Raw genomic sequence first — 56,774 nt, 5'->3', positions numbered from 1 at the left:
GCCCGCTGAGCTTGTCGGGAAACCGGTCCGGAAAAAATCTCCCCGGGCCGATGAGTTCCGCGCGGGCGCCCGGTCCACCCCCACGAACACCACGGAACCGAAGGGGAGAGGACCCGCCATGTACCAGCAGATGATCTTCGTGAACCTGGCCGTCGACGACCTCGAGGCCTCGAAGGAGTTCTTCACGGAGCTCGGCTACTCGATCAACCCGCAGTTCAGCGACGAGACCGCCGCGTCGGTCGTGATCAGCGACACGATCGTCGCGATGCTGCTGACCAGGCAGAAGTACGCGCAGTTCACCAGGAAGGAGATCGTGGACGCCGCGAAGAGCAGCGAGGTGCTGCTGGGGTTGAGCGCGGAGAGCCGCGAGAAGGTCGACGAGCTGGTGGAGAAGGCCGTCGCGGCGGGCGGTTCGGTTGCCGGCGAGACCCAGGACCACGGCTTCATGTACGGCCGCGCCTTCGACGACCTCGACGGCCACACGTGGGAGGTCATCTGGATGGACCCGGCCGCGGTGCAGGGCTGACGCGCACTCGGGCCCGGGGGGTGCCGCTCGGGTCGGACCGGCTCCGGTGAGCGGCGCCCTGCGGACGGGCCGGGCGGGGGCCGGTGCCGTGCACCGCGAGGTGGAGGAGGTCGCCGGGGCGGAGAGCCCTGGCGGCCGACGGCACCGCGGCGGTGGGGGTCCTCCCGCACGGGCGAAGCCGCGCGCGGGAAGCCGTACCGGACCCCCACCCCCGGCAGGATCCAGAGGACACCCCCCTAGCATGGGCGGGTGCAGACGAGTCCCGCCCATGCCGTCCACCACGGGGACCGTGAGATAGAGACGCTCGAGGAGTTCGACGCGATCGTCTCGTCCCGCGGCACCCTCTCCGGATTCCGTGTCCAGTCCGTCGACCTGACCGATCGGACACGGGAGTTGCTCACCAACGACACCACCGGGGCCGTCTTCCTCGGCTGCCGGATGCGCCCCGGCGCGGCGGAGAAGATCCGCGCCGACGGCGCCCTGGTCCTCCCGCCCCTCCCGGGCCTGCCCTTCGACCCGTACCGGGGGCGTCTCTACACGCCGGACGACCTGTTCGCCTCGCTCGACAAGGGGTACGAGGCGACCCCGGACGCGCTGGCCTACGCCTGGTTCCAGCGGACCAAGGCGGACGGCGACATCTTCGCCTCCATGCTGCGCGCGGTCCACGACGACTCCATGTCCGACGCCCTCGACGAACTCCTGCGCGGAGCGAGGGTCGTGGGTGTGATGGGCGGTCACGCGATGGCCCGCGGCACCGAGGAGTTCCGGGGCGCCGCCCGGCTCGGACGGGCGCTGACCCACGCCGGCTTCACGGTGGCGACGGGTGGCGGACCGGGCGCGATGGAGGCGGCGAACCTCGGCGCCTACGCGGCCCCGTACGACGACGCCGTGCTGGACGAGGCCTGCGAAATCCTCTCGACCGCACCCTCGTTCACGCCGTCGATCACCGACTGGGCGCGTGCCGCCTTCGAGGTGCGCACCCGCTGGCCGAGGGGCGACCACTCGGTCGGCATCCCCACCTGGTTCTACGGCCACGAGCCGCCGAACGTCTTCGCCTCGCACATCGCGAAGTACTTCGCCAACGCCACCCGCGAGGACGGGCTGCTGGCCCGCTGCAACGCGGGCGTGGTCTTCCTGCCGGGCGCCGCCGGCACCGTACAGGAGGTCTTCGACAACGCGACGCCGAACTACTACGAGTCGCGCGGCGAGCCCACGCCCATGGTGCTGGTGGACCGGGCGCACTGGACGGAGAAGCTGCCGGCCTGGCCGCTGCTGCGGTCGCTCGCCCGGGAGCGCTCGATGGAGGCCCGCATCACTCTGGTCGACCGGATCGAGGAGGCACCGGAGGCCTTGAAACGTCTGGGCGGTTAATAAGAAGGCAAAGCCCGGTACCACTGCAGGCGTATGCGTTGACACTACTTATGCGGCGCTTATAGACCTGGGAGCCGCACGGGGGTGCTGATGTTCCGTCAGCTCTCCCTCAACCCCCCGCATATGAACTCTTCCGTAAAGGACAAACGTGGCAGTTCTGTCCGTATCCCGTCGTACCGTCGCGCGCTCCGTGCGCGCCCTCGGTGTCGTCTCCGCGTCCGCCGCCCTCGCGATCGGCGTCGCCGGCAACGCGGTGGCCTGCGACATCACCGAGTTCTCGGCCGAGGCCAAGTGCGTCGGCGACAAGGGCGTCATCACCGTCACCGACAAGGACCCGGCCGGCGTCCCCGCCACCATCACCGTGTTCCTGCAGGACAAGCAGATCGGCGAGCAGGTGGTCAAGGGCACCGCTGAGGGCACCACCATCACCTTCGAGGAGGACTGGAAGCCGAACGCCGAATACCGCATCCACGTCGACGCGAAGCCCTACGTCGACGAGGACATCAAGCCGAACCTGGTCACCCCGGCCACGGCCTGCAAGACGGAGGAGGAGCCCCCGGCCGACGAGGAGCCCGCCCCGACCCCGTCGGAGTCCTCCTCCCCCCCTGCCGAGGAGCCCGGCGCGCCGACGCCGTCGGCGAGCGGGAGCACCGTTCCGGCGGACACCTCGAGCAACGCGCCGTCCCCGGCCGGTGGGTCGAACCTCGCCGAGACCGGTGCCGACTCCAACACCGGTCTGATCGTCGGCGTCGCGACCGCCCTGGTCGTGGTCGGCGGTGGCGCCGTCTTCTTCGGCATGCGCCGCCGCGGGGCGAACAGCCGGAGCTGACACCTCACGGACACACCGATGGCCCGTCCCCTCTCCGGGGGCGGGCCATCGCCGTCGCCGGCCGCTCAGCCGAACGTCGCCCGCTGCAGCCACTGCTCCAGCACCTCCCGCTCGCCGGTCACCCCCACCCGCGGCGCGTCCAGCGGCAGCCGCCGGTAGAAGGCCAGAAGCACTGAGGTGAGCGGACCGCGCAGGGCGACCGTGGCCTTCTCGTGGCCGCGACGCCAGGAGAAACCGTCCTCGGCGAGTTCGATCAGCCACTCCGCGTCGGTCCCCGCCTCCGCGTCGGTGGCGTGCAGATGGATGGTGCGCCGGGGCCCGCGCAGTTCGTGCACCGTGTCCTCCGGCAGCGTCTGCTGCGCCCACTCCACGATCTCCAACCACTCGTCGATCGCGTCGGCGGCGGCGTCGGGTGCGACCTCGAAGGGCAGTCCGGCGGCAAGGGCCGCGTCCGCGCGGTGCACGATCAGTTCGTGCGTCATGCGGCGGGCCCAGAATCCGGCGTCGCAGACGCCCGCCCAGCTCCATACCCTCGCGTCCGGCCCGGCGTCCCGCAGCGCGCCGACGGTCAGCTCGCCGCACTCCGCCAGCCACGCGTCCAGCGCGCCGGGATCGCCCCGCACCTCGGGCCCGCCGAATCCCGGCACCCGCTCCTCGGGAACCTGCTCCTCCGCCCCGGTGCGCACCATCAGCGCGGCCCAGCGCAGGGCGCCGCCGACATGCCGTACGAGCTGCTCCAGGGACCAGTCGGGGGTGGTGGGCACCGTGCCGGACAGGTCGGCGCCGGATGTGACGACGGTCCGCAACTGCTTCGTCTGTCGGGCGATCTCCCGGCAGTAGTGGTCGTGCGCGAGTCGAGTCATGTCGCACACCCTAGGAAGCCGCGCTCATCCCAGCACCACGATTTCCGTCGCGTCGAACTCCACCCCGACCTCGTCCCCGACCTCCGGCGCAGCCCTGAGCGCGCAGGCCGCCTCCAGGCAGGGGGCGTCCTCCGGCTGGAGGCGGACGGCGACGTGCGTGCCGCGGAAGGTGCGCGCGGCCACCGTGCAGCGCAGCCCCTCGTCGGCCGGAACCAGCCGGACGCCGGCGGGCCGGACGAGGAGCGTGCGGGCGCCCCGTGGGGCGCCGTCCGGCACGGGCGCCTCACCCCAGGGGGTCACGGCGACGCCGTCCGCGACCGTCGCCTCGACGACGTTCTCGAAGCCGAGGAAGCGGGCCACGAAGGCGTCGGCCGGACGCTGCCACACCTCCAGTGGCGTCCCCGACTGGGCGATCCGCCCGTCCCGCATCACCACGACCCGGTCGGCCAGTGCGAACGCCTCGCCCTGGTCGTGGGTCACGGCGAGCACGGTGGTGCCCAGCCGGCCGAACAGTTCCCGCAGTTCGACGACCAGCCGTTCCCTCAACGACCGGTCGAGCTGCCCGAGCGGCTCGTCGAGCATCAGCAGCCGGGGACTCGGCGCGAGGGCGCGGGCCAGCGCGACACGCTGCTGCTCCCCGCCGGACAGCGCGGCGACGGCGCGTCCGGCCGCCCCCGGCAGACCCACGAGGTTCAGCAACTCCCGTACCCGGTCCGACTGTTCGGTGCGCGACGCACCGTGCATCCGCAGCCCGAAGGCCACGTTGCCGCCCACGTCCCGCTGCGGGAAGAGCTGGTGGTCCTGGAACATCAGCCCGACCCCGCGCTTGTGCGCGGGCACCCCCGCCTGGTCATGTCCGTCGAGCCGGATCCGCCCGGAGTCGAGGGGCTGCAGTCCGGCCACCGCCCGCAGCAGCGTCGACTTGCCGCTGCCGCTGGGACCGAGCACACAGACGATCTCGTGCTCGGCGACCCCCAGGTCGACGGCGTCCAGCACCGCCCGCCCGCCCAGGCGTACGGTCGCGCCCTGAAGGCTCAGCAGCATCTAGAACTCCCCGGTCCGTTCGGTCCGCAGCCGCTCCAGCAGCAGCAGCGCCACCGCGCACACGATCATCAGAATCGTCGACAGGGCCATCGCCTGGCCGTAGTTGAGGGCTCCGGGCCGCCCCAGCAGCCGTGCCACGGCGACCGGCAGGGTGGGGTTCTCGGGCCGCGCGATGAACACCGTCGCCCCGAACTCCCCGAGCGACACCGCGAAGGCGAACCCGGCCGCGATCAGCAGCGCCCGCCGCACCATCGGCAGGTCCACCTCCCGCCACGCCCGCCACGGCGACGCCCCGAGCACCGCCGCCGCCTCCCGCAGCCGTACGTCCACGGCCCGCAGCACCGGCAGCATGGTCCGTACGACGAAGGGGACGCCGACCAGCGCCTGGGCGAGCGGGACCAGGATCCAGGAGGCGCGCAGGTCCAGCGGCGGCTCGTCGAGGGCGATCAGGAAACCGAAGCCGACGGTCACGGCGGACACCCCGAGCGGCAGCATCAGCAGCGCGTCGAAGCCGCGCACCAGCCGTCCCGCGTCCCGCCGGGTCAGCGCGACGGCGGCGAGGGAGCCGACCAGCACGGCGATGGCGGTGGCGGCGACCGCGTACTCCAGCGAGTTGCCGACCGCCTCGATCGGCGCCACCAGGAACACTCCCCCGTCGTCCTCGGTCAGCGCCCGGTAGTAGCCCAGGCCGGCGGCCCCGAAGGAGCGCTGCACCAGGACCGCGAGAGGCAGCAGGACCAGCACGGCGACGGTGCCGACGACTGCGCCCAGCAGCGCCCACTGCCCGGCGCCGCGCGGCCGGCGTGCGGTCACCGAGGCGTCCACCAGCCGCAACGCGGTCTCCCGGCGCCGTACGGTCCAGGCGTGCAGGGCGAGGATCGCACCCACGGCGACGAACTGGATCATCGTCAGGACGGCGGCCGTGGACAGGTCGAAGATCTCGGAGGTCTGCCGGTAGATCTCCACTTCGAGGGTGGAGAAGGTCGGACCGCCGAGGATCTGGACCACGCCGAAGGAGGTGAAGGTGAACAGGAAGACCATCAGCGCGGCGGCGGCCACGGCGGGCGCGAGCGCGGGCAGGGTGACGGTGCGCCAGGCCGCGAACCGCGAGGCGCCGAGCATCCGCGCGGCCTCCTCCTGCCGCGGGTCGAGCTGGGACCACAGCCCGCCCACGGTGCGCACGACGACCGCGTAGTTGAAGAAGACGTGCGCGAGCAGGATCGCCCACACCGTGGTGTCCAGCCGTACGCCCCCCAGTTCGTCGAGCAGCCCGCCGCGTCCGACGAGCGCCATGAACGCCGTGCCGACGACGACCGTCGGCAGCACGAACGGCACGGTGACCACGGCCCGCAGCACCTGTTTGCCGGGGAAGTCGAAACGGGCGAGGACATACGCGCCGGGCAGGGCGACCAGCAGGGTCAGGACGGTGGAGACGAGGGCCTGCCAGGTGGTGAACCACAGGACCTGACGGACGCCGGACTGCGCCAGTACGTCCCCGATCCGCCCGAGCTGCCAGGTCCCGCCGGTCTTCAGCCCGCGCGCGAGGATCGCGGTGACGGGGTAGGCGAAGAAGACGGCGAAGAACGCGACGGGCACGGCCATCAGACCGAGCCGTGCCGCGCTCCCGCGCCATCCCGCCGCGGTGCGCGTCACCTCAGTACGAGCGAGGTCCACGACTTGACCCACTGGTCACGGTTGGCGGCGATCTTCTCCGCATCCATGGTCTGCGGGTCCTTCGCCTGCGGCCCGAACTTCGCGAACTCCTCGGGCACCTGGGCGGCCTCCCGCACCGGGTAGACGAACATGTTGAGCGGCATGTCGTCCTGGAACGTCTTGCTGATCAGGAAGTCGAGCAGCGCCTTGCCGCCCTCGGGGTTCTCCGCGTTGCTCAGCAGCCCCGCGTACTCGACCTGGCGGAAGCAGGTGCCCTCGGCGACTCCCGTGGGGGCGGTGTCCGGCTTCGGGTCGGCGTAGACGACCTCGGCGGGCGGCGAGGAGGCGTACGACACCACCAGCGGCCGGTCGGCCTTGGCCTGTTTGCCGCCGGCCGAGCCGGAGAACTCCTCGTTGTAGGCCTGATCCCAGCCGTCGACCACCTTCACGCCGTTGGCCTTGAGCTTCTTCCAGTAGTCCGGCCAGCCCTCGTCCCCGTACGCGGCGGCCGTCCCGAGCAGGAAGCCGAGGCCGGGTGAGGAGGTGGAGGCGTTCTCGACGACGAGGAGGTCCTTGTACTCGGGCTTGATCAGGTCGTCGAAGGTCTTCGGCGGGGCCAGGTCGTGCTCGGCGAACCACGCCTTGTCGTAGTTGACGCAGACGTCGCCGCTGTCGACCGGGGTGACCCGGTGCTTGTCCTCGTCGACCCGGTACTCGGGCAGGATCGAATCCGCGCCCCTCGCCTCGTACGGCTGGAACAGCCCGTTGTCGAGGGCGCGGGACAGCAGGGTGTTGTCGACGCCGAAGAAGACGTCGCCCTGGGGGTTGTCCTTGGTCAGAATGGCCTTGTTCACGGCCTGCCCGGCGTCGCCGTCCTCAAGGACCTTCAGCCGGTGGCCGGACTGCTTCTCGAACGCGGCGACGACGTCCTTCGACACCGCCCACGAATTGTGGCTGACGAGGGTCACGGTCCTGGACCCGCTGCCTTCGGCGTCGTCGCCGGACGACCCGCACGCGGACAGCGTGACCAGCCCCAGCCCGACGGCCAGGGCCGCGGCCTTCTTGGTGATACCCACTTGGTTCCTCCTGGAGTGACCAGGAAGAGACGCGGCCCTGCCCGGAACCCCTCTGCGGAGTCCCGGGCAGGGCGCAACAGCTCGAGTGATGACCGATCTCCCTACCCAGAATGACCTGGGCCAGGTTCGGAGGGTCTGCGGCCGGTGCCGCACTCTCAGCGCTGTGGCGCTCCCCTGTCGGAATATGAAGATGTGCTTGCGCGGGTCACATTACCTCTCGCTCGCGGCGAGCTGACCACACGCCCCGTCGATCTCCTGACCACGGGTGTCCCGGATCGTCACCGGCACACCGTGTGCGGCGATCGCCTCCACGAACGCCTTCTCGTCCTCCGGACGGGAGGCGGTCCACTTGGAGCCGGGCGTGGGGTTGAGCGGGATGAGGTTGACGTGCACCGGCCGGCCCTTGAGCATCCGGCCGAGCCGGTCGCCCCGCCAGGCCTGGTCGTTGATGTCCCGGATGAGCGCGTACTCGATGGACAGCCGCCGCCCCGACCTGGCCGCGTACTCGAACCCGGCGTCCAGCACCTCACGCACCTTCCACCGCGTGTTCACGGGGACGAGGGTGTCGCGCAGTTCGTCGTCGGGGGCGTGCAGCGAGATGGCGAGCCGGCACTTGAATCCCTCGTCGGAGAACCGGTGGATCGCCGGCACGAGACCGACGGTCGACACGGTGATCCCACGCTGCGACAGCCCGAGCCCGTCCGGCTCGGGGTCGGTGAGGCGACGGATGGCTCCGACGACCCGGTTGTAGTTGGCGAGCGGCTCACCCATGCCCATGAACACGATGTTGCTCAGCCGCGCCGGACCACCGGGTACCTCTCCGTCCCTCAGCGCCCGCATCCCGTCCACGATCTGGTGCACGATCTCGGCGGTGGACAGGTTCCGGTCGAGGCCGGCCTGCCCGGTCGCGCAGAACGGACAGTTCATGCCGCAGCCCGCCTGGGAACTGATGCACATGGTCACCCGGTCCGGGTAGCGCATCAGCACGGACTCGACGAGCGTGCCGTCGAACAGCTTCCACAGCGTCTTGCGGGTGGTTCCCTGGTCGGTCGACAGGTGCCGTACGACCGTCATCAGCTCCGGAAGCAGCGCGTCCTGCAGTGTGGCGCGGGAACCGGCGGGGATGTCGGTCCACTGCTCCGGTTCGTGCGCGTACCGCGCGAAGTAGTGCTGCGACAGCTGCTTGGCGCGGAACGGCTTCTCACCGGCCGCGGCGACCGCCTCCTTGCGCTCGGCGGGCGTGAGATCGGCGAGGTGCCGCGGCGGCTTCTTGGCTCCGCGCGGCGCGACAAAGGTGAGTTCTCCGGGCTTAGGCATGGCTCTACCAGTGTCGCAGATCCACTCGGGTGACCCGGTCGGGCTCGGCACGGACCGGCGGTCATGACGAGGAGGCCGGAGGCGTAGGTCCTCGTACGGTGCCACGGGCCGCAGTGACGACGCGGCCTGCGGCGGCCCTGCTGGCCGAGGAGCGCCTCGCACACCGGCAGGGCAGGTGTCACCGTGGTACCTGCCGTCGTCCCCCGCCTCGCCTGTGCCACCGAACGGCTTCGCTTCCTGCTGGACGGCGGCGGGCCCCCGTCCGGAGAGGACGGGGGCCCGATCCGGCCACGTGGGTACGGGTCACCCGGACCCGACGAAGAGCACCAGCAGCAACCACACCACCGGTGCCGTGGGCAGCAGGGAGTCCAGGCGGTCCATGATGCCGCCGTGGCCGGGGAGCAGCGTGCCCATGTCCTTGATGCCCAGATCGCGTTTGATCATGGACTCGCCGAGGTCGCCCAGCGTGGCGCTGGCCGCGACCGCGAGCCCCAGGAGCAGGCCCTGCCACCAGAGGCCGTCGTCGATCAGGAACTGCATGCACAGCGCGCCGACGGCCATCGCGAAGACCACCGCGCCCAGCAGGCCCTCACGGGTCTTGCCGGGGCTGATGCGCGGGGCGAGCTTGGTCCTGCCGAAGCGCCAGCCGACGGCGTACGCGCCGGTGTCGCTGACGACCGTCAGCAGCAGGAAGGTCAGGACGCGCCACGGGCCGTCGTCGGCGGTGAGCATCATGGCGACGAAGGTCGCCAGGAACGGCACGTAGAACGCCGCGAAGACGCCCGCCGTGACGTCCTTGAGGTAACCCTCGGGCGGCTCCGCCATACGCCAGACCAGCACCGCCAGCGCGGTGAGCGCCATGGCGACCCACGCGCCCTCGGCCCCCCGGGCGTACCCGGCGACGACCATGGCCGCACCGCCCAGCGCGAGCGGCACCAGGGGCGCCTTGACGTCCTTGCGCTCCTGCAGCCGCGACGTCAGCTCCCACAGGCCCACCACCACGGCGACGGCGACCACACCGACGAAGACCGCCTTGACGACGAACAGCGACGCGACGATCACCACGCCGAGTCCGGCACCGACGCCTATCGCGGCCCCGAGATCCCGCCCCGCGCTCTTCTTCTGCGGTACGGGTGCCGGCTGCGGGACGTCGGGCATGGGCTCCGGATTCTGCGGCACCTCCCCCGGAAGGGGTCGGGCCCGCGTCGGCTCGTCTCGGACCGGGGGGCCGCTCGGCCGAGCGGCCCCCCAGTCCGCGCCCTGGTCTCCGCCGTGTTCGGGTACGCCGGGCACGAAGGGCATGGGACGCGTGTGCTGCGCGTTGTGCGCATCGTACGCGGGACCCGCCGGAGCGGCCCCCCAGCCCTGCCCGTGGTCGGACGGCCCCCAGTACCCGGTCTGCGGCGTCCCCCAGGAAGAGTCGTTCATCAGACCTCGAGCAGCTCCGCTTCCTTGTGCTTCAGGAGCTCGTCCACCTGGGCGACGTACTTCGTGGTGGTGTCGTCGAGCTCCTTCTCCGCACGGCGGCCCTCGTCCTCGCCGACCTCGCCGTCCTTGATCAGCTTGTCGATGGCGTCCTTGGCCTTGCGGCGCACGGAGCGGATGGAGACCTTGGCGTCCTCGCCCTTGGTCTTGGCGACCTTGATGTAGTCGCGGCGGCGCTCCTCGGTGAGCTCGGGGAACACCACGCGGATGATGTTGCCGTCGTTGCTCGGGTTGACGCCCAGGTCTGAGTCACGGATCGCCTGCTCGATGTTGCGCAGCGCGCTCTTGTCGAACGGCGTCACCACGGCCATGCGCGGCTCGGGCACGGAGAACGAGGCCAGCTGGTTGATCGGCGTCAGCGCGCCGTAGTAGTCGGCCACGATCTTGTTGAACATCGCCGGGTGCGCACGGCCGGTGCGGATCGCGGCGAAGTCCTCCTTGGCGACCACGACGGCCTTCTCCATCTTCTCCTCGGCCTCGAGGAGGGTCTCTTCGATCACCACTTGCTCCTGCGTGTCTTGAGTAGGCCCGGCCGCGGTACCTCATCAGGGGCGGCGGCCGGCTGCGTCGCGTCTTCTTCCTGCACGGTTTCCGACCGGCAGGACATTGTCCACCCCCCGGTCAGTTGCGGCCGGCTTGGTCGCCCACCAGCGTGCCGATCTTCTCACCCTTGACGGCGCGGGCGATATTGCCCTCCTTCAGAAGCTCGAAGACGACGATCGGAAGGCTGTTGTCGCGGCAGAGCGTGACGGCCGTGGCGTCGGCGACCTTCAGGTCCCGGGTGATGACCTCGCCGTAGCCGAGCGCGTCGAACTTCACGGCGTCCGGGTTGGTCTTCGGGTCGGAGTCGTAGACGCCGTCCACACCGTTCTTGCCCATGAGCAGCGCCTCGGCGTCGATCTCCAGGGCGCGCTGGGCGGCGGTGGTGTCGGTGGAGAAGTACGGCATGCCCATACCGGCGCCGAAGATGACCACACGGCCCTTCTCCAGGTGCCGCACGGCACGCAGCGGGATGTAGGGCTCGGCGACCTGCCCCATGGTGATGGCGGTCTGCACGCGGCAGTCGACGCCCTCCTTCTCCAGGAAGTCCTGGAGGGCGAGACAGTTCATCACGGTGCCGAGCATGCCCATGTAGTCGGAGCGGGCACGGTCCATGCCGCGCACCTGGAGCTCGGCGCCGCGGAAGAAGTTGCCGCCGCCGATGACGATCGCGATCTGCGCGCCGTCCCGGACGACGGCCGCGATCTCACGCGCGATGGCGTGCACCACGTCGGGGTCGACGCCCAGGCCCCCGCCACCGGAGAAGGCCTCTCCGGATAGCTTCAGCAGGAACCGGCCGCGTACTTTGCCGTCGTCGCTCTTCTCAGCCTTGGTGGTCATCGGGGATCCCGCCTCTTTCACGTGTTGCACATACGAAGGAGGCCATTGCCGGTGGGGCGTGGTTCGCATCCCATGCGGCAATGGCCTCCTCGTCAGATCTGCTGTCTCCCGGCACGCGCGCGTGCGTGGACGCGTGTCCGAACGACTGCTGTCGACCCTATCGGGGTCGCGCGCCCGTCGCGGTACGGACTCAGATGCCGACCTTGATGCGCGTGAAGCGCTTCAGGGTGACACCGGCCTCGTCCAGGACCTTCTGGACGGACTTCTTGTTGTCCAGCGCGTAGGGCTGGCCGAGCAGCGTGGCGTCCTTGAAGAAGCCGTTGAGGCGACCCTCGACGATCTTCGGCAGGGCGGCCTCGGGCTTGCCCTCGGCGCGGGTGGTCTCCTCGGCGACGCGGCGCTCGGACTCGACGACCTCGGCCGGCACGTCCTCCTTGGAGAGGTACTTCGGCGCGAAGGCGGCGATGTGCTGGGCGACGCCCTTGGCGACCTCGGCGTTCGGCTTGTCCAGCTCGACGAGGACACCGATCTGCGGCGGCAGGTCGGGCATCGTGCGGTGCATGTACGCCGTCACGTAGCCGTCGGTGAACTGGGCAAAGCGGTCCAGGACGATCTTCTCGCCCAGCGTGGCGTTGGCCTCGTCCACAAACGCCTGAACGGTCTTGCCGGCCTCGATCTCGGAGGCGAGCAGGGCCTCGAGGTCGGCCGGGGAGGTCTTGACGACGTGCTCGGCGATGGTGGTGGCCACGGCCTGGAACTTGTCGCCCTTGGCGACGAAGTCCGTCTCGCACTTCAGCTCGACGAGGACGCCGGAGGAGTTGTCGTCGGCGATGATCGAGACCACGGCGCCGTTCTCGGCGGAGCGGCCCTCGCGCTTGGCGACGCCCTTCTGGCCCTTGATACGGAGCGCCTCGACGGCCTTCTCGACGTTGCCCTCGGCCTCGTCCAGCGCCTTCTTGCAGTCCATCATGCCGGCGCCGGTGAGCTCCCGGAGCTTCTTGACGTCGGCGGCGGTGTAGTTCGCCATGAGTCTGTGAGTCTTTCTCGAAGTCTGGAGGTTCGGAGATCTGCGGGGTCAGGGGACCTGATCGACGGCAGGTGTCCGACACGCCGCCGACCTACAGGTGGACGGCGGGAGCGGAGGTGACGTCACCGCTCCCGCCGTCATCAGCTCTGACGGGACGGTCAGGCCTGCTCGGCCTCGGCGGCCGGAGCGGCGGGGGCCTCGGCGGCCGGAGCGGCCTCGGCGGCGGGGGCCTCGGCGGCGGGGGCCTCGGCCGGCTGCTCGGCGGCAGCCGGAGCGGCCTCCTCGGCCTTGTCCTCGTCGGCCTTCTTCTCGCCCGCGAGCAGGTCGCGCTCCCACTCGGCCAGCGGCTCGCCGGCGGCCTTCTCGCCCTTGCCGGCCTCGGCGACACCGGAACGGGACATCAGGCCCTCGGCGACGGCGTCGGCGATCACGCGGGTGAGCAGGGTGACTGAGCGGATCGCGTCGTCGTTGCCCGGGATCTTGTAGTCGACCTCGTCGGGGTCGCAGTTGGTGTCGAGGATGGCGACGACCGGGATGTTGAGCTTCCGGGCCTCGCCGACCGCGATGTGCTCCTTCTTGGTGTCCACGATCCAGACGGCGCTGGGCACCTTCTGCATCTCGCGGATACCGCCGAGGGTCTTCTCCAGCTTGGCCTTCTCGCGGGAGAGGACCAGCAGCTCCTTCTTGGTGAGGCCGGAGGCGGCCACGTCCTCGAAGTCGATCTGCTCGAGCTCCTTGAGGCGCTGCAGGCGCTTGTAGACGGTCGAGAAGTTGGTGAGCATGCCGCCCAGCCAGCGCTGGTTGACGTAGGGCATGCCGACGCGGGACGCCTGCTCGGCGATGGCCTCCTGCGCCTGCTTCTTCGTACCGACGAACATGACCGTGCCGCCGTGGGCGACGGTCTCCTTGACGAACTCGTAGGCGCGGTCGATGTACGACAGCGACTGGAGCAGGTCGATGATGTAGATGCCGTTGCGCTCCGTGAAGATGAAGCGCTTCATCTTCGGGTTCCAACGACGGGTCTGGTGACCGAAGTGGACGCCGCTCTCCAGCAGCTCCCGCATCGTGACGACGGCCATGGCCGTATCTCCTCGAATTTCTCGGTTGTGCCGCGGATGCCGGACGGCTCCCGCGCCTGACGCCCGCGACGCGCCGTTGCCACGAAGGACCGAGGGGCGCTGACATCAGGGCTGCGGTTGACCGGCCCTGATGTCGGGGCGTGCGAAGTCGACCCGGTGACCCGGATCGCCACCAGAAGTGTACGGGACCCGCGGGGCGCCGGGTGACGCCGCTGTCCACAAACGGCCGGTGGTCCACAGGTCCGGGCGGAGATCACGGATGTCCGGGAGTCTCCGCGACATGCGAAAGAGGGCATTCACGGGAGCGTGTGCGCGGCTGGTTCTTCTGGCGGTCCTGACCCTGGCGGCGCTGTCGGCCCCGCCTCCGTCGGGCCTGTCGGCGGCGGGGACGGAGGCGGGGGCGCCGACGGGCGAGGAGGCCGGGACGCCGGCCGTCGGACGGGCGTGGCCGGTGGGGGTGCGGCCGCGGGTGCTGCGCGGCTGGGAGCCGCCGGCGACGGTGTACGGACGCGGGCACCGGGGCGTGGACCTGGCGGCTCCGCCGGGGACGCCGGTACGGGCGGTGGCGGCGGGCCGGGTCTCCTTCGCGGGCCGGGTGGCCGGGAAGGAGGTCGTCTCGGTGGAGCTCACCGGCACGGGCGACCCTCCGCTGCGCACCACCTACGAACCGGTCCGCGCGTCGGTGACCGAGGACGACGAGGTGGCGGCGGGCGAGGTGGTCGGCACGGTGGCCCCCACGGGCTCCCACTGCACGGCCCCGTGCGTCCACTGGGGCCTGCTGAGGGGGGACGTCTACCTGGATCCGCTCACCCTGCTGCCCCCGTGGCTCCTGCACCGGGGGCCGTCGAGACTGCTGCCGGTGCTGGGGGTGCCGGTGCCGGAGTGAGCTCCCGGGAACACGCCCGTCAGCCCCGTACACCGCGCAGGGCCATCGCCACCGCCGCTTCCGTGATCGCGTCCGGGTGCTCCGCCGCGCCCAGCTCGATGCGGCGTACGGCCGCGTCGACCACGCCCTGGAGGAGCATCGCCGCGAGGCGGGGTTCGGCGTGGCCCAGGTCGGCCAGGGCCTCGACGACCATCGCGACGAGTCCGCCGTGGGCCGCGCGGATCTTCTCCCGGGCGCCGGCGTCGAGCTCGCTCGCGGAGATCGCGACCACGGCGCGGTGCCGCCGGTCACCGACCAGTTCCAGCTGCTTGCGGACGTACGCCTCGATCTTGGCACCGGCGCCGCCGGCGGCCGCCATCGCCGCCTCGACCTCCGCCGTCCAGACCGGGAAGTCGACCTCGCACAGCTCCTCGACCACGGCGGCCCGCGAGCGGAAGTACTCGTACACGGACGAACGCGCGAGGCCGGTGCGCTCGGCGAGGGCCGGGAAGGTCAGCGCCTCCGTACCGCCCTCGGACAGCAGGGAGCGTGCCGCGTCCAGCAGGGCGGCTCGCTGCATCGACCGGTGCTCGGCCACGGAGGCCGCTCGAATCCTTGGCACGTCATCCACTTTACGGACGCCCCGCCCGCGGCGGCCAGGGGATCGGCCGGCTCTCCGACGGCAGGGCTCAACGGCCGAAACCCGCCAGCTTCGCGCGCAGCTGGAGCACGGACTTGGTGTGGATCTGGCTGACCCGGCTCTCGGTCACGCCCAGCACGTTGCCGATCTCGGCGAGGGTGAGCCCTTCGTAGTAGTACAGGGTGACCACCGTCTTCTCCCGCTCCGGCAGTGTGTTGATGGCCCGCGCCAGGAACCTCCGCAGCTCCCGGTCCTCGGCCACCTCCACCGGATTGTCGGCGGCGGTGTCCTCCAGGGTGTCCATCAGGCTCAGCCGGTCGCCGCCCTCTCCCCCGGCGTGCAGCAGCTCCTCCAGGGCGACGACGTTCGCGAGCGACAACTGACTGAAAACCGCGTGCAGCTCGTCCACGGCGATGCCCATCTCGCCGGCAACCTCGCTCTCGGAGGGGGTACGCCGCAGCCGTGCCTCCAGTGTGGCGTAGGCCCGCTCCACGTTGCGCGCCTTCTGCCGTACCGAACGCGGGATCCAGTCCAGCGCCCGCAGCTCGTCGATCATGGCGCCCCGGATGCGGGTGATCGCGTAGGTCTCGAACTTGATCTCGCGGTCGACGTCGAACTTCTCGATCGCGTCGATCAGCCCGAACACCCCGGAGGAGACGAAGTCCGCCTGGTCGACGTTGGGCGGCAGCCCCACGCTGACCCGGCCGGCCACGTATTTCACCAAGGGCGAGTAGTGCAGGATCAACTGCTCCCGCAGCCGTTCGTCCCCCGTCGCCTTGTACGACCGCCACAGCTCGTCGAGTGTCGAGGGAGCGGGCGGCCGCGCGCTGCCACCGTCGCGGGCGGCTGGGGGGATCGCCGCCCGGTCGGACCCGGAGGTGTGCTGGGGCATTCGTCGCCTTGTGCCGTTCTGCCGTGGACTGGTGCTGCCTGGGTGCGCTGTCCGTCCGATGTCTGAGTGCCTGTCCTTGCCCGTCCTTGCCTGTCCGTGTCGGGGCCCTCGTGAGCGTAGCGTGACTGTGGCGTCGCGGTGTGCGAAGGGGTGAGGCGGGGCCGTGCGCAGATTCGTTCCGGATGCCGCCCCGCCAGGGCATACCCGTCACTATGAGTGATCATCGAGGTAACCCGACCGGGTGAGGTTCCAAGGAATGCCGGGGCTTCCCCGAACGGCCGAACACGCTCTGTCAGCGGAGTCCGGGGCCGTCCCGGACCGGGGTCACCGCCTGGCGCGTCAACTTCCAGCCGTCGCCGTGTCGCTCGACATGACCGAGCGCTCGCAGTTCGTACAGTTTTGCGACCGCGTCGTCCGGGGTGGTCTGCGCGGCGAGTGCGACCTCCTCCGGCCTGGCCGTTCCGCACCCCGGCAGCGCGGCGAGGACCTGCTGTCCGGCCGGGTCGAGCAGGTCCCGGGGCAGCACCGGCCCCCGGCGTTCCGGCGCGAGTTCGCCCATGTCGCCGACGAGTTCGACGATCTCGTCGGCATCGGTGACCAGCACCGCGTCCTGTCGCAGCAGTTCGTGCACCCCGGCGGAGAGCCCGCTGGTGGCCGGTCCCGGTACTCCCATCGTGTGGCGTCCCAGCCGCCGGGCCGCCCGGGCGGTCGCCAGGGAGCCGCTGCGGTGGGCGGCCTCGACGACGACGGTGCCTCGGGTGAGGGCGGCGATCACCCGGTTGCGGAGGACGAACCTGCTCGGTGTCGGATGGTCGCCGGGCGGCAACTCGCCGATGACGAGCCCCTGTTCCGCGATCCTGTCGATCAGCCCGGTGTGACCGCGCGGGTAGGGCCGGTCGACTCCGCAGGCGAGTACGGCGATGGTGGCGCCGCCCGCGCCGAGGGCGCCGCGGTGGGCGGCTCCGTCGACCCCGTAGGCACCGCCGGAGACCACGATCCAGCCGCGTTCGGCGAGGCCCGCGGAGAGGGTGGCGGCCATGTGCGCGCCGTACTCGGTGCAGGCGCGGGCGCCGACGACGGCGACCGAGCGCAGCGCCCACATCCGCAGGTCCGCTCCTCCGCGCACCCACAGCCCGAGCGGCCTGGCATCGCCCAGGTCGTCGAGCTGCCCGGGCCACTGCGGGGTTCCGGGGCCCACGAAACGCACTCCGGCGTCCCGCGCGGCGGCGAGGTCACGGCGTGGTTCGGCCCGCTCCGCCCGGGCCAGCAGTCCGGCCCACCGCTTGCCGCTCGCTCCCGGCAGCGGGTCCCCCCCTTCCCGCAGCCGTCGCGCCACGGCGTCCACACCGAGCTCCCGCACCCAGCGCCCGCCGGTCTCGTCACCGGGTTCGATGACCCGGGTGAGAAGGACCCGCCCGAGCAGTTCGCCGCCGGGCCCCTCCACGGCGCTCACGCCCCCGCCCCGATGGCCATGGGCACGCCGCGCGGAACGCCGGTGCGCAGTTGCAGGGCGAGGGCGACGTCCGCGGCGTCGGGCCGGTCGTGGCCGACCAGGTCGGCGACGGTCCAGGCGACCCGCAGGACCCGGTCGAGCCCCCGGGCGGTGAGCATGCCCCGTTCCAGACTCCGCTCGGCGTCGTCCATGGCGCCGGGGGCGGCGTGCCAGCGGCTGCGCAGCTCCCGTCCGGGCACTTCGCTGTTGGCGCGCCACGGGGTGCCGGCGAGCCGCGCCGCGGCACGGTCCCGGGCCCGGCGCACCCGGTCGGCGACCGTGGCGGTGCTCTCGCCCCGGGCGCCGCCCGCCGTCAGTTCGTCACGCGTGACACGGTCGACCTCGACCCGCAGGTCGACCCGGTCGAGCAGCGGCCCGGACAGCCGGGCCTGGTAGCGGCGGATCGCCGAGGGCGGGCACTCGCACTGGTCGTTCGTCCGTGAGAACCGCCCGCAGGGGCACGGGTTGGCGGCGAGCACCATCAGGAAGCGGGCGGGAAAGCGCACGACACCCGCGCTGCGCGCGATGACCACGTGCCCGGACTCCAGCGGCTGCCGCAGGGCGTCCAGGGCCCGGCTGCTGAACTCCGGGGTCTCGTCCAGGAAGAGCACGCCGCGATGGGAGAGCGACACCGCTCCCGGCCGGGCCGTGCCGGGGCCGCCGCCGACGAGTGCCTGCATGGTGGCCGAGTGGTGCGGGGCGCAGTAGGGGGCCGTGTCGATCAGGGGTTTGTCCGGGGGCAGGAGTCCCGCCACCGAGTGCACGGCCGTCACCTCGAGCGAGGCCTGCCGGTCCAGCGACGGCAGGACCGACGGCAACCGCTCCGCCAGCATGGTCTTGCCGGCGCCCGGCGGTCCTTCCAGGAAGAGGTGGTGCCCACCCGCCGCGGCCACCTCCACGGCCGTCCGCGCCGAGAGCTGGCCCACGACATCCGCGAGATCGTGGCCCTGGTCGTGCGGTGCCGCGCCGACGTCGTGCATTCCGGTGTCCGCTCCGGTGCCCGGGGCGCGCAGCCCCGCCAGCAGCGGCTCGGGCCGCGTCTGCTCCTCGGCGTCCTCCTCCGGTACGGGCTCGTCGGTGAGCACCGCGATCAGCTGCCGCAGGCTGCGGATGCCCAGGACGGACACGCCCGGCACCAGCGAGGCCTCGGCGGCGGCGCACTCGGGCACCACCACCTGCTCGTATCCCGCGTCGGCCGCGGCCAGTACGGCCGGCAGGATGCCGCGCACCGGCCGCACCCGGCCGTCCAGTCCCAGCTCGCCGATCATGACGATGTCGCCGAGCACCCGCGGATCGATCCGTTCGGCGGCGCCGAGCACCGCGCAGGCGACCGCCAGGTCGAACCCGCTGCCGGCCTTCGGGACGGACGCCGGGCTGAGCCCCACGGTGAGTTTCTTCTGCGGCCACTCGCCGCCGGAATTGACCACGGCCGCCCTGACCCGGTCCCTGCTCTCCGTCAGGCTCTTGTCCGGCAGCCCCACCAGGGCGAAGGCCGCGACCCCTGGCTCCAGGTCGGCCTGGACCTCCACGACCACACCCTCGACGCCCACCAGCGTCACTGAGCACGTACGCGCGAACCCCATGTCAGGCCACCCCCCGGACGTGCTCGACCACGGGCGCGCCACGGGCCGGCAGGAGCACCCCGACCAGGTCGATGCGCACCCCACCGGGCGGCGCTCCCCCGTGTTCCTGGAGCCAGCGTTCGGCGAGGCCCCGCAGGCGGTCGGCCTTGGCCGGCGTGACCGCCTCCATGGGATGCTGGAAGGATCCTGCCCTGCGGGTCTTCACCTCGCAGACGACCAGGGCGTCCCCGTCCCGGGCCACGATGTCGATCTCGCCGGTCCTGCCGCAGCGCCAGTTGCGCTGCAGGACCGTCATCCCGGCCTGGGCCAGCCGCCGTGCGGCCAGTGCCTCGCCGTACCTGCCGAGCGCGTTGCGTGCGCGGTGTGCGTTCATGTCGGCACCACCTCCGGCACCAACGGTCACGCGTTCCGCCCGACGGAGTGGATCTTGGTGCAGAACTCGGCGGTTGTGGACGACTCCGTCACCCGCACGAGTGGGCCGGTCACCCGCTCGGCAGCTCCAGATCGCTCTTGTTGAGCTCCTCGATGTTCACGTCCTTGAATGTCAGCACCCGCACCTGCTTCACGAACCGGGCCGGTCGGTACATGTCCCAGACCCAGGCGTCCGCCATCGACACCTCGAAGAAAACCTCACCCTGGACCGAGTGCACCTGCATCTCGTAGTCGTTGGTGAGATAGAAACGTCGCTCGGTCTCGATCACGTACTTGAACAGACCGACGACATCGCGGTACTCCCGGTAGAGCTTCAGCTCCATCTCGGTCTCGTACTTCTCGAGGTCCTCGGCGCTCATGGCATGTTCCCCTTCAGCCGTGCGATCCCACCATTGTGCGCCAGTCCCGGGAGTCACCGGACGATTTCGGTGTCCAGGGTCACGGGCCCGGCCGGGGGGCCTTCGTCGAGCAGTGTGCGCAACAGCTCGGCGAGTCTGGTCGGATACACCGTCTCATGCGCCCGAGCGAGTTCCGGACACGTCCACCAGCGCGCTCCGGCGACACTGCGCCGCTCCAGCTCGGTCAGCGCCGTGGCCGCGGTCGCGGTCTGGGTGGTGCGGGCGAGGTAGTACCACTCGTCCTGGTCCCAGCGGCGGCCGGCGAACGGGAAGGAGCACCTCCGCCGCCACAGCACGGGCCCGAGTTCGACCTCGGTGATGCCGGTCTCCTCGACGAGTTCCCGCAGGGCGGCCTGTTCACGGGTCTCGTCGCCCTCCACGCCGCCGCCGGGCGTGAACCACCAGTCGTCGGCCGGGTCGTCCGGTTCGTGGCCGTGCAGCAGCAAGATGCGGTCCCGCGGGTCGAGCAGGACCACCCGGGCGACCCTGCGCGGTCCGTCCGTACCGGATCCCCCGACCGCCGGGAGGGGCTCAGCGGGCATCGGCGCTCCCCGCGTCGGTCCGGCCCCGAGACGCGCCCGTCCGCTTGGCGAAGGGCCCGTACGCGGCTCCGCCGAGAATGAGCGCGGCACCTGCGGTCACCAGCGCGACGACGGTCCTGAGCGGGCCCGGCGAGGAGGGCGCACCGAGCTGTCCGAAGCCGGTGGGCGCCTCGAGCATGCCGTTCATCGGCCAGACCACGGCGTCGATTCTGGCCCGGACCGCACCGCGGGAGACGGTGCCGCCGGCGGCGTCCGTCAGATGGGCCGTGGAGTCCAGCGACCCGGAGCGCTCGTCACCGAGCAGGAACAGACGCCCCTTCGGCACGGTCACCTCGGGGATGGCCCCGGACCCGGCCGCCGCGCCCTCGGCGAGATACGGTTCGTCGATCTCCTCGCCGTTGACCTCCAGTTTGCCGTCCTGGCAGCAGGAGACCGTGTCACCGCCGACGGCGACCACCCGCTTCACCATGGGGAGGTCCGACCACGTCGCGTCCGTGAAGACGACCACGTCACCACGGCGGACGTCGCCCCCGCCGATGCGTTCGGCCAGCACCCGGTCACCGGCGCCGATCGTCGGCTCCATCGAGGGGGTGGGCACGGTGTACGGACGGTACAGCACCGCTCCCCAGAGGAATCCGCCGAGGAACAGCACCGTACCCAGAGCCACGGCCAGCCCGGACAGCCGCTGCCCGGTCCGGCCACCCGCCCGGGCGGCGCCCGGACCGCCGTCGCCGGGGACCGTACGCGTCGTGCTCTGACCGCTCATGGGCGGCACCCTACCCGGCGGTACCGGACCGGGTCAGCCCTCCCGGCGGCCCTCTCCGGCGCCGTACCGCCGACGCCGCCAGAGCACCAGCGGCACCGCGCCCGCGAGCGCGAGTCCCTGGGGCGCGGCTGCCAGGACCGCGGCGGACGACGAGCCGGCGGCCGACCAGGGCCGGTCGAAGGTGTCCGGGACGGGCAGGTTGGTCCAGCGGTCGACCGGCCAGGCGATGACGACGGCGCGGCCGACCACCTTGTCCACGGGGACGAAACCGTCGTTCCCGTCGGCCTGGTTGTACCGCGAGTCCCGGGAGTTCTGGCGGTGGTCGCCCATGACCCAGATGTGGCCCTCGGGGACCTTCACCTTGAACTGGCCGCCCTGGTCGTCCTGGCTGCACGGGGTGTTACCGGGATACACGTACGGCTCGTTCAACGCCATGCCGTTGACCTTCAGCGGGCCGGTGCCCTTGCACTCGATCGTGTCACCGCCGACCCCGACGACCCGCTTGATCAGGTCCTTCTCCTCCGCGGACGGCATCAGGCCGATCCAGCTGAGGACCTTCTGCAGGGGATTCGGGTCGGGGGCCGGCTCGCCCGCCAGCCAGTTGTCGGGGTCGTGGAAGACGACGACCTCACCGCGATCGGGCTCGGAACCGAACCAGGGGGTGAGCTTGTCCACGAGCACCCGGTCGCCCTGCTGGAGGGTGTTCTGCATCGAGTCGGAGGGGATGGAGAACGCCTGCACCAGGAACGTCTTGATCAGCAGCGCCAGCACCAGCGCGATGCCGACCAGGATCGGCAGCTCCTTCCAGAAGGAGCGGGGCTGCTTCGCCTGGGGGGCGCCGTCGCCCGAACCGCCTTGCGCCGTGGGGGGCTGCTTGTCCCCAGGCCCGTCACCGTCACCCGCCGGGGAGCTGTTTCCCGAGGTCACGAAGTCGTCAGCCGCCGAACCGGCCGCTTCCACGGGGCGCCCGCGGTGCTCCTCGCCCTCGCGCCCGGACCGTGCGCCAACCGCCGCATCCCCCACGCCAACTCCTCACTCTCTGCCGCCGCCCGCGCCATGCCCGGCGCAGACCCACCACTCCCATAACGAGCGGGAGTTCCGCAGGGCTCGGGAGCTGGACCATTCCATCGGGACCGTCCGGGGCAACCCTATGCGACAGCGGGGCGGCAGCGGCCGACCCGGACGCCGAGTCCGACACGGACGCGTAGGTCGCCGGCTCCTCCAGCGTGCTCCACCGGCCGAACGGCCAGGCGATGACCACGGCCCGGCCCACCACCTCGTCCTCGGAGACGGTGCCGCCGTGGTCGGTGTCCTGGTGCGAGCGGGAGTCGGCGGAGTTCGCCCGGTGGTCGCCCATCACCCACAGTCGCCCCTCGGGGACGGTGACGTCGAACGGCGTCGTGGACGGGGCGTTGCCGGGATACAGGTAGTCCTCGTTCAGGGGAACGCCGTTGACGGTGACCCGGCCCTGCTTGTCGCAGCACTGGACGCGGTCGCCGCCGACGCCGACGACCCGCTTGATGAGGTCCTTCTCGTTCTCGGACGGCAGCAGTCCGATGAAGGTGAGCCCCTCCTTGATCTGCTTGATCCCGACGGGGTCGTCCTTCTTCGGCGTGGCCTGCTCGTTCTGGAGCCAGCCGCCGGGGTCCTTGAACACGACCACGTCCCCGCGCTGCGGCCTGGAGCCGAACCACGGGGTGAGCTTGTCGACCAGCACCCGGTCACCGATCTGGATCGTCTGCTCCATGGAGCCGGACGGGATGACGAAGGCCTGGACGAGGAAGGTCTTCAGCACCAGCGCGATCACGACGGCGACCCCCACGAGCAGGGGGATCTCCTTGACGGCGCTGCGCCGGCGGCGCCGCTTGACCTTGCGCTGGAGTTTGCGCCGCTCCGCCCGGCTGCGTCCGGGGGCCGGGCCGGCCGCACGGCGGGAGCCGGTGGGCAGCGGGTTCTCCGCGGCGCTGCCCGGGACACCGCGCGGTTTGCCGCGGTTACCCATGGGCGCCCTCCGCCGCGTTCGTCGCCGGGGCGGGCACGCGCGCATAGGCGTCGGGCCGGTGCAGCCGGGTGGCGTGGCCTAAGGGCCAGACGATCCCCTCGGCGCGGCCGATCAGGCTGTCGACCGGGACCATGCCGCCGCCGGGCGAGCCGAGGTGGTCGCGGGAGTCGCTGGAGCGGCTGCGGTGGTCCCCGAGGACGAACAGGCGCCCGTCGGGCACGACGACGTCGAAGGCCACCGTGGAGGGGCTGTCGCCGGGGTGCAGGAAGCCCGACTCGTCGACCGACCTGCCGTTCACCCGGATCCTCCCCTCCCCGTCACAGCAGACCACGTGGTCCCCGCCCACCCCGACGACCCGTTTGACGTAGTCGGCGGCACCGAAATACCCGGTGCCGTCGAACACCACCACGTCACCGCGTTGCGGCCCGGCGCCGAAGCGGTACGCCAACTTGTTCACGAGCACGCGGTCCCCGACCCTCAGTCCCTGTTCCATCGATCCGCTGGGGATCTGGAACGGCTGCGCCGCGAACGTGTTCACCGCCAGCAGGAACACCAGGCAGAGCAGCAGGGTCAGGGTAATCCGTCCGCCGGGCAGCCGGTGCGTGGGACGCGGCACCAACGCGGAGCGCGACCGCCCCTCCGGCCCCGCCGTCCCCGAGGTGTCCTCGGGTCCGGCCGGGGGGAGGGAGCGGTCGCGCTCCGTCGGCTGTGCTTCGGCGTCCATCGGGGCCAGATGCTATCCGGCCGCGACATGATGCCGGTGAAGCGCTCAGTTCTCGCGCTTCTCCTTGATCTTCGCCGCCTTGCCGCGCAGCTCGCGCAGGTAGTACAGCTTGGCGCGGCGGACGTCGCCCCTGGTGACGAGCTCGATCTTCTCCACGATCGGGGTGTGCACCGGGAAGGTGCGCTCGACGCCGACGGAGAAGGAGACCTTGCGGACCGTGAAGGTCTCGCGCACGCCGGCGCCCTGGCGGCGGATGACCACGCCCTTGAACTGCTGCACACGGGAGCGGTTGCCCTCGATGACGCGCACGTGGACGTTCACGGTGTCGCCGGGGCGGAAGGCGGGGACGTCGCTGCGCAGCGACGCGGAGTCGACGGACTCGAGCAGGTGAGACATTTCGTCTGCTTTCTTCGCTGATGCCGCAGGTCATCAACGGCAACTGGAGGCTGGGACCGATGCCGTGCGGTTCAGGGCGGGCGTCGTGTCCCCCTGCGGCAGGGGCGCGCGCCGGACCACGCACAGCAGCGGCCTATTCTTCCATGCCGCCGGTCCTGCGCCAAAATCGGCCGTACGGCTCTCCGGCGGGGTCCGGTTCCCAGCCCAGGATGGACAGCATCTCGCGGTCCTTCCTGTCGAAGGCCGCGGGGGCGCAGCGCTCGATGAGGTCGGGCCGGTGGGCGGTGGTCCGGCGCAGCGCCTCGTCGCGCCGCCAGCGGGCGATCTTCCCGTGATGGCCGCTGAGCAGCACCTCCGGGATGCCGCGCCCGCGCCACTGCGGCGGCTTGGTGTGGACGGGGCCCTCCAGGAGGCTCGCCATGGCCCCGGGCGCGAAGGAGTCGTCGCGGTGCGACTCTGCGTTGCCGAGGACTCCGGGGAGCAGCCGGGCGACGGCCTCCGTGACGACGAGGACCGCCGCCTCGCCGCCGGCCAGGACGTAGTCACCGATGGACACCTCGTACACGGGCATCCGGGTGGCGTACTCGTCGACGACACGGCGGTCGATGCCCTCGTAGCGGGCCGGGGTGAAGATCAGCCAGGGGCGCTCGGAAAGCCGGACGGCCAGTTCCTGGGTGAAGGGCCGGCCGCTGGGGGTGGGGACGATCAGGGCAGGCTCGCGGGAGCCGGCCTCGTAACCGTCCGCCAGGACCGAGTCGAGCGCGTCTCCCCACGGCTCGGTCTTCATGACCATGCCGGGGCCGCCGCCGTACGGGGTGTCGTCCACGGTGTTGTGCCGGTCGTACGCCCAGTCACGCAGGTCGTGCACATGCACGTTCAGTCGGCCGCGCGCGCGTGCCTTGCCGACGAGGGAGACGTTCAGCGGTTCCAGGTACTCGGGGAAGATCGTGACGACGTCGAGCCGCATCACGCCTCCTTCCCGGCGGCGTCCCGCGCGGAGGCGATCTCGGCACGGTCGTCGATCAGGCCGGGCGGCGGGTCGATGACCGCGCGCTGCTCCTCCAGGTCGATCCCGGTGACGATCTCCTCGACGAACGGCACGTACACCTCGCTGCCGTCGGGGCGCTCGACCACGAAGAGGTCCTGGGAGGGCAGGTGCGAGATCTCGGTGATCCGGCCGACCTGCTCGCCGTCCTCCGTGACGACGTCGAGGTCGATCAGCTGGTGGTCGTAGTACTCGTCCTCGTCCTCGGGCCGTTCGTCCGGGTCGACGTCGGCGATGAGGAGGGTGTTGCGCAGGGCCTCGGCGCCGTTGCGGTCGTGGACGCCCTCGAAGCGCAGCAGGAGGCGGCCGCTGTGGACACGGCCGGTCTCGATGGTGAGCGGCCCGACGGAGGCGGGGTCGGTGGCCAGGACGGCGCCGGGCCCGAGCCTCAGCTCCGGTTCGTCGGTGCGGACCTCCACGGTGACCTCGCCCTTGATGCCATGGGCACGGCCGATGCGAGCGACTACCAGCTGCACTGTGCTTGATCTCCTGTCGAACTGCGACGAGCCCACTCACGGCTCGTACGACTGCGGGCCGGGGACGGCCCAGCGGCCTTCCCCGGCCCGAGCCGGTGCTGCGTTCGGCGTCAGCGGACGTGGTCCACATCGACGAGGTCGACGCGGACACCGCGACCGCCGATGGCGCCCACGACGGTGCGCAGGGCGCGCGCGGTGCGGCCGTTGCGGCCGATCACCTTGCCGAGGTCCTCCGGGTGGACCCGGACCTCGAGCACACGCCCGCGACGCAGGTTGCGCGAGGCGACCTGCACATCGTCAGGGCTGTCGACGATGCCCTTCACGAGGTGCTCGAGAGCCTCCTCGAGCATGCTCAGGCCTCGGTCGACGTGGACTCGGCGGCGGCCTCGTCCTTCTTCTCAGCCTTCTTCTTCTGGGTGATCGCCTCACCCTTGCCCTCGTCGTCGCCGCCGAGCGCCTCGAAGGACGGGCGGGCCGACTTCTCGGCGGGCTGGAGCAGCGGAGCCGGGGCGGGCTCGCCCTTGAACTTCTGCCAGTCGCCGGTCTTCTTCAGGATGGCGAGCACGGGCTCGGTCGGCTGGGCGCCGACGCCGAGCCAGTACGCCACGCGCTCGGCGTCGACCTCCATCACCGACGGGTTGTACGTCGGGTGGTACTTGCCGATCTCCTCGATGGCCCGGCCGTCACGGCGGGTACGGGAGTCGGCGACGACGATGCGGTAGTGAGGCGAACGGATCTTGCCCAGACGCTTCAGCTTGATCTTGACTGCCACGGGAGTGGGTTCTCCTGAAATTGACGTGGTTGGGCACGGCGAGATGTGCCGCGTGGGGTTGCGGTACCCGAGTGCCCGATGGACGCGTCAGCCGGAGGAGAGAGGGGTCCTGTGCGACTGTCGAGTACAGCTAGCCATTGTGCCACAGCCTGCGGGACGCGCTTCACCGAGGGGGTACGGGGAGGTGGGCGCCCTGAAGAGGTGCCCGGCGTCCCGGTGACCGCACGGCGGGTGCGCCGCCCGGTGCTGGCGAGACGCCGGGCGGCGCACCCGCGCCGCCCGGCCGAGGGCACCTCCCGGGCCCGTTCGGGCTCTGGGGGGGGGGGAGGCACGACTGCCCGTAGTGACGGCGGGGTGGCGGGGCGGACCCGGCATCCACGAGATGCCGGGGCTGTCAGCTTGCGGCCGCCACCACTTCCGGGATCTGGAAGGGTTTGCCGCAGCCTCCGCAGACGATGGGGGCCTGGGCGAGGACCGAGGGGACGACGCGGACGTTGCGTCCGCAGTCGCAGACTGCCTTGACGCGGACACCACCCCCGGAGGAGCCGTGCCGTGCGGCCGGGCCGCGGAAGCTGCGGGCGGTGTCACCCGCGGTCGCCGCGGAGTGCGCCTTCAGGGCGCGCTGGAGGCGCTCCGTCGTCGGGCGGTAGCGGCGCTTCGCCTCGGGGGTGAGCGTGACCAGTGAGAAGCCGCTGCTGGGGTGCGGTTCCTCGGGGTGGTTCAGGCCCATCTCCTCGGCGATCGCGAGGAATCTGCGGTTGTGGTAGCGGCCGGCGCGGGATGTGTCGCGTACGCCGCGCGCGGCGGCGACGCCGTGGACTGCCTCGTGCAGCAGTCGTTCGAAGGAGAGTTCGTGACCGCACGCGGACGACGACTCCCCGATCAGGGACTCGGGCGCGGCAAGATCCGGCAGCTCGGGGTGGTACCGCTGAATGTCGGCCCACGCCTGCGCCAGCTCTGCGGCGAGAACAGGTGGTGTCTGTGTCGTGCTCACGTAACGACAACGAGCCTGGGTGCCTCCGTGTTCCGATTCCGGGGCATCCCAAATAATTTGCACGTACCAGTCAGTTGCCGCTGATGCGTCCTGACGAGTACGGGTGCGCTGATCTGCGGAAAAGCCTCGCAGCTCATCTCAAGGTGGTGCGTAGGCTGACGTACGCCCCCGCGTGCAAGCGGTCTCCGCGCGCCGGTGTGTGAGGCTCACGGATGCGCAAGAGGCGTTTCGGTCGCTCTCGCGGGCACACGGCCTCCGGCCTCCGCGGGCACGCCACGGGCGCGAGGTTACCGGGTCCGCCCCCCGCGGACGCGCACCGCCCCGCTACAAGCCGCTCCCTGTTTCGTCGACCTTGGCCGGAACCGGCGTACGGGTGCCTCCGTCGTGACGGATCGGGCGGGCCGGGATTACCGGAATGTGAATTCTTGCCACGGGCACAGGCGACCACCAAGCCGCCGCCGCATTCCACTGGACGCCACGACGAGGGCGGAGTTTCCTGGCATACGGGGGATGTGCGGGGCGCACTGCACGGGGGGCCAGGGAATCGGGCACTACGGCAACTCTCGGCTGATTGGGGCGCTTACCTATGACATCTACGCTCGTGCGACAGCACCCGCCTCGCACGGGGGCCCTTCCCCGTGCGGACCTGCGTGCACGCGCACGTGACTGGTCCGAGATCCAGGAGCGGATGCTCGTACCGCTCTACGAGGCCGTCTACGAGCGACTGGACGTGAGCCCCACGACACGACTGCTCGGCCTCGGCTGCGGCTCGGGACTGGCCCTGCTGATGGCGGCCTCGCGCGGTGCGGCGGTCACCGGCGTCGACACCTGTGCCGACCGGCTGGCCCTCGCTCGGGAGCGGTTGCTGCCCGACGAGCGGGACGCACACGTGCGTGACGACACCCGGATCGTGCGGGGTTCCCCCGGAGAGGCCGCCCGCGCGGACGCGCCCGCGTACACCGTGGTGACCGCCTTCGAGCCGATCGGCTGCCTCGCGGGCGACACGGAACGGCTGGGCGACCTGCTCGCCGAGGCGGTGCCGCTCGCCGGGCGCGGAGCGGCCGTGGTGCTGACCGGCTGGGGACCGCCGGAGCGGTGCGCCACGGCGTCCGTGCTCCGGGTGGCCGCCGGGCCGGCGGAACCGCTGCGCGGCGGCACGGGCGCCTGGCGCCCCACGGACCGCGACGACCTGGAACGGGTCGCCGCGCGGGCGGGGCTGTGGCCGGACGGCTCCGGACGAGTGGCCTGCCCGTTCGGATACGCCGACGCGGACAGCGCGGTACGGGGCCTGAAGTCGACCGGACTGTTCGACCCGGCGGTCACGGCCACCGACCAGGCACAGGTCGACAAGGAGCTGGCGGAGGCCCTGCATCCGTACCGGCGGCAGGACGGGACCGTGTGGATGCCGAACGTGTTCCGGTACCTCGTCGCCCGCGTTCCCTGAGACACGGGGACACGGGGCACGGCGGACACGACGCCGGGGCGCCCCCTCCGACGAGGGGGCGCCCCGGTGCCGTACGGCGGGTTCTCAGCCCATGAACTTCTTGAACTCGTCGGGCAGTTCGAAGTCCTTGCCGCCCTGCTGCGGCAGCCCGAAGGCGTTGCCGCCCTCCGCGGCGGCGGCGCGGCGCGCGGCCTCCTCCTGCTCCTGCTGCTTGCGCTTCATCGGGTTGCCGGAGCGCTGCTTGCCCTTGGCCTGCTTCTGCTTCTTCTTCTGCCGGCCCGGACCGCCACCCATGCCCGGCATCCCGGGCATCCCCGGCATGCCGCCGCCCTGAGCCATCCGGGACATCATCTTGCGGGCCTCGAAGAACCGCTCGACCAGGTTCTTCACCGCGCTGACCTCGACACCGGAACCCTTGGCGATACGGGCACGGCGCGAGCCGTTGATGATCGTCGGGTCCTGGCGTTCGCCCGGGGTCATCGACTTGATGATCGCGGCGGTGCGGTCGACGTCCCGCTCGTCGAGGTTGTTGATCTGGTCCTTGATCTGTCCCATGCCGGGGAGCATGCCGAGCAGCTTGGAGATGCTGCCCATCTTCCGGACCTGCTCCATCTGGGCCAGGAAGTCGTCCAGGGTGAAGTCCTGGCCCTTCTTCGACGCCAGTTTGGAGGCCATCTTCTCGGCCTCTTCCTGACTGAACGTCTTCTCCGCCTGCTCGATCAGGGTGAGCAGGTCACCCATGTCGAGGATGCGGGAGGCCATCCGGTCCGGGTGGAAGGCGTCGAAGTCGTCGAGCTTCTCACCGTTGGACGCGAACATGATCGGCTTGCCGGTGACCTGCCGGATCGACAGGGCCGCACCACCGCGGGCGTCGCCGTCGAGCTTGGAGAGCACCACGCCGTCGAAGCCGACGCCGTCGCGGAACGCCTCGGCGGTGTTGACGGCGTCCTGACCGATCATGGCGTCGACGACGAACAGGATCTCGTCCGGGGAGACGGCGTCGCGGATGTCCGCGGCCTGCTGCATCATCTCCTGGTCGATGCCCAGGCGGCCGGCGGTGTCCACGATCACGATGTCGTGGACCTTGGTCCTCGCGAACTCGATGGAGTCCTTGGCGACCTTCACCGGGTCACCCACGCCGTTGCCCGGCTCGGGCGCGTAGACGGCGACGCCCGCGCGCTCGGCGACGACGCTCAGCTGGTTGACGGCGTTGGGACGCTGGAGGTCGGCGGCGACCAGCACCGGCGAGTGGCCCTGCTCCTTCAGCCAGCGGCCGAGCTTGCCCGCGAGGGTGGTCTTACCGGCACCCTGCAGACCGGCCAGCATGATCACGGTCGGCGGCTGCTTGGCGAAGCGCAGCCGGCGGGTCTCGCCGCCCAGGATCGTGACGAGCTCGTCGTTGACGATCTTGAGAACCTGCTGGGCGGGGTTCAGCGCCTTGGAGACCTCGGCGCCGAGCGCACGCTCCTTGACGTTCTTGATGAACGTCCGGACGACCGGCAGGGCCACGTCCGCTTCCAGCAGAGCGATGCGGATCTCACGCGCCGTGGCGTCGATGTCCGCTTCGCTCAGCCGGCCTTTTCCGCGGAGGTTTTTGAAGGTCGCGCTGAGGCGGTCGGAGAGAGTATCGAACACGGCGGCGTCGGTCCTCGGGGTCGGGGGCGGTTCTGGGCTGCCCTCCAGGGTATCCGGCCCGGCGAGCAAATCGCCCCCGCCCACCGCAGTCGGTGGACGGGGGCGGTTCCCCGGGTGAACGGGGAGCGCGTCCGATCGGCGCACGGAACGACCACGAGGTCACGCCCGCAGCGTCTCCTCCAGTTTCCGGGCCATGGACACCGCCTCCGCGCCGGGGAGGGGCGAGCCGTCCGGAGAGGTCACGTAGAAGGCGTCGACCGCGTTCGCGCCCAGTGTGCTCGCGTGCGCGCTGCGCACCCGCACGGCCGCGCCCTCCAGCGCCCGCCCGATGCGGAACAGCAGCCCGGGGGCGTCCTGTGCCCGGACCTCGATCACCGTGGCGTGCCGGGAGGCGGCCGGAGCGACCGTCACGCGCGGCGGGGGCGCCACCACGCCCCGGCGGCGCGGGTAGGCGGCGTCCCGTTCGGCGAGCCGGCCGACGATGTCCAGGGTGCCGTCGAGGGCGCGGACGAGGTCCGCGCGGAGCCGGGCGGCCTGGGGCAGGGAGCCGTACTCGGCGGCCACCCGCCAGTCCAGCAGCAGCACGGAGCCGTCCACGCCGTCCGGGAGGTCCACCGCCCGCAGCTCCGCGGTCCGTACGGTCAGCCGGTGCATGGCGAGCACCCCGGCCACGGCGGGCAGCACGCCCGCCTGGTCGGGTACGGCGATGCGCAGTTCCACGCCCAGAGGTTCGGGGTCGCCGGAGGGCTCGGTGGGCGGCTCGGCCCGGGCCCGCAGGGACAGCACCGGCGCGCCCGTGGCGACGGCCTCGATCGCGAGGCGCTCCTGTTCCGCGGTGGGCACGGCTTCCTCGGGCCCGTCCGGGGCCTTTCCGGACAGCACGGCACGGACCCGCTCGACCAGGTCCGCGACGAGCGAGGCGCGCCAGGACGACCAGGCGGCCGGGCCGGTGGCGAGGGCGTCCGCCTCGGTGAGGGCGTGCAGCAGTTCGAGGGTGCCCTGGGCTCCGACGGCGTCGGCGACCGCGCGTACGGTGGCGGGATCCTCCAGGTCACGCCGGGTGGCGGTCTCGACGAGCAGCAGATGGTGGCGTACGAGGGTGGCGATCACCGTGACGTCGCGCTGGTCGAAGCCGATGCGGGCGGCCACGTCCCTGGCGATGACCTCACCGGCCACCGAGTGGTCGCCTGGCCAGCCCTTGCCGATGTCGTGCAGCAGCGCGGCGGCCAGCAGCAGGTCGGGGCGGCCGACGCGGCGGGTGAACGCGGAGGCGCGCACGGTGGTCTCGATGAGGTGCCGGTCGACGGTCCACAGGTGTACGGCGTTGCGCTGCGGGCGGCAGCGCACCCGGTCCCAGTCCGGCAACAGCAGGCTGACCAGGCCCTCCGCCTCCAACGCCTCCCAGACCTCGACGGTGGGACGCCCCGAGCCCAGCAGGGTGACGAGCTGTTCGCGGGCCTCGGCGGGCCAGGGCACGGGCAGCGGGCGGGCGACGGCCGCCATGCGCCGTACGGCATGCAGGGAGAGCGGGAGTCCGGCCTGGGCGGCGGCTGCCGCGGCGCGCAACGGAAGCACGGGATCGCGGTCGGGGCGCGCGGCGCGGGCGAGCACCACCTCGCCGTCCTGTTCCACGACCCCCTCGGCCAGCGGGGACCGCTCGGGTACCGGTTTCCCGCCGCCGAAGACGGCGCGCAGTCGGGGCCGCACCGCGCGGGAGCGCAGGACGCGTCCCACCTCGCGCCAGGTGACGTCCCCGGCGTAGGCGATGACCCGCGCGGCCTCGTAGACCTGCCGCAGCAGCGCGTCCGCGTCGAGCACGCCCAGTTCGGCCGCGACCTGGTCCTGTTCCTGGAGCGCGAGCCGGTCCGTGGCACGCCCGGTCGCCAGGTGCAGGGCGTCCCGTACGTCGAGGAGCCGGCGGCGGGCGTCGGCCAGGCCCTCGCGCGGGGCGTCGGCCAGCCAGGAGGCGGCGACGGCGCGCAGGGCGGTGGCGTCGCGCAGTCCGCCGCGGGCCTCCTTGAGATCGGGCTCCAGGAGGTACTGCAGTTCGCCCTGGCGCTCGGCGCGCTCCTCGCACAGTTCCCGCAGGACGGGGAGACGTTTCGGTGCCTGGTTGCGCCAGTCGGCGAGCACCGTCGTGCGCAGTGACGCGGTCAGGGCCGGGTCGCCGGCGATGTGCCGGGCGTCCAGCAGACCGAGCTGCACCTTGAGGTCCTCGCCCGCGGTCCTGCGGGCCTCGGCGGCGGTGCGGACGGAGTGGTCGAGGGCGATCCCCAGGTCCCAGACGGGGTACCAGAGGCGGTCCGCCAGCGCGGCGACCGCCTCGGGGTCGCCGCCGTCGTGCAGCAGGAGGAGGTCGAGGTCGCTGCGCGGGGACAGCTCCGCGCGCCCGTAGCCGCCCACGGCGACCAGGGACACCCCCCGCGCGCCCTGCGCGCCCGCCGCGAACAGCCCGCCGAGCCAGTCGTCGGTGAGGTCCGCCAGGGCGGTACGGCGCGGCGGCCCGGACCGTGCCTCCTCGGTGAGGAGGCGCAGCCGGGCCGCCGCGTAGCCGCCGGGTCCCGAGTCCTCTGCTTCTTCCGTCACGTTCGCACTCGTCACCCGGTGACTCCCGTCCTCGTGTCTCAGAGCGCGTCCGGGCCGCGCTCGCCGGTCCGGACCCGTACGGCCGTCTCGACCGGGGTCGACCAGACCTTGCCGTCACCGATCTTGCCGGTGCGGGCCGCCTTGACCACGACGTCGATCAGCTGCTCGGCGTCGTCGTCCTCGACCAGCACCTCGATGCGGATCTTGGGCACCAGGTCGACGGTGTACTCGGCGCCGCGGTAGACCTCGGTGTGGCCGCGCTGGCGGCCGTAGCCGCTGGCCTCGGTGACGGTCAGGCCGTGCACTCCGAAGGCCTGCAGGGCCTCCTTGATCTCGTCGAGCCGGTGCGGCTTGACGACGGCGGTGATGAGCTTCATGCGTCCACCTTCTTGCTCTCGGCCGGGGCGGCGGGGGCGGTGACTGCGGTGCGGGCCGCGCCGCCACCGGCGCCGCTGAAGTCGTATGCGGTCTCGGCGTGCTCGGCCTGGTCGATGCCGGCCACCTCGTCGTCCTCGGAGACTCGCATACCGATGGTCCTGTCGAGCAGGAGGGCGAGGACCGCGGAGACGACCAGGGAGTAGGCGAGGACGCCGAAGACACCGGCGCACTGCTTCCAGAACTGGTCCAGGCCGCCGCCGTAGAAGAGGCCCGCGACGTCGGACTGGCCCTTGCCGGTGGCGAAGAAGCCGACGAGGAGCGAGCCGAGGATGCCGCCGACGAGGTGGACGCCGACGACGTCGAGGGAGTCGTCGTAGCCGAGCCTGTACTTCAGGCCGACGGCCATGGCGCACAGCACACCGGCGATGACGCCGACGGCGATCGCGCCGAGCGGGGAGACCGCGCCGCCGGCCGGCGTGATGGCGACCAGACCGGAGACCGCGCCGGAGGCGGCGCCCAGCGTGGTGAACGCGCCGTGGCGGATCTTCTCGTAGGCGAGCCAGCCGAGGACTGCGGCGCCGGTGGCGACCTGGGTGTTGACGAACATCAGCGCGCCGACGCCGTCGTCGTTGCCGAGCCAGGAGCCGGCGTTGAAGCCGAACCAGCCGAACCACAGCAGAGCGGCGCCGAGCATGACCAGCGGGAGGCTGTGCGGGCGCATCGGGTCCTTCTTGAAGCCGATCCGCTTGCCGATCACCAGGATCACACCGAGTGCGGCGGCACCGGCGTTGATGTGGACCGCCGTACCGCCGGCGAAGTCGATGACGCCCAGTTCGAAGGCCCAGCCGCCGGCACCCCAGACCCAGTGAGCGACCGGGAAGTAGACGACGGTGGCCCACAGGGCGACGAACACCGCCCACGCGGTGAACTTCACGCGGTCCGCGAGCGCTCCGCTGATCAGCGCGGGCGTGAGGACGGCGAACATCAGCTGGAAGACCAGAAAGACGAAGACCGGCACGGTGTAGCCGTCCCAGAGCTCGGTCAGGCCGATGTCGCTCAGGCCGACCCAGTCGGAGTTCCACCCGATGACGCTGCCGGAGTCGTCGCCGAACGCCATGGAGAAGCCGTACAGCACCCACAGGACGGTGACGATCCCCAGGCTGATGAAGCTCATCATCAGCATGTTCAGCGTGCTCTTGACGCGGACCATGCCTCCGTAGAAGAAGGCGAGACCCGGGGTCATGAGCATCACCAGGGCGGAACAGATGAGCATGAACCCTGTGTTGGCGGCGGACAGCGCGGGCGCGTCTGCGGCCAGGGTGATGGCTGGTGCCATCGGCGTCTCCTCGTCGTTGGTACGGCCCCGTGCGGGCGAAGCCTTGAGCGGATTGCGGGGTGGGCCGGTTATGCGCCATGAGATTGGCGCAGCGCCGTTTCGGTGGAAGCCCCTCGTTGTTTCGCCGCCGTGACGAAGGCGCCCGGCGTGTTACGGGTCGGTGAACCGCCGGAACCGAACAGCACCGATCGTTGTCGTGGCGCGACCTTCGGCGGGCGGCGGTGAGCCGTGACCGGGGAGACACACGACCGGCCGCGGCCGGCCTCCGAATGACCTGGCGTGGGGGAGCCGAGTCGGGCAGTTCGGGAGGGCCGGCCGCGGCCGGGGCCTGGCGGTGTCTCGGGGGTGTCAGACCGCCTCTGCGGTCTCGGGCAGCTCGATCGCGAGCCGCTCGCCGAGTTCGACGACTTCGGCGAGATCCCCGAAGTCGCGTACGGCGGTGTCGACCGTCTTTCGGATACGAGTGTTGACGCGTTCGGAACGGACTTTCCTGGCCGCCTTGATGGCGTCGGTGGCGAGGACCGCGCTCTGCTCGGGCTCTCTCTGCAGCAGGTGGACGGTGGCCATGCCGATCAGGTTGAGGGCGTAGGAGCGCTGGTGTTCGCCGCTCTCCCGGCCGAACAGCTCCACGGCCCGCCGCATCAGCGGCTCGGCGAGCGAGGCGTAGGTGGGACTGCGGCCGGCGACGTAGGCGAGGTCGCGGTAGGAGTGGGAGTTCTCCGCGTACAGCTCGGCCTCGGAGAAGAAGCCGATCCAGTCGGGGTCGGGCTCGTCCCACTCGTCGACCTCGGCGAAGGTGTCCTCGGCCATCCGCACCGCCCGCTTGCACCGGCCGGGCTGGCCCATGTTGGCGTAGGCGCGGGCCTCCATCGCATACAGCATGGACTGGGTGCGCGGGCTCGCGCAGTCCCGGCTGCCGTACTGCGCGAGGTGGATCAGCTCCAGGGCGTCCTCGGGCCGGCCGAGATGGATCATCTGCCGGCTCATGCTGGACAGCACGTACGAACCGAGCGGCCGGTCACCGGCCTCCTTGGCGGCGTGCAGGGCGAGCACGAAGTACTTCTGCGCGGTGGGCTGGAGCCCGACGTCGTACGACATCCAGCCGGCCAGTTCGGCGAGTTCGGCGGCGACCTTGAACAGGCGCCGGGTGGTGGCCTCGGGCTGGGCCTCCTGGAGCAGGTCGGTCACCTCGTGCAGCTGTCCGACGACCGCCTTGCGGCGCAGGCCGCCGCCGCACTGGGCGTCCCACTGCCGGAACATCACGGTGGTGGTCTCCAGCAGGTCCAGCTCCGGCCTGGAGAGCCGGCCGCGGGCGCGTGCGGAGGAGAACGCCGGTTCGGCCTCGGGCCGGGCCGGCGGGGTGGACGGAGAGGGGACGAGCCAGCGCTGCATGGGCTCGATGAGGGACGGGCCCGCGGAGAGGGCCAGTGAGCTCCCGAGGAAGCCGCGCCGTGCCAGCATCAGGTCGCTGCGCGAGAACTCGCTGAGCAGGGCCACGGTCTGCGGGCCCGTCCAGGGCAGGTCGACGCCGGTCGCGGAGGGCGCCGGACGAGTGGTGCGCAGGCCCAGGTCCTCGACGGAGACGACGAGGCCGAAGCGTTCGGAGAACAGCTCGGACAGGATTCCGGGGATCGGCTCACGCGGGTTCTCGCCGTCCAGCCAGCGGCGCACGCGCGAGGTGTCGGTGGAGATGTGGTGGGCGCCCAACTGGCGTGCCCTGCGGTTGACCTGGCGGGCGAGTTCGCCCTTGGACCAGCCACTGCGGACGAACCACGACGCGAGCAGCTCGTTCGGGCGTTTCTCCGCACTCGCAGCGTTCGTCCCGCCACCGCCGTTGCCGCTCACTGGAACGCCCCCATCCCTGAAGACCACTTGTCGCCGAGTGCGCCAAGCCCTATCAGAATGCCGGTCGTCGGGGCCGCCCGTCCGACGATTGTCACCCCTCGAACGGAAAGCCGAGTTGCCTCCGGCATACCCACACGTGCGTGCGCCCCAAGAAGCCGTACACACACAGTAACTCTATGATCACCCGCCCCACCGCGACGGAACCGCAATCGCCACCATTCGCCACCCCTTCGAATGAACCCACCGCCGCCGCCCCACGATTCACTTGACACGAGACAGCAGAAGCGGATGCAGCGGCGCGCCGAGGGGCGCATGCTGTCGCACGCGCCACCCCGGACGCTCCGGAGCGCCGATTGAGGGGACGGACATCGGGAAGTCGGAAACAGAGAGTCACTTTCCGCGTTCTCTGGGTGACCGTTCTCGCGTCGGACCCGTTGGAGGGGGCATGGGCTTCACGATCGGTATCGGTCGGGGCATCCGCGACATCCGGTCCGGCTCGCGTCGCCGGAGCCGCTCCTCGGACGGCACCGCCGCGGCCGAGTACACCGGGTTGTGGGGCTGGGACGTGGTGCCGGGCGTCCGGGCCGCCGCGGGCGTCTGCTCCTGCGGGCGCACCGAGTGCCGGGCGCCGGGCGCGCATCCGCTGGACCACGCGCCGGTGATCCGCGCCGGGACGCCGCTGGACGAGGTGACCGCGGTGTGGTCGGAGTTCCCGGGGGCCTCACTGATGCTGCCGGTCGGGCGGGCGTTCGACGTGATCGAGGTCGCGGAGGCCGCCGGGCGCCACGCCCTGACCCGACTGGAGCGCATGGGCCTGCCGGTCGGCCCGGTCTCCGCCACCCCGGACGGCCGCGCCCACTTCTTCGTCGCCCCCGGCGCCGCCGCCGCACTGCCCGAGCTGCTCTACCGCATGGGCTGGGACGACCCGGCCGCCCTGGACCTGCGCGGTCTCGGACCGGGTACGCACATCACGGCACCGCCGTCCGACCGGGCCGGCCTGGGCCCGGTGCGCTGGCTCCGCTCCCCCGCCCTGGACTCGGCGTCCCGCCCGCCCGGGGCGCGTCTGCTGCTCGGCACGCTGGCGTACGTGGCGCACCGGTCGGGTGCGTAGCCCCGGCACGGTGAAGCGCCCGCCCCCCGACCGGTGCGGGGGACGGGCGCTTCTCGCGTCCGCCGGGCTCTTCTCGGGCGCCGGGGTCACTCCCCGATGAGGGCGTCCACGAACGCGTCCGGCTCGAACGGCGCCAGGTCGTCCGCGCCCTCACCGAGCCCGATCAGCTTGACCGGCACGCCCAGCTCGCGCTGGACGGCGATCACGATGCCGCCCTTGGCCGTGCCGTCCAGTTTGGTGAGCACGATGCCGGTGATGTCGACGACCTCGGCGAAGACCCGCGCCTGCACCAGACCGTTCTGACCGGTGGTGGCGTCGAGCACGAGCAGCACCTCGTCCAGCGGGGCCTGCTTCTCCACGACCCGCTTGACCTTGCCGAGCTCGTCCATGAGGCCGGTCTTGGTGTGCAGCCGGCCCGCGGTGTCGATGAGCACGGCGCCGGCGGCCATCTCCTTGCCCTCCTTGACCGCGTCGAACGCGACGGAGGCCGGGTCACCGCCCTCCGGGCCGCGCACGACATGGGCGCCGACCCGCTCGCCCCAGGTCTGCAGCTGGTCGGCGGCTGCGGCACGGAAGGTGTCGGCGGCGCCGAGCACGACCGTGTTGCCGTCGGCGACCAGGACGCGGGCGAGCTTGCCGGTGGTGGTGGTCTTACCGGTGCCGTTGACGCCGACGACCATCACGACGCCGGGGCCGCCGGCCGCGTTCTCGGTGTGCACGGTGCGGTCCATCTCGGGGCCGACCAGCGTGATCAGCTCCTCGCGGAGCAGTCCGCGCAGCTCCTCGGGGGTGCGGGTGCCGAGCACCTTCACGCGCTCACGCAGCCGCTCGACCAGCTCCTGGGTGGGCTGCACACCGACGTCGGCGGTGAGCAGGGTGTCCTCGATCTCCTCCCAGGTGTCCTCGTCGAGGTGCTCACGGGACAACAGGGTGAGCAGGCCCTTGCCCAGGGCGTTCTGCGAACGGGAGAGCCGGGCGCGCAGCCGGACCAGACGGCCGGCGGTGGGCTCCGGGATCTCGATCTCCGGAGCCTCGGCGGCGGGCGGTTCCTCGATGACGACGGGACCGGCGCCCGCCGGAAGATCAACCTCCTCTATGGTGCGCCGCGGTTCCTCCCGCGGCGTCTCGGCCTCTTCGCCGACGTGCGGCTCGGCCGGAGGGGCGGTGATGTCGGGCGCGGCGGGCGGCGGCGGGGGCAGCGGCTTCCTGCGCCTACTGCCGACGACGAGCCCGCCGAGCGCGCCGAGCACGACCACGGCGATGACTACAGCAAGGATGACGATGTCCATAACAGCCCCAGTATGGCGCGACCTCCCACGAGGCCGTTCGTTGTACGCGCGGGGCCCGCGAGGGCCCGCGCCCGATGCCCGCGTGCCCCGGGAGAGCACGCCGCCGCCCTCGCCCGGGTGACCCGGGTGAGGGCGGCGGCGATGGTACGGGGAGAGGGGCAGCGGGGACGTGAGCCCTCCTCCCCGGACTGGGAGGGCTGCTCAGCCCATCTCCTCCAGCGTCTTGCCCTTCGTCTCCTTCACGAACTTCAGGACGAACGGGATGGAGAGCGCGGCGAAGACCGTGTAGATCACGTAGGTGACCGACAGGTTCCAGTCGGCCAGCGAGGGGAAGCTCGCGGTGATGGCCCAGTTGGCGATCCACTGCGCGGCGGCGGCGACGCCGAGGGCGGCGGCGCGGAGCCGGTTGGGGAACATCTCGCCGAGCATGACCCAGACGACCACGCCCCACGACAGGGCGAAGAAGAGGACGAAGACGTGCGCGGCGATCAGGGCGACCCAGCCCTGGGTGGCCGGCAGCGCTCCGTCGACGAGGTCGGCGGAGAAGGCCCAGGCCTCGAGGGCGAGACCGATCACCATGCCGACGGATCCGATGATCGCGAGCGGCTTGCGGCCGACGCGGTCGACGAAGATCATCGCGATGACGGTGCCGACGATGTTGATGATCGACGTGGTGAACGAGTAGAAGAACGAGTCCGTCGGGTCGACGCCGACCGACTGCCACAGCGTCGAGGAGTAGTAGAACGCGACGTTGATGCCGACGAACTGCTGGAACACCGACAGGCCGATGCCGATCCAGACGATCGGCTTGAAGAAGAAGCTGCCGCCGAGCAGGTCCTTGAAGCTGGACTTCTCCTCGCGGTGCATCGCCGACTCGATCTCGGTGACGCGGGCGGTCAGGTCGATGTCCTTGCCCTCGACCTCTTCGAGGATCTGCCGGGCGCGCTCGTGCTTGCCGACGGAGATCAGGTAGCGCGGGGACTCGGGGATGGCGAAGGAGAGCAGACCGTAGAGGACCGCCGGGATCACCATGACGCCGAGCATGACCTGCCAGGCCTCCAGGCCCATCAGCTCGCCGCGCTGGTCGCCGTCGGCGGCGTTGAGGATGCCCCAGTTGACCAGCTGGGACACGGCGATGCCGACGACGATCGCGGCCTGCTGGAAGGAGCCGAGCCGACCGCGGTAGGCGGGCGGGGCGACCTCGGCGATGTAGGCCGGGCCGATGACGGAGGCCATGCCGATGGCGAAGCCGCCGACGACGCGCCAGAGGGCGAGGTCCCACAGCGCGAAGGGCAGCGCGGAGCCGATGGCGCTGACGGTGAACAGGACCGCGGCGATCTGCATGCACCGGATGCGGCCGATGCGGTCGGCTATGCGGCCGGCGGTCGCGGCGCCGATCGCACAGCCGATCAGGGCGATGGCGATGACCTGCGCGAGCGCGGCGGAACCGATGTCGTAGCGGTCACGGATGGCCTCGACCGCGCCGTTGATCACGGAGCTGTCGTAGCCGAAGAGGAAACCGCCCATGGCGGCCGCCGCCGCGATGAAGATGACATGCCCGAGATGTTCGGGGTGAGCCGTCTTGGCTCCTGACTGCTGTGCCTGCGCTGTGCTGGTCACGTTGTACTCCTCGGGCCACCGGCAACATCGCCGGATGGGGGGGTCAGCCCTTCGAGGTCCAGCTGAAGGTACCTGAAGGTAAAAGCAACATTGCAGAGACTATGCCTTCAACTTTTGAAGTCAATAGGTCGTGTGTTGTGACTTTACAGACGTACCGAAGTGAAGATCGTTCAGGACTTGAAGGTTATATGCCGCTCTAACGCAGCCGCTGGCTGATGACCTTGGACACGCCGTCGCCCTGCATGGAGACGCCGTAGAGCGCGTCGGCGACCTCCATGGTGCGCTTCTGGTGCGTGATCACGATCAGCTGCGAGACCTCCCGCAACTCCTGCATGATCCGGATCAGCCGCTGGAGGTTGGTGTCGTCGAGGGCGGCCTCGACCTCGTCCATGACGTAGAACGGGCTGGGCCGCGCCTTGAAGATCGACACGAGCATCGCCACCGCGGTCAGCGACCGCTCACCGCCCGAGAGCAGGGAGAGCCGCTTGACCTTCTTGCCCGGCGGCCGCGCCTCGACATCCACGCCCGTGGTCAGCATGTTGCCGGGGTCGGTCAGCACCAGACGGCCCTCGCCGCCCGGGAACAACCGGGAGAAGACGCCCTCGAACTCGCGCGCGGTGTCCCGGTAGGCCTCGGTGAAGACCTGTTCGACGCGTGCGTCGACCTCCTTGACGACCTGGAGCAGGTCCGCGCGGGTCCTCCTCAGGTCCGCCAGCTGCTCGCTGAGGAACTGGTGGCGTTCCTCGAGCGCCGCGAACTCCTCCAGGGCGAGCGGGTTCACCTTGCCGAGCTGCTGGTGGGCGCGCTCGGCGGCCTTCAGGCGTTTCTCCTGCTCGGCCCGGACGAAGGGGCGGGGCCGGTGGCGCGGGTGTTCGGGCTCCTCCGGCAGCTGCTCGCCCTCGGCGGGGGGCGAGGGCGGCACCGGCTGGTGCGGGCCGTACTCCGACACCAGCCCGGCCGGTTCGACACCCAGTTCCTCCAACGCCCTGGTCTCCAGCTGCTCCATCCGCAGCCGCTTCTCCGCTCCCAGTACCTCGCCGCGGTGAACTGAATCCGTCAACTTGTCGAGTTCCGCCTTGAGATCGCGTCCCTCGGTGCGGGCGCGGGCGAGTTCCTGCTCGCGGCGGGCCTTGGCGGCCTCGGCGGCGGTGCGCTCCCGGTCGGCGCGGGCGAGGGAGACCTCGACGTGCGCGAGGAGCTGCCGGGCGCCGTCGGCGACGGCCCCGGCGACGGCGGCCTCGTGGCGCAGCCGGGCCCGGCGCTGTTCGGCACGCGCGCGTGTCTCGCGTTCCGCACGGGCGGCGCGGTCCAGTGAGTCGGCCCGTCCGGCGAGCGCCTTGACCCGCTCCTCGTGCGTACGGACCTGCAGCCGGGCCTCCATCTCGGTCTGGCGGGCGTTGGCCCCGTCGGCGGCGAGCCGGTCGCGTACGGCGGTGTCGGGCTCCTCCTCGAACGGCGCCTCCTCGGCGACGGCGAGCCGCTCGGCGAGTTCCTCGACGCCGATGAGCGCCCTGTCAAGGGCTTCCTGGGCCCGGGCCGCGGCGGCTCCGGCCCGCTCGGCCTCCCCGGCGGCACCGCGTGCCTGTCCCGCGAGCCGGCCGAGCTGCTGGGCGACGGAGGACTTCTCCCGGTCCGCTGCCCGGCGCCGCTCCCCGAGTTCCTCGACGAGGCCCGCGCACTCCCGGCGCCGGCCGGCCGCCGCCTCCTGCGCCTCGGCCAGCTCCACGCGCCGCACGGCCAGCTCCTCCAGCTCGGCGGCGGCCTCGTCCACGGATGCCTGTACTTCCAGCAGGCTGGGGGCGCTCGCCGAACCGCCCCGCGCGAAGTGGACGCCGAGCAGATCGCCTTCGGCGGTGACGGCGGTGAGGTGGGGGTGGGCGGCGACGACCTCCTCGGCGTCCTCCAGGGTGCCGACGACGACGACGTCGCGCAGCAGCCGTCGTACGGCCGGCATGAGGTCGGGAGGCCCGCTCACGAGGCGCTCGGCGGGAAGGGGGGAGCCTGGGCCGTCGTGGCCGGTCGCGCGGTCCTCCCGGTCCCTTCGGAGGTCCGGTGCTCCTGTCAGGAGCAGGGCTGCCCGGCCCGCGTCCCGTGTGTGCAGCAGGCGGATCGCGTCGGCCGCGGCGGACGGTGAGGTCGCCGCCAGGGCGTCCGCCGCCGTGCCGAACGCGGCCGCGAGCGGTACCTCGTAGCCGGCCGTCACCGTCAGCAGCTCCGCCGCCGGACCCAGCAGCCCCGTGAGACGGTCCCCCGCGCCCAGCAGGACACCGGTGCCGTCCTTGCGGCGCAGGCCGAGCGCCAGCGTCTCGTGGCGGGCCTGGGTCGCGGCGTGCTTCCGTTCCGCGGCCGTGACCGCCTCGCGGGCGGTGGTGAGGGCGGCCTCGGCCTCCGCGAGCCGCCGTTTGGCGTCCTCGTGCCGCTCGGCGAGTTCGGTGTCGTCCGCGTCGAGGCCGTCGACCTCGGCCCGGAGCGCCTCGTACTCCTCCTGGGCGGCGACGGCCCTCTCCTGGGCCTCGTCACGCGCGGCGGCCAGCCGCTCGATCTCGGCCTGGGCCGCGGCGGCACGCGAACGGGCCGCTCCCACCTGTCCCTTGAGCCGGGCGAGCCCTTCGCGCCGGTCGGCGACGGCGCGCGCGGCGTCCTTCAGGCGCCGTTCCTCCTGGGCGAGTTCGCGTTCCAGTTCCGCGCGGTGGGCGACCGTGCCCTCCAGGGCGCGCTCGGCCGCCTCCAGGGCGGCCTCCAGTTCGGCCTCCTGCTCGCGGATGCGGGCGGCCTCGCGCTCCATGTCCTCGGGATCCCGCCCGCGCCGCTCCTCGACGGGTGCGGACGTCGCGCTCCTCACGCGCGCGTCGGCCAGCGAGATCGTGCCGCGCACCCGCTCGGCGAGCTGGGAGAGCTCGTACCAGGTCTGCTGGGCGCTGTGCAGGCGCGGGCTGAGCCGGCGCACCTCGTCCTCCAGGTGCGCCTCGCGCCGGAGCGCCTTCCCCAGCTCGGCCTCGACCGCCTCCTTGCGTTCCTTGAGGGCGGCCTCGTCGGCGATCTCGGCCTGCAGCGCCTCGCGCAACCGTACGAGGTCGTCGGCGAGCAGCCGCAGCCGGGCGTCGCGCAGGTCGGCCTGGATGACGGCGGCCCGCCGCGCGACGGCGGCCTGGCGACCGAGCGGCTTGAGCCGGCGCCGCAGCTCGTCGGTGAGGTCCTGCACGCGGGCGAGGTTGGCCTGCATCGCGTCCAGCTTCCGCAGCGCCTTCTCCTTGCGCTTTCGGTGCTTGAGGACGCCGGCTGCCTCCTCGATGAAGGCGCGGCGGCCCGTGGGATCGGCGTGCAGAACGGAGTCGAGCCGGCCCTGGCCGACGATGACGTGCATCTCACGGCCGATGCCGGAGTCGGACAACAGTTCCTGGATGTCGAGGAGCCGGCAGGTGTCGCCGTTGATCTGGTACTCGCTGCCGCCGTTGCGGAACATGATCCGCGCGATGGTGACCTCGGAGTACTCGATGGGGAGGGCGCCGTCGGAGTTGTCGATGGTCAGGGACACCTCGGCCCGGCCCAGCGGGGGGCGGCCGGTGGTGCCGGCGAAGATGACGTCCTCCATCTTGCCGCCGCGCAGCGACTTGGCGCCCTGCTCGCCCATGACCCAGCTGAGCGCGTCCACGACATTGGACTTGCCCGAGCCGTTCGGACCCACGACGCAGGTGATCCCCGGCTCGAACCGGAGCGTGGTCGCGGAGGCGAACGACTTGAAGCCACGGAGGGTCAGGGCCTTGAGGTGCACGCCGCCGGACTCTACCCGCCGGGCGGATCCCACTCCATGAACGCACGGTTTCGCGGGTGAACGCGCAGGGCACACCAGACGTTGAAGACGGTGAAAGGATGCGCGGGACAGCGAACGCCGGGCCCGGGGGCGCAGGTGCCGGAGTGAGGCCGCGGGGGCGGAAAAGAAAGAAGGGACGCCAGAGGCGTCCCTTGCAGTTCTGACTGCTCGGCGGTGTGACGGGCGGGCCCGATCACTGCTGTGCTGTTCGTACAGCGCTGAAGAGATCAGCGGTGCAGTGATCAGGTGAGCGCAGGCTCCGCCTCGTGTGCGTCAACGCTCTCCATGATCCTGTCCTGAGAAGCGGCAGCCGCCAGCGCGTCCTTCTCCGCCTGGATCCGTACGAGCTCGGATTCCAGGTCCTGGACGCGCTGCTGGAGCCGTCGCATCTCGGCGAGGAGTCGCGGGTCGGAGCCGCCGACGTAACCGAGAAGCGCCTTTGCCATGATGGATGGTCCTCCACAATGAGTGACCGACCGATGCGGTGTGGGTCGTGAGGGATTCGCACCCGCGGTGCTTGGCAGGCTGGAGTTGTGCTGCCGTTCAGCCATGCCAAACAGCTAAGGTGCGCGGGGCTTTCAGCGTCTCACCAAAAAGTTTGAGGGTCAACACGATCACACCCCGTATCGGCGGACGACCGGGCGCGCGCGGCCGGCGGACGGTGGCGGCGCGGGTCTCACGGGTCCTGGGGACGTGGCGATCATCTTGGCCGCCGACGCCGCCCACGGCAAGCCCTTCTCCGCAACCACCAGGACTTTTCCTCCGAGGAGGGCTCGCCGCGCGGCCCGCCCGGGGCGTTCCGGGCCGCCGGAGCGGACGGGCTCAGCGGATGGCGAAGCTCTCGTACCCGCCGCGCGGTGTGTCCCAGATCTCGGTGACTCCGTCCACGTGTCCGGGCGTGTCGCCGGCCTGGAGCCAGTCGAGCAGCCCCTCACAGCGTTCGCGGGCACCTTCGGCGACCACTTGGACCCTGCCGTCGCCCAGATTGAGAGCAAAACCACTCAGACCGCCGATCTCCAGCGCCTTGGCGCGCGTGAACCAGCGGAAACCCACACCCTGGACACGTCCCCGCACCCAGGCGACCAGTCGCACATCCTCGCTCATGGCTGCAACCTAACCGGACAAAGTCACCAGGGGCACACCGCCCCCTTGCGCCATGCGGTAGCGTCCCCAGCCATAAATCTCATAGGAAACTCGCTCGTTCGTGTGAGTTTCGTGATCGTCGCGTTTCGGGTTGGTCGCCAGCACGAGTCGACCGCAAGGACGAGGAAGGCCAGGACATGGGACGCCACCGACGCTCCGCCGCCGGCCGCGCCGCCACGGGCCGCGCCACCGGGATCACTCACGACGACGGCTCGCTTCCGAGGGGTGACCGGGGGGACGGCCCGCCCACGATGGGCACCGCGCCGTATCCGAACTCGCAGGCGTACGCCGAGACGTACGCGAAGAGCGAGGCCTACCTCTACGCGACGAACGGCGCCGGAGGCGGCGACTTCACCCGCGGCGGCTTCCGGGACGCCGGCTTCTCGACGGGCCCGGACCGCATCGGCCACGCCTTCACCGATGACGGACTCGCGCCCGACGACACGCCCGGCGCCGGCGGACACCGGCGCCGGAAGAAGAGGACCGCGGCCCCGGTCCGTACCGGCCTGCTCGGCGTCTCCGCCGCAGTGGCCCTCGGCGCGGTGGCGGTGACCACCGGCGCGGTACCCGGTCTGGGGAACTACCGGCTCGGCGACAGCGCCTCCGGTGACAACGTGCAGGCCGGAAACGTGCCGACGAACTCGCCCAGCGGGCAGGGCGGCACGTCCGGCAGTCTGGAGAACCCGAGCCGCGACACCGGCGCCCCGGCGAGCCGTGACGCCGAGCGCTCCGCCTCGTCCGGGCCGGCCGCGTCGGCCTCGGCCTCGGCCGCTCCGACGAAGGCCCCGGAGAAAAGGACTCCGGAGAAGGAGGAGACCCCGGCGGCCCCGGAGGAGGCCGCGCAGAAGACGCCGTCCCGTGAGGCGACGCCGGAACCGGAGCCGGAGCCGGAGAAGAAGGCGAGCAGTCCGGTGGCCGGGGCGGCGGAGGCCGTCGCTGGAGCCGAGGTGCTCCGGCTGGTCAACGTGGAGCGGGCCAAGGTGGGGTGCAGCCCGGTCGTCGCGAGCAGTTCGCTGACCGATCTGGCCACGGCGTTCAGCGCCGACATGGCCGACCGGGGCTTCTTCGACCACACCGACCCCGACGGCGACACCCCGTGGGACAGGGCCAGAACAGCCGGCATAGGCAACCTGGGCGGCGAGAACATCGCCCGGGGCCAAGCCGACGCCGAGGCCGTGATGCAGGCCTGGATGGACAGCCCCGGCCACAAGGCGAACATACTGAACTGCGACTTCAAGACGCTGGGCGTGGGCGTCCACATGGGGTCGGGCGGTCCGTGGTGGACCCAGAACTTCGGGTACTGACTTACGGTCAGCGCGATCCGATGGTAAGCGCTGCCCTGACGTAGGCTTGCCCGTATGACGACCGTGCGGCGCCCGGAGGAGCAGGGGTCTTCCTTCAACGTGTTCGCCAAGGCGTGTCCGTCCCGCGGGACGCTGGAGCATGTGACCGGGCGCTGGGGCGCGCTGACCCTCGGCGCGCTCCACGAGGGCTCGCTCCGGTTCAACGAGTTGCGCCGCCGGGTCGACGGGGTGAGCGAGAAGATGCTCTCCCAGACGCTGCACGCGCTGGAGCGCGACGGGCTGGTGCACCGAGAGGCCCAGCCCACCAACCCGCCCCGCGTGGACTACGAGCTGACCCCGCTGGGCCACGAGGTCGCCCGGCGTCTGCTGTCCCTCATCCAGTGCGTCGAGGGAAGCATGGACGCCGTGCTCCAGGCCCGTGAGCGCTACGACACGACGCGCGGCGCCCGCTGACACCTCGGGCAGAAGTAACTGGAGCGGTTCATCCACGCCCGTCGGCGCACCGGTGTACCGCAGCGGCGGCACGGCAGGCCCTCGCGACCGTACGCGTCCAGGGACCGGTCGAAGTAGCCGGACTCCCCGTTGACGTTGACGTAGAGGCTGTCGAAGCTGGTGCCGCCCACGGCGAGAGCCGCGTTCATGACGTCCCGGACGTGACCCAGCAGGAGCAGGGTGCGCGGGCGGGTGAAGCCGGCCGTCGGGCGCTCGTAGTGGATGCCGGCCCGCCACAGCGCCTCGTCGGCGTAGATGTTGCCGACGCCGCTGATCAGTGACTGGTCGAGCAGCGCCCGCTTGATGGTGGTCCGCTTGCGGCGCAGCGCCTGGTGGAACGCCTCCTCGTCGAAGAGCGGGTCGAGGGGGTCCCGGGCGATGTGCGCGATGACGTCGGGCAGCCCGTCGGGGGTGTTGTCGTGCAGGGACAGGCCGCCGAAGGTGCGCTGGTCCACGAAGCGGAGCTCGGTGTCCAGGGTGTCGGTGAAGCGGACGCGGACGCGCAGGTGCTTCTCGTCCGGCGCCGTGTGCGGCTGCACCAGCAGCTGACCGCTCATGCCGAGGTGGGCCAGGACCGACTGACCGGTGTCCTCCAGGGGCAGCCACAGGTACTTGCCGCGGCGGCTGGGGACGCCGACGCGGTGTCCCCTGAGCCGGTGCGCGAAGTCGTCGGCGCCGGAGAGGTGCCGGCGTACCGCGCGCGGGTGCAGCACCTCCGCGTCGGCGACGGTCCGGTGGGCGACCCACCGCTCGAGTCCGCGCCGTACGACCTCGACCTCGGGAAGCTCGGGCATGGTGTCCCCTCCCAGGACCGGTGGACGAGACCGAGCGCCCGCCCCGGTGCGGGGCGGACGCTCGGGTCACGTGGTTCGTCAGGCGGAGGCCGACGGGGCCTCGGCGCTCCTTTCGGAGACGTCGGCTTCGGCGACCCGGACGGCCTCCTCCGCCTCCGCCGCCGCTTTGGCGCGCTCGTCCGCGGCGGCCCGGATGGACCGCCAGGCGGACTCGGCGGCCTGCTGCTCCGCCTCCTTCTTGCTGCGGCCGGTGCCGGTGCCGTACGAGACGCCTCCGACGCGGGCGGCAGCAGTGAAGGTCTTCTCGTGATCGGGGCCGGTCTCCGTGACCAGGTACTCGGGCACGCCGAGTCCTTCGGTCGCGGTGAGCTCCTGGAGACTGGTCTTCCAGTCCAGGCCGGCACCGAGGTTCGAGGACTTCTCGATCAGGGGGTCGAACAGGCGGTGCACCAGCTCCGCCGCCGATTCCAGGCCCTGGTCGAGATAGACGGCACCGATCACCGCTTCCAGGGTGTCGGCGAGGATGGACGCCTTGTCCCGGCCGCCCGTTCCCTCTTCACCGCGGCCGAGCCGGATGAAGGAGCCCAGTTCGAGCCCGCGGCCCACCTCCGCCAGCGCACGCGAGTTGACCACCGCGGCCCGCAGCTTGGCCAGCTGGCCTTCGGGCAGGTCGGGGTGGGTGCGGTACAGCGTGTCCGTGACGACGAGACCGAGCACGGAGTCCCCGAGGAACTCCAGCCGCTCGTTCGTCGGCAGGCCGCCGTTCTCGTACGCGTAGGAACGGTGGGTCAGCGCACGCACCAGAAGGGCGGACTCGAGCTGGTAGCCGAGCCGCCCTTCCAGAAGCGTGTGGGACGAGGCCTGGTTGTCCGCTGAGTTCTTCTTCGGCGTCGCCACAGTGCCTCTCACCAGCCGCTCAGACCTCGAGGACCTGGCGCTTGTTGTAAGTGCCGCAAGACGGGCAGGCGATGTGCTGCTGCTTGGGCTCGTGGCAGCGCTCGCACGCAACCAGGGTGGGGACCGCAGCCTTCCACTGCGACCGGCGGTGGCGCGTGTTGCTGCGCGACATCTTCCGCTTCGGAACAGCCACGGCTACTTCTCCTGCTTCTCGTCGACGTCCGGTTCGGCGCCGCTCATCTCGTCCTTCTCGCCGTCCTTCATGGTGCCGGCGAGTCCCTGCAAAGCCGCCCAACGGATGTCGACGGCGTCATGGTGGTGGTCCGGGTCGTCCGCGAGCCGTGCTCCGCACTCGGCGCACAGACCCGGGCAGTCTTCCCGGCACACCGGCTGCATCGGTAGTGCGAGCACCACCGCGTCCCGCAGCACGGGCTCGAGGTCGAACAGGCCGTCCTCGAGGAAGAGCCTGTCCTCGTCGTCCTCGGCGTCGTCGCCCGGTTCCGCGATCACACGGCCCCGGTCGTCGGCGTCAGGGTACGAGAACAACTCCTGGAAGTCCGCTTCGAGCTCCTGCTCCAGCGGCTCCAGACACCTTACGCACTCCCCCTCGGCCTTCGCACGGGCGGTGCCTGTGACGAGCACACCTTCCATGACCGACTCGAGCCGGAGTTCCAGCTCCACCGGGGCGCCTTCCGGCACTCCGATGACCCCCTTGATACCGAGATCGCGGGGAGCGTCGACCGTACGGTTCAGGCGCTGCAGCGCACCAGGACGCCGCCCCAGTTCGTGTGTGTCGAACACGAGGGGGTTGCGGTGGTCGAGGCGGGCGTTCAGGGCCATTCCTGCTTTCGGTCTTCGAGCTCAGAGGTACTACTGCCCCGCGACGTTCCCGGGCAGCGTGGATCGCGGACGTAAGCGCGACCGAAGAGCCAGGATACTGGACCTTTCGCTCCCGGCCCAATCCGCCCCTACAGACCCCGCTCGCGCTCGTAGGCCCGCAGCTGCTCGGGCGTGATCATGCTGGTGTCGAAGAGGCTGGTCTCGTCCAGGGCGTAGCCCTGCCGGGCCTGCTGGTCGTGCCCGGCCTGCTGGTCGTGGCCCGGGGCGTACGCCTGCCCCTGCCCGTCGTAGCCCTGGTACGCGGCGTACGGATCGGCCTGCTGGGCGGGGGCGCCTCCCGCCGGAGCGTAACCGGGCACGGAGGAGTAGGCGTCCTGCTGTCCGCCGTACTGCTGCTGGTAGTCGGCGTACGGATCGGCCTGCTGGGCGGGGGCGCCTCCCGCCGGAGCGTAACCGGAGGCGGGGGAGTAGGCGGGCTCCGGCTGGGCGTAGCTCTGCTGCCGCGGCTCGGGCCGCCCGGCCCGGGCGGCGTCCTGCTCGGCGAGGGACGCGAGGTCGGCCAGGTAGTCGGCGTCGCTGGAGTGCTGGACGGTCGTCGGGTCGTCGGCGAGGGCGCCGAGGTCGTCGGTGGCGATCCGGCCGTGCAGCTTCTGCCGGCCCCGCCCCACCGCCTCCAGGGTCTTGGCGAGGACCGCCTCGAAGGCGCCGAGCTTGACGTCGACGTACTCGTCGGCGCTGCGGCGCAGGGTCTCCGGGTCGTGGCTGCGCTCGGGGGCGTCCTCGTCCTCGTAACCCTGCTCGTCGAGGCCGGGGCCGGTGCCGAGCAGCTTCTCGCGGCCGCGGCCGACGGAGCCGAGCGTCTTGGTGAGGACGACCTCGAAGTTGGCCAGCTTGGAGTCGACGTAGTCGTCGGCCTCCGCGCGGATCTCCTCGGCCTCCTTGCGTGCCTCTTCGAGGATCCGGTCGGCCTCGGCCTGGGAACGGCGGGCGATCTCGGTGTCGGAGATCAGGGAGCCGCGCTGGGCGTGCGCGCCCTCGATGATCCGCTCGGCCTCCTGGCGGGCCTGCTCGACCATCTGCTCCCGGCCGCCGATCAGTTCCCGGGCCTGGGCGAGGGAGTCGGGCAGCGCCGCACGCACCTCTTCGAGCATCGAGAGCAGCTCGGCGCGGTTGACCACGCACGAGGCCGACATGGGCATCGACCGGGCACTGGAGACCGCGGCGACGATCTCATCGAGCTTCTTCTGCACGTCCACCGTGTGCTCGCCACTCTCTACAGCTGTGTTGGAGACGGACGGGACGACTGTAAGGCCACGGGGCGTCCGGTGGACACCGGACGGCCGGTACGGGCGGTCAGTCCCGACGCAGGCGTTCGGTGAGGGCCGTCAGGACCTCCGGCGGCACCAGGTGGGCGACGTCGCCGCCCCAGGCCGCCACCTCCTTGACGAGCGAGGAGGACAGGAAGCTGTAGGTGGGGTTGGTGGGGACGAAGAGGGTCTCCACGCCCGACAGGCCGTTGTTCATCTGGGCCATCTGCAGTTCGTAGTCGAAGTCGCTGACCGCGCGCAGGCCCTTGACGATGGCGGGGATGTCGCGCTGCTTGCAGAAGTCGACGAGCAGGCCGTGGAAGGCCTCGACGCGGACGTTGCCGTACTCGGCGGTGACCCGGTGGATCAGGTCGATCCGTTCCTCGATCTCGAACAGGCCCTTCTTGGACTGGTTGATCATCACCGCGACGTAGACCTCGTCGTACAGCCGGGAGGCCCTGGCGATGATGTCGAGGTGTCCGTTGGTGATCGGGTCGAACGACCCGGGGCATACGGCGCGGCGCACTTGTGATCCCTCGCTCTCCGGTCCAGTCATCGTGCGTCTTCGCACGTAGAGGCGGCGCGACCGTACCAAAACGTTCCCTCGCCGTAGCGGCGGGCCCGGATCGCCTCGAAGCCGGGCGGCCAGGCGAATTCCCCGCCTCGGGTGCTGCGCTCCACGGTGACGAGGGCTTCCTCCGCGAGCCAGCCCTGCGAGCGGAGTGTGAGCAGGATCTCGCGGAGATCGTCGTCCGGGACGGCGTAGGGCGGGTCGAGGAAGACGATGTCGTACGGTTCCCGCGGGGGCGCGGCACGGACGATCTGTTCCGCCTTGCCGGGGCCGACCTCGGCGCCGGGGAGCCCGAGCGACTTCACGTTCTCCCGGACCGTGCGGACGGCGCGGGCGTCGGCCTCGACGAGCAGGACGTGTCCGGCGCCCCGGGACAGGGCCTCCAGGCCGACGGCGCCGGAACCGGCGTACAGGTCGAGGACGCGTTCGCCGTCCAACGGGCCGCCGAGCAGGGACTGCCAGGTGGAGAGGAGGCCCTCGCGCGCGCGGTCGGAGGTCGGGCGGGTCCCCTGTCCCGGCGGAACGGCCAGGCGGCGTCCGCCGGCCGCGCCGGCGATCACGCGAGTCATGTCCTCGGTCCTTGTCGGTGTGTGCTGGTCGGTGGCTGTCCCCAGTCTGTCAGCCCTTCTCCAGGTACTGCTCCCGCTCCTCGTCCAGCAGGGCGTCCAGCGCCGTGCGCAGGGCGGGCAGGTTCGTCAGGCCCGGGTCGGCGGCCACCACCGCCGCCGCCTCCTGCCTCGCCTCGGCGATGATCCCCTCGTCCTCGATGACGGCGAGCATGCGCAGACTGGAGCGGGTGCCGGACTGCGCCTGGCCCAGCACGTCGCCCTCGCGGCGCTGTTCCAGGTCGATGCGGGAGAGCTCGAAGCCGTCGAGGGTCGAGGCGACGGCGTTCAGCCGCTGCCGGGCCGCACTCGCCTCGGGCATCTCGGTGACCAGCAGGCACAGGCCCGGGGCCGAGCCGCGGCCGACCCGGCCGCGCAGCTGGTGGAGCTGGGAGACGCCGAAGCGGTCGGCGTCCATGATCACCATCGCGGTGGCGTTGGGGACGTTGACCCCGACCTCGATGACCGTCGTGGCGACCAGGACGTCGGCCTCCCCGGCCGCGAAACGGCGCATGACGGCGTCCTTGTCGTCGGGCTGCATGCGCCCGTGCAGGACCTCCACCCGGAGCCCTCGCAGCGGCCCTTTCGCGAGCTGCTCCGCGATGTCCAGGACGGCGAGCGGGGGCCGCTTCTCCGCCTCGTCCTCGGCGGGCTTCTTCCCGCCGGTCCTCTTCGGGTCGTCCTCCTCGTCGCCGATGCGCGGGCAGACGACGTACGCCTGGTGCCCGTTCGCGACCTCCTCGCGGACCCGCTCCCAGGCGCGGGCGAGGAAGTGCGGCTTGTCGGAGACCGGGACGACATGGCTGGCGATGGGCGAGCGGCCGGCCGGGAGCTGGTCGAGGACGGAGGTCTCCAGGTCGCCGAAGACCGTCATCGCGACCGTGCGCGGGATGGGGGTGGCGGTCATGACGAGCAGGTGCGGGGGCTGCTTGCCCTTGCCGCGCAGGGCGTCGCGCTGCTCCACGCCGAAGCGGTGCTGTTCGTCGACCACGACCAGGCCCAGGTCGTGGAACTGCACCTTGTCCTCGATCAGCGCGTGCGTGCCGATGACGATGCCGGCCTCGCCGGTGGCCAGGTCGAGCAGCGCGTGGCGGCGCGCCGCCGCTCCCATGGACCCGGTGAGCAGCACCACCTTGGTGGCGTCGTCCGGTCCGCCGAGCATCCCTCCCTCGGCCAACTCGCCCATCATCTCGGTGACCGACCGGTGGTGCTGCTGGGCGAGCACCTCGGTGGGCGCGAGCATCGCCGCCTGTCCGCCCGCGTCGACGACGGCGAGCATGGCGCGCAGGGCGACCATCGTCTTGCCCGACCCGACCTCGCCCTGGAGCAGGCGGTGCATGGGGTGCTCGGTGGCGAGGTCGGCGAAGATCTCGGCGGAGACCTTCCGCTGGCCCTCGGTGAGGGTGAAGGGGAGGCGGTCGTCGAAGGCGGCGAGGAGGCCGTCGGGCTTCGGGCGGCGCGCCACGGCGGGGAGTTGCGCGTCGGCGTGGCGGCGGCGGGCGAGGGCGACCTGGAGGACGAAGGCCTCGTCCCACTTGAGGCGGGCGCGGGCGTCCTCGACGTCCGCCCTGGTGTGCGGGCGGTGGATCTTGAGAAGTGCCTCGGGGAGGGCGACCAGTCCGCGGCCCGCGCGGAGGGACTCCGGGAGGGGGTCGACGGCCTCCTGGGCGCTGGGCAGCACCGTCTGGAGCGCCTTGCCGATCTTCCAGGACTCCAGCTTGGCGGTGGCGGGGTAGATCGGGATGAGGGCGCCGGCCCAGGTCTCGACCGTCTCTTCGGCGTCTCCGCGCAGCAGCTCATAAGCAGGGTGGGCGAGTTGGAGGCGTCGGTTGAAGACGGAGACCTTGCCGGCGAACATCGCTCGGGTGCCCGGCAGGAGTTCCTTGTGCGGTTTGTGGACACCGGCGCCGAAGAAGACCAGCTGCAGCCGGCCGCTGCCGTCCGTGATGGTCACCTCGAGGCGCTGGCCCTTGCCGCGCGGGGCCTTGGTGGAGGCGAAGGTGTGCAGACGGGCGTCGGCGACCTGGGCGACCACCGTGACGTGCTCGTCCATGGGGAGGTCGGTGAGGTGGGTGAGCTGACCGCGCTCCTCGTATCTGCGCGGATAGTGGTGCAGGAGGTCGCCGACGGTGTGCAGGCCGAGGTGCTCGGCCATCACCTTCGCGGTGGCGGGGCCGAGCACCTTCTTCAGTGGTTCGTCGAGTGCGGGCACGGGATCCATTGCACACCACCGCACTGACAACACGCAGACGCCGGGGCCCGGCTCCGCACAAAGGCCCCGCCCGGGTCACTCCACCCCGATGAGCAGCAGGGCGCCCTGTCTGCCGCCGTGGTAGACCACCGTGTCGACGGCGAGGTAGCCCTGGCGGACGCGGGTCTCCAGGCGGGCGGCGACGGACTCGGGGGCGTCGTCGCCGAGGACCAGGGTGACCAGCTCGCCGCCGGCCGCGAGCATGCGGTCGAGGACGGTCTCGGCGGTGGACGTGAGGTCCTGCCCGATCACGGCCACGTCCCCGTCGACCAGGCCGAGGACGTCCCCGGCCTGGCAGATGCCCGCCATGGTCCAGGACTGGTGCTCGGCGACGGTGACCTCGGCGTAGCGGGTCGCGCCCGCCGCCGACGTCATCGACACCACGTCCTCGTCGAAACGGCGCTCCGGCTCGTGCACCGCGAGCGCCGCGATGCCCTGGACCGCGGAGCGGGTCGGGATGAGCGCCACCCGGACGCCCTCCGCCCGGACCTGCTCGGCCGCCGCGGCGGCGGTGTGGCGCAGATCGGCGTCGTTGGGCAGCAGCACCACCTCCCGTGCGTGCGCGCGCCGTACCGCCTGGACGAGTTCACCGCTCGCGGGCGGCTCTCCGGGACGGGCGAGCACGGTGGTCGCGCCCGCCCCGGCGTACAGATCCGCCAGGCCCTCGCCGGGCACCACGGCCACCACGGCCCGCTGAGCGCGTTCCCCGGGCGCCGCCGGCTCGGCCCCGGTGGTGTGGACGTCCCCCGCACCGAAGTGGGTGATCCGGATCCGGTACGGCCGTCCGGCCTCGACCCCGGCCTCCACGGCGGCGCCCGCGTCGTCCACGTGCACATGCACGTTCCACAACCCGTCCCCGCCCACCACCACGAGCGAGTCGCCCAGCGCGTCGAGCCGGTCGCGCAGCCGTGCGACGGCCTCGTCGCCGGCCTCCAGCAGGTAGATCACCTCGAAGGCGGGTCCCCCGGGCCCCGGTCCCGGCCCCGGTGCGGCACCGCCGTCCGCGCACGCGCCGAGGCCGCCGGCCCCCTCCACGGGCGCGTGCGGTACGGGACCGGCGGCGCGTACGGAGCCGCTCCACTGGCCGCCCACCGCCGGCATGCCCCGCGGCGCCTCCCCCGTGCATGTCTCCACCAGCGCCGCGAGCACCGCCACCAGCCCCCTGCCGCCCGCGTCGACCACCCCTGCGCGGCGGAGGACGGCCAGGCGGGCCGGGGTCTCGGCGAGTGCCGCGCGCGCGCCCTCGTAGGCCGCCCGCGCCACCGCCCCGCAGTCGCCGTCCGTCCGGCCGGCGGCTTCGGCGGCGGCCGCGGCGACGGTGAGGACCGTGCCCTCGACGGGATGCGCGACCGCCTGGCGCGCGGAGTCGGCCGCGTGCCGCAGGGCGGCCCGCAGCCCCTCCCCGCCGGCGTGGGCCGGGGCCCCGTCCGCGGCCAGCACCTGGGCCATGCCGCGCAGCAGCTGCGCCAGGATCGTCCCGGAGTTGCCGCGGGCGCCGATCAGCGCCCCGTGCGCCATCGCCCGTACCGCGTCGGCCAGCGCCGGCCGCCGGTCACCACCGGCCTCGTGCCCCGCGAACACCGCCTCCACCGCCGCGGTCGCCGACTCGACGGTCAGATAGAGATTGGTCCCGGTGTCCCCGTCCGCGACCGGGTAGACGTTGATCGCGTCGATCTCCTCGCGGGCCCGCCCCAGCGCCTCGAGCGCGAGACCGCACCAGGAACGCACCGCGGGAGCATCGAAGAACGTCTGCGGCACCTGCGCCACCTGCGCCTCCCTGAGCTGCCGACCGTGGCAGGCAGCGTAGACCGTGGGACGCCGCCCACCGGAGGAGGGCCGGAGGCAG

The 56,774-nt window shown here is 71.7% G+C and carries 55 protein-coding genes and 1 riboswitch (1 of these 56 running past the window's edge); of the genes, 9 read left to right on the top strand and 46 right to left on the bottom strand.

Features of this window, described 5'->3' with window-relative positions; all coding sequences use genetic code 11:
• The 4 genes from KYY02_RS23080 to KYY02_RS23065 form a co-directional block, all read left to right on the top strand.
• Positions 1-9: the 3' end of a hypothetical protein gene (locus KYY02_RS23080; protein WP_371240838.1), read on the top strand. The gene continues 1,341 nt to the left of window position 1, outside the view; 9 of the gene's 1,350 nt are visible here — the last part of the coding sequence; the start codon falls outside the window, past its left edge; its stop codon occupies positions 7-9.
• A 109-nt stretch (positions 10-118) separates the two neighbouring features.
• Entirely contained in the window at positions 119-526 is a 408-nt protein-coding gene (locus tag KYY02_RS23075; protein ID WP_371240836.1) for a VOC family protein, read from the top strand.
• A 249-nt stretch (positions 527-775) separates the two neighbouring features.
• Complete coding sequence (locus tag KYY02_RS23070) at positions 776-1,897, top strand: LOG family protein (RefSeq protein ID WP_371240834.1); 1,122 nt, start codon at positions 776-778, stop codon at positions 1,895-1,897.
• 148 nt (positions 1,898-2,045) lie between these two features.
• Positions 2,046-2,726, top strand: coding sequence for an LAETG motif-containing sortase-dependent surface protein (locus KYY02_RS23065; RefSeq protein WP_371240832.1), 681 nt, complete (start codon positions 2,046-2,048; stop codon positions 2,724-2,726).
• Between the two features lie 65 nt (positions 2,727-2,791).
• Here the strand turns inward: KYY02_RS23065 and KYY02_RS23060 are convergent, their stop codons facing one another.
• From KYY02_RS23060 to rpsB, 10 genes are all read right to left on the bottom strand, one after another.
• Positions 2,792-3,589 carry a maleylpyruvate isomerase family mycothiol-dependent enzyme gene (locus KYY02_RS23060; RefSeq protein ID WP_371240830.1) on the bottom strand — a complete coding sequence of 266 codons (798 nt, stop codon included), beginning with the start codon at positions 3,587-3,589 and terminating at the stop codon, positions 2,792-2,794.
• Positions 3,590-3,613: 24 nt separating this feature from the next.
• Positions 3,614-4,633, bottom strand: a complete 1,020-nt coding sequence (locus KYY02_RS23055; protein WP_371240828.1) for an ABC transporter ATP-binding protein — start codon at positions 4,631-4,633, stop codon at positions 3,614-3,616.
• Positions 4,634-6,235 carry an ABC transporter permease gene (locus KYY02_RS23050; protein WP_371240916.1) on the bottom strand — a complete coding sequence of 534 codons (1,602 nt, stop codon included), beginning with the start codon at positions 6,233-6,235 and terminating at the stop codon, positions 4,634-4,636.
• Positions 6,236-6,282: 47 nt separating this feature from the next.
• Positions 6,283-7,362, bottom strand: a complete 1,080-nt coding sequence (locus KYY02_RS23045) for a thiamine ABC transporter substrate-binding protein (protein WP_371240826.1) — start codon at positions 7,360-7,362, stop codon at positions 6,283-6,285.
• Between the two features lie 80 nt (positions 7,363-7,442).
• Positions 7,443-7,548: riboswitch (TPP riboswitch) on the bottom strand.
• A gap of 24 nt (positions 7,549-7,572) precedes the next feature.
• Positions 7,573-8,679 (bottom strand): dual-specificity RNA methyltransferase RlmN, encoded by a 1,107-nt coding sequence (rlmN, locus tag KYY02_RS23040; protein WP_371240824.1) that lies wholly within the window; start codon positions 8,677-8,679, stop codon positions 7,573-7,575.
• Positions 8,680-8,982: 303 nt separating this feature from the next.
• A complete protein-coding gene (locus tag KYY02_RS23035; RefSeq protein ID WP_371240822.1) occupies positions 8,983-10,107 on the bottom strand; it encodes a phosphatidate cytidylyltransferase in 1,125 nt (374 codons plus the stop codon).
• The gene (gene frr / locus KYY02_RS23030; protein ID WP_371240820.1) at positions 10,107-10,664 is read right to left on the bottom strand and encodes a ribosome recycling factor; all 558 of its coding nucleotides are present in this window, start codon (positions 10,662-10,664) and stop codon (positions 10,107-10,109) included. Before frr ends, KYY02_RS23035 begins: the two co-directional genes overlap by 1 nt.
• Positions 10,665-10,785: 121 nt before the next feature.
• On the bottom strand, positions 10,786-11,544 hold the full coding sequence (gene pyrH, locus KYY02_RS23025) for a UMP kinase (protein ID WP_030824848.1): 759 nt from the start codon (positions 11,542-11,544) through the stop codon (positions 10,786-10,788).
• A 190-nt stretch (positions 11,545-11,734) separates the two neighbouring features.
• On the bottom strand, positions 11,735-12,571 hold the full coding sequence (tsf, locus tag KYY02_RS23020) for a translation elongation factor Ts (protein ID WP_371240817.1): 837 nt from the start codon (positions 12,569-12,571) through the stop codon (positions 11,735-11,737).
• Positions 12,572-12,729: 158 nt separating this feature from the next.
• The gene (gene rpsB / locus KYY02_RS23015) at positions 12,730-13,650 is read right to left on the bottom strand and encodes a 30S ribosomal protein S2 (RefSeq protein ID WP_371240815.1); all 921 of its coding nucleotides are present in this window, start codon (positions 13,648-13,650) and stop codon (positions 12,730-12,732) included.
• Between the two features lie 280 nt (positions 13,651-13,930).
• Here rpsB and KYY02_RS23010 point away from each other — a divergent pair, with 280 nt between their 5' ends.
• On the top strand, positions 13,931-14,536 hold the full coding sequence (locus tag KYY02_RS23010; RefSeq protein ID WP_371240813.1) for a M23 family metallopeptidase: 606 nt from the start codon (positions 13,931-13,933) through the stop codon (positions 14,534-14,536).
• A 19-nt stretch (positions 14,537-14,555) separates the two neighbouring features.
• On the opposite strand, the gene KYY02_RS23005 is transcribed toward KYY02_RS23010, so the two are convergent.
• The 17 genes from KYY02_RS23005 to KYY02_RS22925 all read right to left on the bottom strand — a co-directional run bounded on the left by KYY02_RS23005 (position 14,556) and on the right by KYY02_RS22925 (position 27,669).
• Positions 14,556-15,113 carry a TetR/AcrR family transcriptional regulator gene (locus KYY02_RS23005; RefSeq protein ID WP_371240914.1) on the bottom strand — a complete coding sequence of 186 codons (558 nt, stop codon included), beginning with the start codon at positions 15,111-15,113 and terminating at the stop codon, positions 14,556-14,558.
• A gap of 91 nt (positions 15,114-15,204) precedes the next feature.
• Positions 15,205-16,047: an RNA polymerase sigma factor WhiG gene (gene whiG, locus KYY02_RS23000; protein ID WP_371240811.1), complete on the bottom strand. Its 843-nt coding sequence runs from the start codon at positions 16,045-16,047 to the stop codon at positions 15,205-15,207.
• A gap of 292 nt (positions 16,048-16,339) precedes the next feature.
• Positions 16,340-17,500 (bottom strand): DNA-processing protein DprA, encoded by a 1,161-nt coding sequence (gene dprA, locus KYY02_RS22995; RefSeq protein WP_371240809.1) that lies wholly within the window; start codon positions 17,498-17,500, stop codon positions 16,340-16,342.
• A complete protein-coding gene (locus KYY02_RS22990) occupies positions 17,497-19,122 on the bottom strand; it encodes a YifB family Mg chelatase-like AAA ATPase (RefSeq protein WP_371240807.1) in 1,626 nt (541 codons plus the stop codon). The genes dprA and KYY02_RS22990 overlap by 4 nt, the downstream gene beginning before the upstream one ends.
• 1 nt (position 19,123) lies before the next feature.
• Positions 19,124-19,525: a YraN family protein gene (locus KYY02_RS22985; protein ID WP_371240805.1), complete on the bottom strand. Its 402-nt coding sequence runs from the start codon at positions 19,523-19,525 to the stop codon at positions 19,124-19,126.
• A gap of 79 nt (positions 19,526-19,604) precedes the next feature.
• Positions 19,605-19,913, bottom strand: a complete 309-nt coding sequence (locus KYY02_RS22980; RefSeq protein WP_003993268.1) for a DUF2469 domain-containing protein — start codon at positions 19,911-19,913, stop codon at positions 19,605-19,607.
• A 53-nt stretch (positions 19,914-19,966) separates the two neighbouring features.
• Positions 19,967-20,494, bottom strand: coding sequence for an NUDIX hydrolase (locus KYY02_RS22975; protein ID WP_371240803.1), 528 nt, complete (start codon positions 20,492-20,494; stop codon positions 19,967-19,969).
• Positions 20,484-21,260 (bottom strand): signal peptidase I, encoded by a 777-nt coding sequence (gene lepB / locus KYY02_RS22970; RefSeq protein ID WP_371240801.1) that lies wholly within the window; start codon positions 21,258-21,260, stop codon positions 20,484-20,486. The genes KYY02_RS22975 and lepB (KYY02_RS22970) overlap by 11 nt, the downstream gene beginning before the upstream one ends.
• A 33-nt stretch (positions 21,261-21,293) precedes the next feature.
• The gene (gene lepB / locus KYY02_RS22965; protein WP_371240798.1) at positions 21,294-22,283 is read right to left on the bottom strand and encodes a signal peptidase I; all 990 of its coding nucleotides are present in this window, start codon (positions 22,281-22,283) and stop codon (positions 21,294-21,296) included.
• The gene (lepB, locus tag KYY02_RS22960) at positions 22,195-23,262 is read right to left on the bottom strand and encodes a signal peptidase I (RefSeq protein WP_371240796.1); all 1,068 of its coding nucleotides are present in this window, start codon (positions 23,260-23,262) and stop codon (positions 22,195-22,197) included. The genes lepB (KYY02_RS22965) and lepB (KYY02_RS22960) overlap by 89 nt, the downstream gene beginning before the upstream one ends.
• Entirely contained in the window at positions 23,255-23,986 is a 732-nt protein-coding gene (gene lepB / locus KYY02_RS22955) for a signal peptidase I (protein WP_371240794.1), read from the bottom strand. Before lepB (KYY02_RS22955) ends, lepB (KYY02_RS22960) begins: the two co-directional genes overlap by 8 nt.
• Positions 23,987-24,031: 45 nt before the next feature.
• The gene (gene rplS / locus KYY02_RS22950; RefSeq protein WP_371240792.1) at positions 24,032-24,382 is read right to left on the bottom strand and encodes a 50S ribosomal protein L19; all 351 of its coding nucleotides are present in this window, start codon (positions 24,380-24,382) and stop codon (positions 24,032-24,034) included.
• Positions 24,383-24,515: 133 nt separating this feature from the next.
• On the bottom strand, positions 24,516-25,349 hold the full coding sequence (gene trmD / locus KYY02_RS22945) for a tRNA (guanosine(37)-N1)-methyltransferase TrmD (RefSeq protein ID WP_371240789.1): 834 nt from the start codon (positions 25,347-25,349) through the stop codon (positions 24,516-24,518).
• A complete protein-coding gene (rimM, locus tag KYY02_RS22940) occupies positions 25,349-25,903 on the bottom strand; it encodes a ribosome maturation factor RimM (RefSeq protein WP_371240788.1) in 555 nt (184 codons plus the stop codon). The genes trmD and rimM overlap by 1 nt, the downstream gene beginning before the upstream one ends.
• Positions 25,904-26,013: 110 nt before the next feature.
• On the bottom strand, positions 26,014-26,253 hold the full coding sequence (locus KYY02_RS22935) for an RNA-binding protein (RefSeq protein WP_371240787.1): 240 nt from the start codon (positions 26,251-26,253) through the stop codon (positions 26,014-26,016).
• A gap of 2 nt (positions 26,254-26,255) precedes the next feature.
• Positions 26,256-26,675: a 30S ribosomal protein S16 gene (rpsP, locus tag KYY02_RS22930; protein WP_371240785.1), complete on the bottom strand. Its 420-nt coding sequence runs from the start codon at positions 26,673-26,675 to the stop codon at positions 26,256-26,258.
• 394 nt (positions 26,676-27,069) lie between these two features.
• Positions 27,070-27,669, bottom strand: a complete 600-nt coding sequence (locus KYY02_RS22925; protein ID WP_371240783.1) for a hypothetical protein — start codon at positions 27,667-27,669, stop codon at positions 27,070-27,072.
• A gap of 586 nt (positions 27,670-28,255) precedes the next feature.
• Here KYY02_RS22925 and KYY02_RS22920 point away from each other — a divergent pair.
• Complete coding sequence (locus tag KYY02_RS22920; RefSeq protein WP_371240780.1) at positions 28,256-29,113, top strand: methyltransferase domain-containing protein; 858 nt, start codon at positions 28,256-28,258, stop codon at positions 29,111-29,113.
• Positions 29,114-29,197: 84 nt separating this feature from the next.
• On the opposite strand, the gene ffh is transcribed toward KYY02_RS22920, so the two are convergent.
• From ffh to nsdA, 5 genes are all read right to left on the bottom strand, one after another.
• On the bottom strand, positions 29,198-30,748 hold the full coding sequence (gene ffh / locus KYY02_RS22915) for a signal recognition particle protein (protein ID WP_371240778.1): 1,551 nt from the start codon (positions 30,746-30,748) through the stop codon (positions 29,198-29,200).
• 159 nt (positions 30,749-30,907) lie between these two features.
• Complete coding sequence (locus KYY02_RS22910) at positions 30,908-33,349, bottom strand: [protein-PII] uridylyltransferase (protein ID WP_503167871.1); 2,442 nt, start codon at positions 33,347-33,349, stop codon at positions 30,908-30,910.
• 23 nt (positions 33,350-33,372) lie between these two features.
• Positions 33,373-33,711, bottom strand: a complete 339-nt coding sequence (locus tag KYY02_RS22905; RefSeq protein ID WP_184827493.1) for a P-II family nitrogen regulator — start codon at positions 33,709-33,711, stop codon at positions 33,373-33,375.
• Complete coding sequence (locus KYY02_RS22900) at positions 33,708-35,048, bottom strand: ammonium transporter (RefSeq protein WP_371240772.1); 1,341 nt, start codon at positions 35,046-35,048, stop codon at positions 33,708-33,710. The genes KYY02_RS22905 and KYY02_RS22900 overlap by 4 nt, the downstream gene beginning before the upstream one ends.
• Positions 35,049-35,396: 348 nt before the next feature.
• On the bottom strand, positions 35,397-36,893 hold the full coding sequence (nsdA, locus tag KYY02_RS22895) for a transcriptional repressor NsdA (RefSeq protein WP_371240770.1): 1,497 nt from the start codon (positions 36,891-36,893) through the stop codon (positions 35,397-35,399).
• Positions 36,894-37,338: 445 nt separating this feature from the next.
• On the opposite strand from nsdA, the gene KYY02_RS22890 reads away from it, so the two are divergent.
• Complete coding sequence (locus tag KYY02_RS22890) at positions 37,339-38,004, top strand: bifunctional DNA primase/polymerase (protein ID WP_371240768.1); 666 nt, start codon at positions 37,339-37,341, stop codon at positions 38,002-38,004.
• A gap of 86 nt (positions 38,005-38,090) precedes the next feature.
• Here KYY02_RS22890 and ftsY read toward each other — a convergent pair whose 3' ends face one another.
• The 5 genes from ftsY to KYY02_RS22865 all read right to left on the bottom strand — a co-directional run bounded on the left by ftsY (position 38,091) and on the right by KYY02_RS22865 (position 45,828).
• Positions 38,091-39,293, bottom strand: coding sequence for a signal recognition particle-docking protein FtsY (ftsY, locus tag KYY02_RS22885; protein WP_371240765.1), 1,203 nt, complete (start codon positions 39,291-39,293; stop codon positions 38,091-38,093).
• Positions 39,294-39,494: 201 nt separating this feature from the next.
• Positions 39,495-40,913, bottom strand: coding sequence for a sugar porter family MFS transporter (locus tag KYY02_RS22880; protein ID WP_371240763.1), 1,419 nt, complete (start codon positions 40,911-40,913; stop codon positions 39,495-39,497).
• 196 nt (positions 40,914-41,109) lie between these two features.
• Positions 41,110-44,685, bottom strand: coding sequence for a chromosome segregation protein SMC (gene smc / locus KYY02_RS22875; RefSeq protein ID WP_371240761.1), 3,576 nt, complete (start codon positions 44,683-44,685; stop codon positions 41,110-41,112).
• Positions 44,686-44,966: 281 nt separating this feature from the next.
• Positions 44,967-45,170, bottom strand: a complete 204-nt coding sequence (locus KYY02_RS22870) for a hypothetical protein (protein ID WP_371240759.1) — start codon at positions 45,168-45,170, stop codon at positions 44,967-44,969.
• 376 nt (positions 45,171-45,546) lie between these two features.
• The gene (locus KYY02_RS22865) at positions 45,547-45,828 is read right to left on the bottom strand and encodes an acylphosphatase (RefSeq protein ID WP_371240757.1); all 282 of its coding nucleotides are present in this window, start codon (positions 45,826-45,828) and stop codon (positions 45,547-45,549) included.
• Between the two features lie 176 nt (positions 45,829-46,004).
• Here KYY02_RS22865 and KYY02_RS22860 point away from each other — a divergent pair, with 176 nt between their 5' ends.
• Positions 46,005-47,171, top strand: a complete 1,167-nt coding sequence (locus KYY02_RS22860; RefSeq protein ID WP_371240754.1) for a CAP domain-containing protein — start codon at positions 46,005-46,007, stop codon at positions 47,169-47,171.
• Positions 47,172-47,225: 54 nt separating this feature from the next.
• Complete coding sequence (locus KYY02_RS22855; RefSeq protein ID WP_371240752.1) at positions 47,226-47,624, top strand: winged helix-turn-helix transcriptional regulator; 399 nt, start codon at positions 47,226-47,228, stop codon at positions 47,622-47,624.
• On the opposite strand, the gene mutM is transcribed toward KYY02_RS22855, so the two are convergent.
• From mutM to KYY02_RS22810, 9 genes are all read right to left on the bottom strand, one after another.
• The gene (gene mutM / locus KYY02_RS22850) at positions 47,597-48,457 is read right to left on the bottom strand and encodes a bifunctional DNA-formamidopyrimidine glycosylase/DNA-(apurinic or apyrimidinic site) lyase (protein ID WP_371240750.1); all 861 of its coding nucleotides are present in this window, start codon (positions 48,455-48,457) and stop codon (positions 47,597-47,599) included. The genes KYY02_RS22855 and mutM overlap by 28 nt on opposite strands.
• 78 nt (positions 48,458-48,535) lie before the next feature.
• Positions 48,536-49,366 carry a ribonuclease III gene (gene rnc, locus KYY02_RS22845; protein ID WP_371240748.1) on the bottom strand — a complete coding sequence of 277 codons (831 nt, stop codon included), beginning with the start codon at positions 49,364-49,366 and terminating at the stop codon, positions 48,536-48,538.
• 7 nt (positions 49,367-49,373) lie between these two features.
• The gene (gene rpmF / locus KYY02_RS22840; protein WP_003951102.1) at positions 49,374-49,547 is read right to left on the bottom strand and encodes a 50S ribosomal protein L32; all 174 of its coding nucleotides are present in this window, start codon (positions 49,545-49,547) and stop codon (positions 49,374-49,376) included.
• Positions 49,548-49,549: 2 nt separating this feature from the next.
• Positions 49,550-50,194 carry a YceD family protein gene (locus tag KYY02_RS22835; RefSeq protein WP_371240746.1) on the bottom strand — a complete coding sequence of 215 codons (645 nt, stop codon included), beginning with the start codon at positions 50,192-50,194 and terminating at the stop codon, positions 49,550-49,552.
• A 128-nt stretch (positions 50,195-50,322) separates the two neighbouring features.
• Positions 50,323-51,450 (bottom strand): F0F1 ATP synthase subunit B, encoded by a 1,128-nt coding sequence (locus KYY02_RS22830; RefSeq protein WP_371240744.1) that lies wholly within the window; start codon positions 51,448-51,450, stop codon positions 50,323-50,325.
• Positions 51,451-51,547: 97 nt separating this feature from the next.
• Positions 51,548-52,027: a pantetheine-phosphate adenylyltransferase gene (coaD, locus tag KYY02_RS22825; RefSeq protein ID WP_371240742.1), complete on the bottom strand. Its 480-nt coding sequence runs from the start codon at positions 52,025-52,027 to the stop codon at positions 51,548-51,550.
• Between the two features lie 26 nt (positions 52,028-52,053).
• On the bottom strand, positions 52,054-52,641 hold the full coding sequence (gene rsmD, locus KYY02_RS22820; RefSeq protein ID WP_371240740.1) for a 16S rRNA (guanine(966)-N(2))-methyltransferase RsmD: 588 nt from the start codon (positions 52,639-52,641) through the stop codon (positions 52,054-52,056).
• Positions 52,642-52,690: 49 nt separating this feature from the next.
• Entirely contained in the window at positions 52,691-54,898 is a 2,208-nt protein-coding gene (gene recG, locus KYY02_RS22815; RefSeq protein ID WP_371240738.1) for an ATP-dependent DNA helicase RecG, read from the bottom strand.
• A 66-nt stretch (positions 54,899-54,964) separates the two neighbouring features.
• A complete protein-coding gene (locus KYY02_RS22810) occupies positions 54,965-56,695 on the bottom strand; it encodes a DAK2 domain-containing protein (RefSeq protein ID WP_371240912.1) in 1,731 nt (576 codons plus the stop codon).
• Positions 56,696-56,774: the final 79 nt, after the last annotated feature.

This window comes from Streptomyces pimonensis, assembly GCF_041380215.1.
Classification (GTDB): domain Bacteria; phylum Actinomycetota; class Actinomycetes; order Streptomycetales; family Streptomycetaceae; genus Streptomyces; species Streptomyces pimonensis.
This window is presented reverse-complemented; position numbering and strand designations above follow the sequence as displayed.

Excerpts from the sequence above, each read along its gene's own strand:
- KYY02_RS23075 (WP_371240836.1), top strand. The coding sequence starts at position 119 with ATGTACCAGCAGATGATCTTCGTGAACCTGGCCGTCGACGACCTCGAG.
- KYY02_RS23060 (WP_371240830.1), bottom strand. The coding sequence starts at position 3,589 with ATGACTCGACTCGCGCACGACCACTACTGCCGGGAGATCGCCCGACAG.
- KYY02_RS23055 (WP_371240828.1), bottom strand. The coding sequence starts at position 4,633 with ATGCTGCTGAGCCTTCAGGGCGCGACCGTACGCCTGGGCGGGCGGGCG.
- KYY02_RS23050 (WP_371240916.1), bottom strand. The coding sequence starts at position 6,235 with ATGGCCGTGCCCGTCGCGTTCTTCGCCGTCTTCTTCGCCTACCCCGTC.
- rlmN (WP_371240824.1), bottom strand. The coding sequence starts at position 8,679 with ATGCCTAAGCCCGGAGAACTCACCTTTGTCGCGCCGCGCGGAGCCAAG.
- KYY02_RS23035 (WP_371240822.1), bottom strand. The coding sequence starts at position 10,107 with ATGAACGACTCTTCCTGGGGGACGCCGCAGACCGGGTACTGGGGGCCG.
- pyrH (WP_030824848.1), bottom strand. The coding sequence starts at position 11,544 with ATGACCACCAAGGCTGAGAAGAGCGACGACGGCAAAGTACGCGGCCGG.
- tsf (WP_371240817.1), bottom strand. The coding sequence starts at position 12,571 with ATGGCGAACTACACCGCCGCCGACGTCAAGAAGCTCCGGGAGCTCACC.
- rpsB (WP_371240815.1), bottom strand. The coding sequence starts at position 13,650 with ATGGCCGTCGTCACGATGCGGGAGCTGCTGGAGAGCGGCGTCCACTTC.
- KYY02_RS23010 (WP_371240813.1), top strand. The coding sequence starts at position 13,931 with ATGCGAAAGAGGGCATTCACGGGAGCGTGTGCGCGGCTGGTTCTTCTG.
- whiG (WP_371240811.1), bottom strand. The coding sequence starts at position 16,047 with ATGCCCCAGCACACCTCCGGGTCCGACCGGGCGGCGATCCCCCCAGCC.
- KYY02_RS22990 (WP_371240807.1), bottom strand. The coding sequence starts at position 19,122 with ATGGGGTTCGCGCGTACGTGCTCAGTGACGCTGGTGGGCGTCGAGGGT.
- KYY02_RS22980 (WP_003993268.1), bottom strand. The coding sequence starts at position 19,913 with ATGAGCGCCGAGGACCTCGAGAAGTACGAGACCGAGATGGAGCTGAAG.
- KYY02_RS22975 (WP_371240803.1), bottom strand. The coding sequence starts at position 20,494 with ATGCCCGCTGAGCCCCTCCCGGCGGTCGGGGGATCCGGTACGGACGGA.
- lepB (WP_371240801.1), bottom strand. The coding sequence starts at position 21,260 with ATGAGCGGTCAGAGCACGACGCGTACGGTCCCCGGCGACGGCGGTCCG.
- lepB (WP_371240796.1), bottom strand. The coding sequence starts at position 23,262 with ATGGGTAACCGCGGCAAACCGCGCGGTGTCCCGGGCAGCGCCGCGGAG.
- lepB (WP_371240794.1), bottom strand. The coding sequence starts at position 23,986 with ATGGACGCCGAAGCACAGCCGACGGAGCGCGACCGCTCCCTCCCCCCG.
- rplS (WP_371240792.1), bottom strand. The coding sequence starts at position 24,382 with ATGTCTCACCTGCTCGAGTCCGTCGACTCCGCGTCGCTGCGCAGCGAC.
- trmD (WP_371240789.1), bottom strand. The coding sequence starts at position 25,349 with ATGCGGCTCGACGTCGTCACGATCTTCCCCGAGTACCTGGAACCGCTG.
- KYY02_RS22935 (WP_371240787.1), bottom strand. The coding sequence starts at position 26,253 with ATGCTCGAGGAGGCTCTCGAGCACCTCGTGAAGGGCATCGTCGACAGC.
- KYY02_RS22920 (WP_371240780.1), top strand. The coding sequence starts at position 28,256 with ATGACATCTACGCTCGTGCGACAGCACCCGCCTCGCACGGGGGCCCTT.
- KYY02_RS22905 (WP_184827493.1), bottom strand. The coding sequence starts at position 33,711 with ATGAAGCTCATCACCGCCGTCGTCAAGCCGCACCGGCTCGACGAGATC.
- KYY02_RS22900 (WP_371240772.1), bottom strand. The coding sequence starts at position 35,048 with ATGGCACCAGCCATCACCCTGGCCGCAGACGCGCCCGCGCTGTCCGCC.
- KYY02_RS22890 (WP_371240768.1), top strand. The coding sequence starts at position 37,339 with ATGGGCTTCACGATCGGTATCGGTCGGGGCATCCGCGACATCCGGTCC.
- ftsY (WP_371240765.1), bottom strand. The coding sequence starts at position 39,293 with ATGGACATCGTCATCCTTGCTGTAGTCATCGCCGTGGTCGTGCTCGGC.
- KYY02_RS22870 (WP_371240759.1), bottom strand. The coding sequence starts at position 45,170 with ATGGCAAAGGCGCTTCTCGGTTACGTCGGCGGCTCCGACCCGCGACTC.
- KYY02_RS22865 (WP_371240757.1), bottom strand. The coding sequence starts at position 45,828 with ATGAGCGAGGATGTGCGACTGGTCGCCTGGGTGCGGGGACGTGTCCAG.
- KYY02_RS22860 (WP_371240754.1), top strand. The coding sequence starts at position 46,005 with ATGGGACGCCACCGACGCTCCGCCGCCGGCCGCGCCGCCACGGGCCGC.
- KYY02_RS22855 (WP_371240752.1), top strand. The coding sequence starts at position 47,226 with ATGACGACCGTGCGGCGCCCGGAGGAGCAGGGGTCTTCCTTCAACGTG.
- mutM (WP_371240750.1), bottom strand. The coding sequence starts at position 48,457 with ATGCCCGAGCTTCCCGAGGTCGAGGTCGTACGGCGCGGACTCGAGCGG.
- KYY02_RS22835 (WP_371240746.1), bottom strand. The coding sequence starts at position 50,194 with ATGGCCCTGAACGCCCGCCTCGACCACCGCAACCCCCTCGTGTTCGAC.
- rsmD (WP_371240740.1), bottom strand. The coding sequence starts at position 52,641 with ATGACTCGCGTGATCGCCGGCGCGGCCGGCGGACGCCGCCTGGCCGTT.
- recG (WP_371240738.1), bottom strand. The coding sequence starts at position 54,898 with ATGGATCCCGTGCCCGCACTCGACGAACCACTGAAGAAGGTGCTCGGC.